55 protein-coding genes and 1 riboswitch (2 of these 56 only partly in view) are annotated in these 55,385 nt (G+C 74.5%); of the genes, 26 read left to right on the top strand and 29 right to left on the bottom strand.

Features of this window, described 5'->3' with window-relative positions; translation table 11 throughout:
• Window positions 1-700 carry the beginning of an NADP-dependent succinic semialdehyde dehydrogenase gene (locus tag O2W53_RS12870; RefSeq protein WP_269163434.1) on the bottom strand. Its footprint begins 725 nt before the window's first position, so 700 of the gene's 1,425 nt are visible here — the first part of the coding sequence; its start codon is at window positions 698-700; its stop codon lies off the left edge, out of view.
• 197 nt (window positions 701-897) lie between these two features.
• Between O2W53_RS12870 and O2W53_RS12875 the strand changes: the two genes are divergently transcribed.
• Window positions 898-2,694 carry an alkaline phosphatase D family protein gene (locus O2W53_RS12875; protein WP_269163435.1) on the top strand — a complete coding sequence of 599 codons (1,797 nt, stop codon included), beginning with the start codon at window positions 898-900 and terminating at the stop codon, window positions 2,692-2,694.
• A 140-nt stretch (window positions 2,695-2,834) separates the two neighbouring features.
• A complete protein-coding gene (locus O2W53_RS12880; RefSeq protein ID WP_269163436.1) occupies window positions 2,835-4,352 on the top strand; it encodes an acetyl-CoA hydrolase/transferase family protein in 1,518 nt (505 codons plus the stop codon).
• Window positions 4,353-4,369: 17 nt separating this feature from the next.
• On the opposite strand, the gene O2W53_RS12885 is transcribed toward O2W53_RS12880, so the two are convergent.
• The 4 genes from O2W53_RS12885 to O2W53_RS12900 form a co-directional block, all read right to left on the bottom strand.
• Window positions 4,370-4,720, bottom strand: coding sequence for a hypothetical protein (locus tag O2W53_RS12885; RefSeq protein ID WP_269163437.1), 351 nt, complete (start codon window positions 4,718-4,720; stop codon window positions 4,370-4,372).
• Window positions 4,721-4,861: 141 nt separating this feature from the next.
• A complete protein-coding gene (locus O2W53_RS12890) occupies window positions 4,862-5,968 on the bottom strand; it encodes an NAD(P)-dependent alcohol dehydrogenase (RefSeq protein WP_269163438.1) in 1,107 nt (368 codons plus the stop codon).
• A 113-nt stretch (window positions 5,969-6,081) separates the two neighbouring features.
• Complete coding sequence (locus O2W53_RS12895) at window positions 6,082-7,143, bottom strand: SDR family oxidoreductase (protein WP_269163439.1); 1,062 nt, start codon at window positions 7,141-7,143, stop codon at window positions 6,082-6,084.
• A gap of 66 nt (window positions 7,144-7,209) precedes the next feature.
• Window positions 7,210-8,154 (bottom strand): helix-turn-helix transcriptional regulator, encoded by a 945-nt coding sequence (locus O2W53_RS12900; RefSeq protein WP_269163440.1) that lies wholly within the window; start codon window positions 8,152-8,154, stop codon window positions 7,210-7,212.
• Between the two features lie 109 nt (window positions 8,155-8,263).
• On the opposite strand from O2W53_RS12900, the gene O2W53_RS12905 reads away from it, so the two are divergent.
• Window positions 8,264-8,683 carry a VOC family protein gene (locus O2W53_RS12905; protein ID WP_269163441.1) on the top strand — a complete coding sequence of 140 codons (420 nt, stop codon included), beginning with the start codon at window positions 8,264-8,266 and terminating at the stop codon, window positions 8,681-8,683.
• Window positions 8,684-8,695: 12 nt separating this feature from the next.
• Here O2W53_RS12905 and O2W53_RS12910 read toward each other — a convergent pair whose 3' ends face one another.
• Together O2W53_RS12910 and O2W53_RS12915 are read right to left on the bottom strand one after the other, a co-directional pair.
• Entirely contained in the window at window positions 8,696-9,055 is a 360-nt protein-coding gene (locus O2W53_RS12910; protein WP_269163442.1) for a TFIIB-type zinc ribbon-containing protein, read from the bottom strand.
• A gap of 42 nt (window positions 9,056-9,097) precedes the next feature.
• Window positions 9,098-9,337, bottom strand: coding sequence for a hypothetical protein (locus tag O2W53_RS12915; RefSeq protein ID WP_269163443.1), 240 nt, complete (start codon window positions 9,335-9,337; stop codon window positions 9,098-9,100).
• 96 nt (window positions 9,338-9,433) lie between these two features.
• On the opposite strand from O2W53_RS12915, the gene O2W53_RS12920 reads away from it, so the two are divergent.
• A complete protein-coding gene (locus O2W53_RS12920) occupies window positions 9,434-10,525 on the top strand; it encodes a DUF3616 domain-containing protein (protein WP_269163444.1) in 1,092 nt (363 codons plus the stop codon).
• Window position 10,526: 1 nt separating this feature from the next.
• Here the strand turns inward: O2W53_RS12920 and O2W53_RS12925 are convergent, their stop codons facing one another.
• Window positions 10,527-11,378 carry a hypothetical protein gene (locus O2W53_RS12925; protein ID WP_269163445.1) on the bottom strand — a complete coding sequence of 284 codons (852 nt, stop codon included), beginning with the start codon at window positions 11,376-11,378 and terminating at the stop codon, window positions 10,527-10,529.
• 138 nt (window positions 11,379-11,516) lie between these two features.
• Here O2W53_RS12925 and O2W53_RS12930 point away from each other — a divergent pair, with 138 nt between their 5' ends.
• The gene (locus tag O2W53_RS12930) at window positions 11,517-13,241 is read left to right on the top strand and encodes an amidase (RefSeq protein ID WP_269163446.1); all 1,725 of its coding nucleotides are present in this window, start codon (window positions 11,517-11,519) and stop codon (window positions 13,239-13,241) included.
• A 108-nt stretch (window positions 13,242-13,349) separates the two neighbouring features.
• Here O2W53_RS12930 and O2W53_RS12935 read toward each other — a convergent pair whose 3' ends face one another.
• Window positions 13,350-14,180: an HDOD domain-containing protein gene (locus O2W53_RS12935; RefSeq protein ID WP_269163447.1), complete on the bottom strand. Its 831-nt coding sequence runs from the start codon at window positions 14,178-14,180 to the stop codon at window positions 13,350-13,352.
• Window positions 14,177-16,291, bottom strand: coding sequence for a putative bifunctional diguanylate cyclase/phosphodiesterase (locus O2W53_RS12940; protein WP_269163448.1), 2,115 nt, complete (start codon window positions 16,289-16,291; stop codon window positions 14,177-14,179). The genes O2W53_RS12935 and O2W53_RS12940 overlap by 4 nt, the downstream gene beginning before the upstream one ends.
• Before the next feature lie 244 nt (window positions 16,292-16,535).
• On the opposite strand from O2W53_RS12940, the gene O2W53_RS12945 reads away from it, so the two are divergent.
• The 5 genes from O2W53_RS12945 (at window position 16,536) to O2W53_RS12965 (ending at window position 21,720) form a co-directional block, all read left to right on the top strand.
• Window positions 16,536-17,711 (top strand): acyl-CoA dehydrogenase family protein, encoded by a 1,176-nt coding sequence (locus tag O2W53_RS12945; protein WP_269163449.1) that lies wholly within the window; start codon window positions 16,536-16,538, stop codon window positions 17,709-17,711.
• 7 nt (window positions 17,712-17,718) lie between these two features.
• Window positions 17,719-18,855, top strand: coding sequence for an acyl-CoA dehydrogenase family protein (locus tag O2W53_RS12950; protein ID WP_269163450.1), 1,137 nt, complete (start codon window positions 17,719-17,721; stop codon window positions 18,853-18,855).
• A 148-nt stretch (window positions 18,856-19,003) separates the two neighbouring features.
• Window positions 19,004-20,149, top strand: coding sequence for an LLM class flavin-dependent oxidoreductase (locus O2W53_RS12955; protein ID WP_269163451.1), 1,146 nt, complete (start codon window positions 19,004-19,006; stop codon window positions 20,147-20,149).
• Window positions 20,146-20,766: an FMN reductase gene (locus O2W53_RS12960; protein WP_269163452.1), complete on the top strand. Its 621-nt coding sequence runs from the start codon at window positions 20,146-20,148 to the stop codon at window positions 20,764-20,766. Before O2W53_RS12955 ends, O2W53_RS12960 begins: the two co-directional genes overlap by 4 nt.
• 102 nt (window positions 20,767-20,868) lie before the next feature.
• On the top strand, window positions 20,869-21,720 hold the full coding sequence (locus O2W53_RS12965; RefSeq protein WP_269163453.1) for an alpha/beta fold hydrolase: 852 nt from the start codon (window positions 20,869-20,871) through the stop codon (window positions 21,718-21,720).
• Between the two features lie 29 nt (window positions 21,721-21,749).
• Here O2W53_RS12965 and O2W53_RS12970 read toward each other — a convergent pair whose 3' ends face one another.
• The 6 genes from O2W53_RS12970 to O2W53_RS12995 all read right to left on the bottom strand — a co-directional run bounded on the left by O2W53_RS12970 (window position 21,750) and on the right by O2W53_RS12995 (window position 27,572).
• Complete coding sequence (locus tag O2W53_RS12970; RefSeq protein ID WP_269163454.1) at window positions 21,750-22,889, bottom strand: serine hydrolase domain-containing protein; 1,140 nt, start codon at window positions 22,887-22,889, stop codon at window positions 21,750-21,752.
• A gap of 110 nt (window positions 22,890-22,999) precedes the next feature.
• Window positions 23,000-24,229 (bottom strand): pre-mycofactocin synthase MftD, encoded by a 1,230-nt coding sequence (gene mftD / locus O2W53_RS12975; RefSeq protein ID WP_269163455.1) that lies wholly within the window; start codon window positions 24,227-24,229, stop codon window positions 23,000-23,002.
• A gap of 147 nt (window positions 24,230-24,376) precedes the next feature.
• Window positions 24,377-24,976 (bottom strand): YceI family protein, encoded by a 600-nt coding sequence (locus tag O2W53_RS12980; RefSeq protein ID WP_269163456.1) that lies wholly within the window; start codon window positions 24,974-24,976, stop codon window positions 24,377-24,379.
• A 152-nt stretch (window positions 24,977-25,128) separates the two neighbouring features.
• Window positions 25,129-26,025 carry a transglycosylase SLT domain-containing protein gene (locus O2W53_RS12985; protein ID WP_269163457.1) on the bottom strand — a complete coding sequence of 299 codons (897 nt, stop codon included), beginning with the start codon at window positions 26,023-26,025 and terminating at the stop codon, window positions 25,129-25,131.
• Between the two features lie 16 nt (window positions 26,026-26,041).
• A riboswitch (cyclic di-AMP (ydaO/yuaA leader) is annotated at window positions 26,042-26,190 on the bottom strand.
• Window positions 26,191-26,364: 174 nt separating this feature from the next.
• Window positions 26,365-27,012 carry a class I SAM-dependent methyltransferase gene (locus tag O2W53_RS12990; RefSeq protein ID WP_269163458.1) on the bottom strand — a complete coding sequence of 216 codons (648 nt, stop codon included), beginning with the start codon at window positions 27,010-27,012 and terminating at the stop codon, window positions 26,365-26,367.
• A 5-nt stretch (window positions 27,013-27,017) separates the two neighbouring features.
• Window positions 27,018-27,572, bottom strand: coding sequence for a universal stress protein (locus O2W53_RS12995; RefSeq protein ID WP_269163459.1), 555 nt, complete (start codon window positions 27,570-27,572; stop codon window positions 27,018-27,020).
• Window positions 27,573-27,788: 216 nt separating this feature from the next.
• Here O2W53_RS12995 and O2W53_RS13000 point away from each other — a divergent pair, with 216 nt between their 5' ends.
• From O2W53_RS13000 to O2W53_RS13010, 3 genes are read left to right on the top strand one after another with little or no spacing between them, the layout of a single operon-like run.
• Entirely contained in the window at window positions 27,789-28,181 is a 393-nt protein-coding gene (locus O2W53_RS13000; protein ID WP_036335220.1) for a cupin domain-containing protein, read from the top strand.
• Window positions 28,182-28,215: 34 nt separating this feature from the next.
• On the top strand, window positions 28,216-29,127 hold the full coding sequence (locus O2W53_RS13005; protein WP_269163460.1) for a Dyp-type peroxidase: 912 nt from the start codon (window positions 28,216-28,218) through the stop codon (window positions 29,125-29,127).
• Window positions 29,128-29,135: 8 nt separating this feature from the next.
• The gene (locus tag O2W53_RS13010) at window positions 29,136-29,276 is read left to right on the top strand and encodes a hypothetical protein (protein ID WP_156119092.1); all 141 of its coding nucleotides are present in this window, start codon (window positions 29,136-29,138) and stop codon (window positions 29,274-29,276) included.
• Between the two features lie 175 nt (window positions 29,277-29,451).
• Here O2W53_RS13010 and O2W53_RS13015 read toward each other — a convergent pair whose 3' ends face one another.
• Entirely contained in the window at window positions 29,452-29,745 is a 294-nt protein-coding gene (locus O2W53_RS13015) for a hypothetical protein (RefSeq protein ID WP_269163461.1), read from the bottom strand.
• Window positions 29,746-29,971: 226 nt separating this feature from the next.
• Window positions 29,972-31,558, bottom strand: a complete 1,587-nt coding sequence (locus O2W53_RS13020) for an HNH endonuclease signature motif containing protein (RefSeq protein ID WP_269163462.1) — start codon at window positions 31,556-31,558, stop codon at window positions 29,972-29,974.
• A 223-nt stretch (window positions 31,559-31,781) separates the two neighbouring features.
• Here O2W53_RS13020 and O2W53_RS13025 point away from each other — a divergent pair, with 223 nt between their 5' ends.
• Complete coding sequence (locus tag O2W53_RS13025; protein ID WP_269163463.1) at window positions 31,782-32,714, top strand: arginase family protein; 933 nt, start codon at window positions 31,782-31,784, stop codon at window positions 32,712-32,714.
• Here the strand turns inward: O2W53_RS13025 and O2W53_RS13030 are convergent.
• The gene (locus O2W53_RS13030; protein ID WP_269163464.1) at window positions 32,672-33,442 is read right to left on the bottom strand and encodes an SDR family NAD(P)-dependent oxidoreductase; all 771 of its coding nucleotides are present in this window, start codon (window positions 33,440-33,442) and stop codon (window positions 32,672-32,674) included. The genes O2W53_RS13025 and O2W53_RS13030 overlap by 43 nt on opposite strands.
• 61 nt (window positions 33,443-33,503) lie before the next feature.
• Between O2W53_RS13030 and O2W53_RS13035 the strand changes: the two genes are divergently transcribed.
• Together O2W53_RS13035 and O2W53_RS13040 are read left to right on the top strand one after the other, a co-directional pair.
• A complete protein-coding gene (locus tag O2W53_RS13035; RefSeq protein ID WP_269163465.1) occupies window positions 33,504-34,100 on the top strand; it encodes a hypothetical protein in 597 nt (198 codons plus the stop codon).
• Between the two features lie 84 nt (window positions 34,101-34,184).
• On the top strand, window positions 34,185-35,021 hold the full coding sequence (locus tag O2W53_RS13040) for an HpcH/HpaI aldolase/citrate lyase family protein (RefSeq protein WP_269163466.1): 837 nt from the start codon (window positions 34,185-34,187) through the stop codon (window positions 35,019-35,021).
• Window positions 35,022-35,073: 52 nt separating this feature from the next.
• Here O2W53_RS13040 and O2W53_RS13045 read toward each other — a convergent pair whose 3' ends face one another.
• Window positions 35,074-35,844 carry a putative protein N(5)-glutamine methyltransferase gene (locus tag O2W53_RS13045; RefSeq protein WP_269163467.1) on the bottom strand — a complete coding sequence of 257 codons (771 nt, stop codon included), beginning with the start codon at window positions 35,842-35,844 and terminating at the stop codon, window positions 35,074-35,076.
• A gap of 84 nt (window positions 35,845-35,928) precedes the next feature.
• Between O2W53_RS13045 and O2W53_RS13050 the strand changes: the two genes are divergently transcribed.
• Complete coding sequence (locus O2W53_RS13050; RefSeq protein ID WP_269163468.1) at window positions 35,929-36,648, top strand: hypothetical protein; 720 nt, start codon at window positions 35,929-35,931, stop codon at window positions 36,646-36,648.
• Window positions 36,645-37,670 carry a hypothetical protein gene (locus tag O2W53_RS13055; RefSeq protein WP_269163469.1) on the top strand — a complete coding sequence of 342 codons (1,026 nt, stop codon included), beginning with the start codon at window positions 36,645-36,647 and terminating at the stop codon, window positions 37,668-37,670. The genes O2W53_RS13050 and O2W53_RS13055 overlap by 4 nt, the downstream gene beginning before the upstream one ends.
• Window positions 37,671-37,676: 6 nt before the next feature.
• Here the strand turns inward: O2W53_RS13055 and O2W53_RS13060 are convergent, their stop codons facing one another.
• A complete protein-coding gene (locus tag O2W53_RS13060) occupies window positions 37,677-38,462 on the bottom strand; it encodes a putative hydro-lyase (RefSeq protein ID WP_269163470.1) in 786 nt (261 codons plus the stop codon).
• On the bottom strand, window positions 38,459-39,172 hold the full coding sequence (locus O2W53_RS13065) for a GntR family transcriptional regulator (protein WP_269163471.1): 714 nt from the start codon (window positions 39,170-39,172) through the stop codon (window positions 38,459-38,461). The genes O2W53_RS13060 and O2W53_RS13065 overlap by 4 nt, the downstream gene beginning before the upstream one ends.
• A 164-nt stretch (window positions 39,173-39,336) precedes the next feature.
• Between O2W53_RS13065 and O2W53_RS13070 the strand changes: the two genes are divergently transcribed.
• The 5 genes from O2W53_RS13070 to O2W53_RS13090 are packed head-to-tail and all read left to right on the top strand — an operon-like array spanning window position 39,337 to window position 43,529.
• Window positions 39,337-40,584: an NRAMP family divalent metal transporter gene (locus O2W53_RS13070; RefSeq protein ID WP_269163472.1), complete on the top strand. Its 1,248-nt coding sequence runs from the start codon at window positions 39,337-39,339 to the stop codon at window positions 40,582-40,584.
• Between the two features lie 14 nt (window positions 40,585-40,598).
• Window positions 40,599-41,360: a LamB/YcsF family protein gene (locus O2W53_RS13075; RefSeq protein WP_269163473.1), complete on the top strand. Its 762-nt coding sequence runs from the start codon at window positions 40,599-40,601 to the stop codon at window positions 41,358-41,360.
• Complete coding sequence (locus O2W53_RS13080) at window positions 41,360-41,974, top strand: 5-oxoprolinase subunit B family protein (protein WP_269163474.1); 615 nt, start codon at window positions 41,360-41,362, stop codon at window positions 41,972-41,974. The genes O2W53_RS13075 and O2W53_RS13080 overlap by 1 nt, the downstream gene beginning before the upstream one ends.
• Window positions 41,971-42,813: a biotin-dependent carboxyltransferase family protein gene (locus tag O2W53_RS13085; RefSeq protein ID WP_269163475.1), complete on the top strand. Its 843-nt coding sequence runs from the start codon at window positions 41,971-41,973 to the stop codon at window positions 42,811-42,813. Before O2W53_RS13080 ends, O2W53_RS13085 begins: the two co-directional genes overlap by 4 nt.
• Entirely contained in the window at window positions 42,810-43,529 is a 720-nt protein-coding gene (locus O2W53_RS13090; RefSeq protein WP_269163476.1) for a hypothetical protein, read from the top strand. The genes O2W53_RS13085 and O2W53_RS13090 overlap by 4 nt, the downstream gene beginning before the upstream one ends.
• On the opposite strand, the gene O2W53_RS13095 is transcribed toward O2W53_RS13090, so the two are convergent.
• Together O2W53_RS13095 and O2W53_RS13100 are read right to left on the bottom strand one after the other, a co-directional pair.
• Window positions 43,481-44,848, bottom strand: coding sequence for an MFS transporter (locus O2W53_RS13095; RefSeq protein ID WP_269163477.1), 1,368 nt, complete (start codon window positions 44,846-44,848; stop codon window positions 43,481-43,483). The two genes, O2W53_RS13090 and O2W53_RS13095, sit on opposite strands and share 49 nt — an antisense overlap.
• A 72-nt stretch (window positions 44,849-44,920) precedes the next feature.
• Complete coding sequence (locus O2W53_RS13100) at window positions 44,921-46,243, bottom strand: alpha-amylase family glycosyl hydrolase (RefSeq protein WP_269163478.1); 1,323 nt, start codon at window positions 46,241-46,243, stop codon at window positions 44,921-44,923.
• A 123-nt stretch (window positions 46,244-46,366) separates the two neighbouring features.
• Here O2W53_RS13100 and O2W53_RS13105 point away from each other — a divergent pair, with 123 nt between their 5' ends.
• Window positions 46,367-47,800, top strand: a complete 1,434-nt coding sequence (locus tag O2W53_RS13105) for an MFS transporter (protein WP_269163479.1) — start codon at window positions 46,367-46,369, stop codon at window positions 47,798-47,800.
• A 64-nt stretch (window positions 47,801-47,864) separates the two neighbouring features.
• Here O2W53_RS13105 and O2W53_RS13110 read toward each other — a convergent pair whose 3' ends face one another.
• Window positions 47,865-50,987 (bottom strand): efflux RND transporter permease subunit, encoded by a 3,123-nt coding sequence (locus O2W53_RS13110; RefSeq protein ID WP_269163480.1) that lies wholly within the window; start codon window positions 50,985-50,987, stop codon window positions 47,865-47,867.
• Window positions 50,988-51,101: 114 nt separating this feature from the next.
• On the opposite strand from O2W53_RS13110, the gene O2W53_RS13115 reads away from it, so the two are divergent.
• The gene (locus O2W53_RS13115) at window positions 51,102-51,611 is read left to right on the top strand and encodes a MarR family winged helix-turn-helix transcriptional regulator (protein ID WP_269163481.1); all 510 of its coding nucleotides are present in this window, start codon (window positions 51,102-51,104) and stop codon (window positions 51,609-51,611) included.
• 22 nt (window positions 51,612-51,633) lie between these two features.
• On the opposite strand, the gene O2W53_RS13120 is transcribed toward O2W53_RS13115, so the two are convergent.
• The 4 genes from O2W53_RS13120 to O2W53_RS13135 all read right to left on the bottom strand — a co-directional run bounded on the left by O2W53_RS13120 (window position 51,634) and on the right by O2W53_RS13135 (window position 53,795).
• Complete coding sequence (locus O2W53_RS13120; protein WP_269163482.1) at window positions 51,634-52,050, bottom strand: ankyrin repeat domain-containing protein; 417 nt, start codon at window positions 52,048-52,050, stop codon at window positions 51,634-51,636.
• Window positions 52,051-52,093: 43 nt separating this feature from the next.
• Window positions 52,094-52,846: a dienelactone hydrolase family protein gene (locus O2W53_RS13125; RefSeq protein ID WP_269163483.1), complete on the bottom strand. Its 753-nt coding sequence runs from the start codon at window positions 52,844-52,846 to the stop codon at window positions 52,094-52,096.
• Window positions 52,847-52,889: 43 nt separating this feature from the next.
• Window positions 52,890-53,492, bottom strand: a complete 603-nt coding sequence (locus tag O2W53_RS13130; protein WP_269163484.1) for a hypothetical protein — start codon at window positions 53,490-53,492, stop codon at window positions 52,890-52,892.
• A gap of 90 nt (window positions 53,493-53,582) precedes the next feature.
• The gene (locus O2W53_RS13135) at window positions 53,583-53,795 is read right to left on the bottom strand and encodes a hypothetical protein (RefSeq protein ID WP_269163485.1); all 213 of its coding nucleotides are present in this window, start codon (window positions 53,793-53,795) and stop codon (window positions 53,583-53,585) included.
• Window positions 53,796-53,869: 74 nt separating this feature from the next.
• Between O2W53_RS13135 and O2W53_RS13140 the strand changes: the two genes are divergently transcribed.
• Window positions 53,870-55,385: the 5' portion of a helix-turn-helix domain-containing protein gene (locus O2W53_RS13140; protein WP_269163486.1), read on the top strand. The gene runs 29 nt beyond the window's last position; 1,516 of the gene's 1,545 nt are visible here — the first part of the coding sequence; the start codon lies at window positions 53,870-53,872; its stop codon lies beyond the right edge, outside the window.

Raw genomic sequence — 55,385 nt, forward strand, 5'->3', positions numbered from 1 at the left:
CACCCAGCTCCAGCACCGTGGGCTTGAGCGCGTCCCCGGCGATCGAGGCGACCGACTGGCCGGCCGGCGCGCTGCCGGTCAGCGTCGCGGCGACCACCCGGTCGTCCCGGATGACCCGCTCGATGGTGCCGGAGCCGATCAGCAGGGTCTGGAAGACGTCGTCGGGGAAGCCGGCCTTGCGGAAGACCTCCTCCAGGTACAGCGCGGTCTGCGGCACGTTGCTGGCGTGCTTGAGCAGGCCGACGTTGCCGGCCATCAGCGCCGGGGCGGCGAACCGCATCGCCTGCCACAGCGGGAAGTTCCACGGCATGACCGCCAGCACCACGCCCAGTGGCTGGTGGGTGACGTAGGCCTGCTGCGCACCCACGGCGTCGGCGTCCAGCCGCTGGGGCTCCAGCATCGCCGGCCCGTGCTCGGCGTAGTACCGCAGCGCCTTGGCGCACTTGCCCACCTCGGCCTTCGCCGAGGACAGCGTCTTGCCCATCTCGGTGGTCATCAGCTCGGCCACGGCGTCGGTGTCGGCGTCCAGTACGTCGGCCGCCGCCCGCAGCCAGCGCACCCGGTCCTCGACCGGGGTGCGCCGGTAGCTGCGGTACGCCGCGGCCGCGCGACCGATCTTGTCCTCCAGCGCCTCGTCGGAGAGCGGCTCGTAGGTCTTCAGCGTCTCGCCGGTGGTGGGGTTGATCGTGGCGATGGCCATGGGGGCTCCCGTCGTCGTCCGTGTCGCGGGTCGGTGCCGGACGGCGGCGCTCCCCGTGGGCGCTCTGGCGGTCCGGCGCGGCTCGCCTGCACCGTGCACCTGCCCGGCGCTCCCGGAAGGGAAACGGCTGGACGTGGGACGCCGGGAGTTCACGTGGGCACCGCCGACTGGTCGCCCAGTGCAACCACAGTGCCCCCATGCCGCTAGATGCACCCCTGTCCCGCCGCACCGTGCTGAAGGGCGGGGCCGTCACGGCCGCCGCCCTGACCTTCGGTGGGCTCACCAGCGAGGCCGCCCGCGCGGCCGTGGCCGAGACCGCCCGTTCCGGCGTCTTCGGCTTCGGCGTCGCCAGCGGCGACCCCACGGCCACCGAGCTGCTGCTCTGGACCCGGGTGACGCCCACCCCCGAGTCGCTGCCCGGCAGCCGTCGCGGGCCGGCCGTCCCGGTCCGCTGGGAGGTCGCCGCCGACGAGGCGTTCACCCGCATCGTGCGCAGCGGGAACGTCGTCGCCGACGTCAGCCGCGACCACACCGTCAAGGTCGTCGTGAACCGGCTGACCCCCTACACCCGCTGGTTCTACCGGTTCACCTGCGCCGGCGAGACCTCCCCGGTCGGCCGTACCCAGACGGCGCCGGACGAGCCGGGGCAGACCCACGCGCTGCGCATGGCGTTCGTCTCCTGCAGCAACTGGACCGGCGGGTACTTCACCGCCTACCGCGGGATCGCCGCCCGTGACGACCTGGACTTCGTGCTGCACCTGGGCGACTACCTCTACGAGTACGGCAACGCCCCGCGGGTGGCAGGTGTCGCCGGCTCCGGTGACCGGTACGGTCCCAACGCGCTGATCGGCGTCCGGGACCACGAGCCGGTCCACGAGATGGTCACGCTGGAGGACTACCGGATCCGGCACGCGCTCTACAAGACCGACCCGGACCTGCAGCGGGCGCACCAGCAGCACCCGTGGATCGTGATCTTCGACGACCACGAGATCACCAACGACGCCTATGACTTCGGCGCGGAGAACCACGAGCGGGACGACGACCCGGCCACCCCCTACACCGAGCCGGGCAAACCGGACGGGATCAAGCCCGAGGGTGACTTCCTGTTCCGCCGGGCCAAGGCGTTCCAGGCCTACCTGGAGTGGATGCCGATCCGCGAGCCCGCGATGTGGCAGCCGCACGCCAGCAAGGGCCGGCAGTTCTTCCGCCGCTTCAGCTTCGGCGACCTGGCCGAGCTGTCGGTGATCGACACCCGGCAGAACCGCAGCGAGCAGGTGCCGGGCACCGTCGACGGCGCGCTCAACCCGGCGCTGACCGACCCGCGCCGGCACCTGCCCGAGCCGCCGCAGCTGGACTGGCTGACGAAGGGCATCCGCACCGGGCGCACCGCCTGGCACCTGGTCGGCAACCAGACGGTGTTCGCCCGGGTGTTCGCCGTCCCCCGCCCGGGGACGGTGCCCGGCTCGGTGTTCAACACCGACCAGTGGGACGGCTACCAGGCCGACCAGCGCGCGGTGCTGGAGGCGATGGCCGCCGCGGAGCGCACCGACCCGGTGGTGCTGACCGGGGACATCCACTCCTCCTGGGCCAACGACCTCCCCCGGGACTTCGACGGCTACCGCGGCGACGGCAACTCGGTGGGCGTGGAGTTCGTCTGCCCGTCGGTGACCAGCAACGGGTTCAAGGAGGCCGTCGGCTCCGCGGCCGCCGCGACCGCCACCACCGCCGCCTTCCAGGGCGCCAACCCCTGGGTCCGCTACCTGGAGGGCATCGGCCACGGCTTCGTCGTCCTGGACGTGACCCCGGAGCGGGTGCAGGCCGACTTCTGGTTCATCCGCAGCAACGGTGACAAGGGCCTGGCCGTCGACCCGAGGCTGGACCCGCAGGCGACGGTCGGCTACGAGACCTCCTTCGCCACGGTGAAGGGCTCGCGCAAGGTCAGCGGCCCGACGGCCGAGCTGGGGCCGCGCTCGGACTCCCCCCGGACGGTCTGAGCTCGGCGGCCACGGCTGCGGGTCCGGGTGCGCCCGGGCCCGCAGCCGGGCCCTCGGGCCTTCCCGGGCAGGACCATGGTCACGCCCGTAGCGTCGGGCCCGCGGGCCGGACCGGCCCGAGACGTCGAGGGCGGAGGACGATGGACACCGGTCGCATCCGGAACGCAGCACTGGCCCGCAAGGTGGTGCCGGCCGAGCAGGCCGCCGCGCTGATCCGGCCCGGGGACACGCTCGGGATGAGCGGGTTCACCGGCGCCGGTCACCCCAAGGCCGTGCCGGAGCTGCTGGCCCAGCGGATCACCGCGGCGCACGCCGCGGGCGAGTCGTTCCAGGTCGACCTGTGGACCGGGGCCTCCACCGCCCCCGAGCTGGACGGCGCGCTCGCCGCCGCCGACGGCATCGGCCTGCGGTTGCCCTACCAGTCCGACCCGATCGCCCGGCAGAAGATCAACGCCGGCGAGATCGACTACGTCGACGTCCACCTCTCCCACGTCGCCCAGCTGGCCTGGGAGGGCTTCCTCGGCCCGCTGGACGTCGCCGTCGTCGAGGTCAGCGGGATCACCGAGGACGGGCAGCTGATCCCCTCCTCCTCGGTCGGGAACAACAAGACCTGGCTGGACCTCGCCGAGCGGGTGGTGTTGGAGGTCAACAGCTGGCAGCCGGCTGGGCTGGACGGCATGCACGACGTCTACTACGGGACGGCGCTGCCGCCGAACCGGCGGCCGGTGCAGCTGACCCGGCCCGGCGACCGGATCGGTGTGCCGCACCTGCGGGTCGACCCGGACAAGGTCGTCGCCGTCGTCGAGACCTCCGCCCCGGACCGGAACACCCCGTTCAGCGAGCCCGACGACACCGCCCGGGCCATCGCCGGGCACCTGATCGAGTACCTGGAGCACCAGGTCTCGGTGGGCCGGCTGCCGGCCGAGCTGCTGCCGCTGCAGTCCGGCGTCGGGAACGTGGCCAACGCCGTCCTGTCCGGTCTGCAGGAGTCGCGCTTCGAGCAGCTGACCGCCTACACCGAGGTGATCCAGGACGGCATGCTCGACCTGCTGCGCTCGGGCACGCTCGCCTCGACGTCGGCGACGGCGTTCTCCCTGAGCCCCACCGCGATCGCCGACTTCAACGCCCACGTGGCCGAGTTCCGGGACCGGATCGTGCTGCGGCCGCAGGAGATCAGCAACCACCCGGAGATCGTCCGCCGGCTGGGGGTGCTGGCGATGAACGGGATGATCGAGGCCGACCTGTACGGCAACGTGAACTCCACCCACCTGATGGGCAGTCGCATCCAGAACGGGATCGGCGGCTCGGGCGACTTCGCCCGCAACGCCTACGTCTCCTTCTTCCTCACCCCGTCGACGGCCAAGGGCGGGGCGATCTCCGCGATCGTGCCGATGGTGTCCCACGTCGACCACACCGAGCACGACGTGTCGGTGATCGTCACCGAGCACGGGCTGGCCGACCTGCGGGGCCTGCCGCCGCGCAAGCGGGCGCAGCTGGTCATCGACAACTGCGCTGCTCCGGAGTACCGGCCGCTGCTCACCGACTACTACCAGCGCGCGGAGCGCGGGGCGTACGGCCGGCACACCCCGCACCTGCTCGCCGAGGCGCTCAGCTGGCACACCCGCTACCTGGAGACCGGCAGCATGCTGCCCGGCTGACGCCTCAGCCGCTGGGTTCACGAACGCTTGGCGTCCAGGCGCTGCAGCAGGTCGTCGGCGGCCTTCTCGATCTCCGGGTGGTCGTTCTGGCTGGCCCGCTGCTTGGCGTGGATCAGCGCCGCCCGGTTGACCTTCGTGAAGTCGCCGTAGGGGAACCGGTAGCGGCCCTTGGTGCCCTCGCCCTTGTCCGGGTCGACCGCCAGGTGCCACTGCGCGTAGCCCTCCTGCCCCTCGTCGTCCCGCTCCTCGTTCTCCTCGTCGGCCGACGGTGCGGCGTCGGACCACTCGGTCTGGTCGTCGTACTCCCCGGCGTCGATCAGCTCCCGGGCGTGCGCGACCCCGGCCTCGTTCACGTCGTAGTCAGGCATGCGGTCCCCCTACCCAGAGCGCCCGAGCGAACCCCGCCCACCGGTAGCGCGGCGCGCTCGACAGCGGACGACGTCGAGATCGGGCTGATGGCGGTCTCCCTGGGCACGTGACCGCCACCGGCCCGATCTCGGCGGCGTTCCTCAGCCCTGCGGCATGGTGATCACCGGCTTGACGACGGCGCCGCTGTAGGAGGCCTCCATCGCGTCGCTGATCCGCTCCAGCGGGAAGTACTCGACCAGCCGGTCGAACGGGAACCGTCCGGCGGCGTAGAGGTCCATCAGCGCACCGATCAGCCGCGGGCTGCGGTCGCTGCCGCCCAGCGTGCCGACGATCGACTTCCCCCACAGCGTGCTGATGTGGTCGACGCTGAACTCCGCCCCGGCCGGCGCGCCGCCGATCAGCAGGCAGGTGCCGCGCATGCCGACGGAGTCGACGGCCTGACGGATGACCGGGACCACCCCGGTGCACTCCAGGGCGAAGTCCGCCGGGCCACCGCAGATGTCGGTGACCGCCTGCACCGCATCGGTGTCCGAGGCGTCGACGACGTGGGTGGCGCCCAGCTCGGTGGCCAGCCGGAGCCGGGACTCGTGTCGGTCGACGGCGATGATCGTCGTCGCCGGGGTGTTGCGGGCGGCCATGACGGCGGCGAGCCCGACGGTGCCGGCGCCGTAGACGACCAGCGAGGCACCGGGCTGGGGGCGGGCGGTGTTGAACACCGCCCCGGCACCGGTGGCCAGTCCGCAGGCCAGCGGGCCCATCAGCTCGACCGGCAGCCCGGCCGGGATCGGCACCAGGGCGTTGGCGGTGGTGAGCGAGTGGGTGGCGAAGGAGGACTGGCCGAAGAAGTGGCTGGCCAGCGGGCTGCCCTCGGTGGTGCGCAGCGCGGAGGGCCCGTCGAGCCGGTGCCCGCCGATGACCAGCTCGCCCAGCCGCAGGCAGTAGCGCGGTTCGCCGTCCAGGCAGTTGCGGCACTGCCCGCACCACGGCCAGCCGATGACCACCGGCTGGCCCTCGCTGAGGCCGGTGACGCCCTCGCCCACCGCGGCGACGGTGCCGGCGCCCTCGTGGCCGAGCACGCCGGGCAGCGGGAAGGGCATGTCGCCGTCGCGGGCGATGCCGTCGGTGTGGCAGAAGCCGGTCGCGGCGACCCGGACCAGCACCTCACCCGGGCCGGGCTCGTCCAGTTCGACGTCCCGGACGACGAACGGCCCGTGCTGCTCCTCGACGACGGCGGCGGTGACCTTCATCTGCGCTCCTGCACCGGACCGGCCGGTGACGGCCGCGCCGGTGCGTCCGCGGACCATCGCGCCGCGAACGTCCGCGCTCGGGCGTGCCCGCAGTCTGCCCGCCCCGCGTCGGCTCAGCGCAGCGGCGGGACGACTTTCCGCTCCGCCAGCTGCTCGAACAGCTCGCCGAAGCGCTGCTCGGTGTCCAGGCAGTCGGCGAACCCCGCCTGCCGCAGCTTGATCGTCGAGCTGACGTTGTCGAAGCCGGAGGTGAAGATGAACTCCCCGAACTCCCAGCCCACCAGGTCCTCGTACGGCGTCGGGACGAGGTCGTACCGCGCGGCCAGCCGCTCCCAGACGTCGCGCCGGTCGGCCATCGCCTCGGCGAGCGGCACCGGCTGCGGCTCGGCGTGCTCCATCCCGAACGCCCGGGCGAACGCCGGGAAGAGGTGGCGCCAGCGCAGCTGGTCGCCGTTGGTGACGTTGTAGACCTCGCCGTCCGCGGCCGGCTCGCCCCCGGCCCACACCGTGGCCCGGGCCAGCAGCTCGGCGTCGGTCACCTGGTAGAGCGCGTCGTAGGCGGCCAGGCTCCCGGGGAACCGCAGCGGCTGCCCCAGCTCCCTGCTGATCGCGGCGTACACCGCGATCACCATCAGCAGGTTCATCGGGTTGCCGACGGCGTAGCCGATGACGCCCTCCGGCCGGAGGACGGTCAACCGGAAGCCCCGTTCGGCGGCGACCTCGCGGAGCAGGTCCTCCTGGTCGTAGTAGAAGTTCGGCTGGACGATCCGCGGGTCGCTCTCCTTGGCCGGGGTGTTGAAGAAGCCCATGTGCGCGCCGTAGGCCTTGCCACCCTGGTACAGCGTCACGTGCTCCAGCGGCGCCCCTGCCGCGGCGAGCCCGTCGAGGGTGTGCCGCAGCATGCCGACGTTGACCTCCGACAGCTCCCGCGCGGTCGGCCGCTCGGCGTACGCGCCGAACACCAGGTGCGAGACGTCGCCTGCCCCGGCCAACCCGGCACGGGCGCCCTCGACGTCGCGCAGGTCGACGGCCAGGTGCCCCCAGCCCGCACCACGCGGGGGACGGCGGCTGAGCCCGCGGACCCGCCAGCCCGGCTGCCGCGCGTACTCGGCCGCGGCGGCTGCACCGATCACCCCACCCGCGCCGGTCACCAGCACGCTGCCCTGCTCCGTCATCCCGCTGCACCTCTCGTCGTCGGTCGTCCCCGGGCGTGCATGCCCGCCGGGGAGACCGCGAACCGGTCAGCGGCTGTGGCGCGCGACCAGTTCCGCGCCGATCCGGGTCAGCTCGGTCCGCACCTCGACCGGCTCGACCACCTCGACCGCCCCGCCGAGCCCGGCCAGCTGCTCAGCGACCGACCGGGCCGTGTGCGCCGCCACCCGGAGCGCGACCCGGCCGTCGGTCTGCTCCTCCCCGACGGTGCAGTGCCGGCCGAACAGCGCCTGCAGCACGGGCACCAGCCGGGCCGGCACGAGCACCGCAGCCGCGACCGCGGACCGGCGCCCCTCCATCTCCGCGACCACCTCCTCCCACACCGCCGCGAGCTCCAGCTCGGCCGGCCGCTGGGCGGGCTCGTCGGTCAGCTCCGCGGACACCACCCGGTCCGCCCGGAAGGTGCGCCGGCCCCGCGGGGTGCCGGCGAGCAGGTACCAGACGTCGCCCTTGGCGTCGAGGCCCCACGGGTCCACCACTCGCACGGCCGTCACCCCGTCCCGGCCCGGGTACCCCAACCGGAGCCGCCGGCGTCGGACGAGGGCCTGCTGCAGCAGCTCCACGACCGGCGGCCGCGAGTGGTCGGACCCTCCCCACCCGGCGCCGTCGACGACCACGGCCTCGGCCGCCGCCCGGGCGCCCTCCCGGAACGGTCCGGGCAGGGCGCGCACCAGCTTGCGCAGCGCGGTCCGGGCTGCCGGACCACCCTGCGCCGCCGGCCCGAGCAGCAGGAACAGCGCCGCCGCCTCGGCCTCGGTCAGCCCGGTGAGGTCGGTGCGGGCACCGCCGACCAGCGACCAGCCGCCGCCCCGGCCGGGCTGCGGGTAGACCGGGATGCCCGCCGCGGAGAGGGCCTCCAGGTCGCGGCGGGCGGTGGCCACGGACACCTCCAGCTCGGCGGCGAGCTGGGCGGCGGTCACCCGGCCGCGCGCCTGCAGCACCAGCAGCCCCGCCACCAACCGGTCCGCCCGCATGCCGGGGAGGATGCCGCGCAACGTGCTCAGGAGGTGAGCACTTCAGCGCGGATCGTGGTCCTCGTAGCCATCACCGGCGGCGCCCGCCGCCCGACGAGAGGACCCCGCGATGTTGCGAGAGCTGGCCACCGTCTCCTTCTACGCCGACGACCTGGCCGCGGCCGAGCGCTGGTACACCGAGCTGCTGGGCATCGAGCCCTACTACCGGGTGGCCGGCGGCTACCTGGAGTACCGGGTCGGGGAGAGCGAGGACGAGCTCGGCCTGATCGACGCCCGGTACCGGCCCGGCGGCCTCACCCCGGCCCCGGCCGACGCCGTCGTCTTCTGGGACGTCGACGACCTGCCGGCCGCCCTCGACCGGCTGGTGGCGCTGGGCGCGACCGTGCACGAGCCCGTGCGGGAGCACGGGGACGGCGAGGGGTTCGCCACCGCCTCCGTCGTCGACCCCTTCGGCAACGTGCTCGGCATCATGGTGAACCCGCACCACCGGGAGCTGCGGGCCCGCCGGACGGCCGCCGCGACCGGCTGAACCGCGGAGGCGTCAGCCGAACAGCTCGCTGATCAACGACTTCTGCTTCCGCGGCTTGCCGTAGGACCCGTGCGAGGAGCCGTGCCCGGAGCTGTTGCTGCGCACCTGGCCGAGCACCTCGCTGACGACGGCGCCCAACGACCCCGCCGACTGGCCCTGCGGGTGGGAGAACGGCTGCTGCGACGACGTCGGACGGGGCGGCTCAGCAGCCGGGGCGGGACGGGCGTGCCAGGCGTTCTCCGCGTCGACCAGGCGCTCCAGCTCACCGCGGTCCAGGAAGATCCCGCGGCAGTCGGTGCACTGGTCGACGTGGACGCCGTTGCGCTCGTAGGTGCGCATCGTCCCCTGACACTTCGGGCAGACCAGGTCCATGGCCGGGCAACGGCGCCCGTCGTCCGGGGGTTCCCGGCCGGTTCAGCGCTTGCCGCGCCGCTCGGCCGCGCGGGGGCGCGCCGCCTCGTCGCAGCGCTCCCGCGACCGGGTCTCGGAGAGGTAGTGCTGCACCGTCCCGAAGCTGGGCCGGGAGCCCCGGGCCGCGACGTCGTGGCGGGCCTCCCACTCGGCGATCACCTTCTCCGCCGGGGTCATGGTGAGCGGGTCGGGGTGCGGCCGGCGGGCACGGCCGGCCGAGCTGTCCATGGCTGCGTCGCTCATGGCTGGGTCCCTCCAGGAGGATGCGTGCCCCTCCATGGTCACCCCGTGGGGCGGGGTTGAGAAGACCTGTGCGCGCGCCGTGCCAGGGTGTCCATCGTGACCATCGAGCGCACCGTCCGGCTGTCCTTCACCACCGGGGCCCGGGAGGCGGGCACCCACACCAACCTCTCCGCCGTCCGGAGTGACGGCCCGGTCCTCTGGGTGGCCGGTGACGAGACGGCGACGATCGAACGGCTGGTCGCCGACGACCCGCACGCCCCGGGGAGCTACGCCGACCAGACCAGCTGCCGGCTCGCCGACCTGGTCGACCTGCCGGGCGAGGACGACGACGAGGAGGCCGACATCGAGGGGATCGCCCGGTCCGGCGACTTCCTCTGGGCCGTCGGGTCGCACAGCCTGCGGCGCAAGCGGATCAAGGCCAAGCACGACGGGGACAAGGCGCTCCGCCGGCTCGCCCAGGTGACCGGGCAGGCCAACCGGCAGGTCCTGGTGCGGATCCCGGTCACCGACGTCGACGGCCTGCCCACACCGGTGCAGGAGACGACCGTGGCGGGCGGGACCCAGCGGGCCGCCGTCTTCGGCGCGTCCGGCCCGGACCTGCGCGACCTGCTCGCCGACGACGAGCACCTGGCACCCTTCCTCGCCATCCCGGGCAAGGACAACGGCCTGGACGTCGAGGGCATCGCGGTGGCCGGGGAGCGGGTGTACCTGGGCCTGCGCGGCCCCGTGCTGCGCGGCTGGGCGATGGTGCTCGAGCTCCGCCCCGCCGTCGACCCGGACGACCCCGGCCGGCTCGTGCTCGAGCCGTTCGAGGACGGGCGCCGCTACCGCAAGCACGTGCTCGACCTCGCCGGGCTCGGGGTCCGCGACCTCTGCCCGCACGGTGCCGACCTGCTCGTGCTCGCCGGCCCGACGATGGACCTGGACGGGCCGGTGCACGTGTTCCGCTGGCACGGGGCGCTGGACACCGACACGCCGCAGGTGGTCCGGGGCGACCTGCTCACCCGCGACCTCGACCTGCCCTTCGGCATCGGGGTGGACCACGCCGAGGGCATCGGCCTGCTGGACGACGACCCGGCCGGCCCGCAGCTGCTGGTCGTCTACGACAGCCCGGCCCCCGAGCGGCTGCACGAGCACGGGGTGACCGCCGACGTCGTCCGGCTGCCGCCGCCGGCCACCGCCGGCTGAGTCAGGCTCCTTGCCCGAGGGCGGCGATCGTCGCCCGTACCTCCGCGGCCGTGCCCGGCTCCACCGGCAGGTGCGGCAGCAGCGCGGGGAGCTCCTCCGGGAGCAGGCCCTCGGCCAGCAGCACGTCCAGCAGCCGGTCGGCGGCGGACACCGGGACGGGCCGCGGGAGCCCCGCGGTGCCGATCGCCGCCTCGGCCAGGAACAGTGCACCCGCCAGCTCGTCCGCCGCCGGCCCCACCTCCGGGACCTCGGCCGGCGCCGCCGCCCGGGTGACCGCCTCCGCCGCGCGCACCAGGGACAGCGGCAGGCCCTCCGCCTCCACCTCCACCAGCGGGACCGCCCCCAGCGCCGCCAGCACCAGGTGCTCGGCGTCGATCCGCAGCGGTGCCTCCCACTCCCCCACCCGCACCACCTCGACCAGGTCGCCGCCGTCCTCCCCGAGCTCGTCGAGCAGCTCGGCCCAGTCGGCGGGACGGGTCGCCCGGGCACGCTCGACCGCGGCGACGCAGGTGTCGAGCACGAACGGCTCGACGACCTCCCGGTCGAAGTGCTCGGCGTAGAGCGTGCCGTCGGCGGTGACCGCGTTCAGTGCGTCCTGGAAGCTGCCGGGCCGGGCGTCGCCCAGCTCGAGGCGGCCGTCCTCCTCCCCGCTGAGCGGCTGACCGGTCACCGCCCGGGCGCCGAGGGTCAGCCCGGTGGCGGTCACGCGGCCGCGGACGCGCAGGTGGTGGTCGTGATCGGAGAGGCCGACCGACCAGGCGCAGGCCTCCGCGATCAGCGCGCCGGCGCGCTCACGGAGCACGTCCCGGCTGAGCAGGGCGATGAGGTCCGGGCCGAAGTCGCTGTCGTACACCCCTCCACCATGCCCTCTCCCCGCCGTCGGGGGTGGGCGGGCGGCGCGGCGGGTGGCGACCTCCGCGTTGACCGAGCGGGGACCGGGCGACCGGCCTAGCGTGCACCTACCCCAGCCATGGCCCACTCGGAGGAACCCATGCGCGTACCCGTCCTGCCCCTGCGCCGGAGGGCCGCGGTCACCGCCGCGCTCGCCGCCGCCCTGCTGGTCCCGGCCAGCGCGACCGCTGCCGCCCCGTCGGACCCGGGCCAGCCCGGCACCGGCGCCGGGGTGGACGCGGCCGGCTCCGGGACCCTGCCGATCCGCGGCCTCGACCTGGACGCGCTGACCATCCCCGAGCTGCAGGCCCGGATGGACGACGGCAGCCTGACCGCCGTCCAGCTCACCACGGCCTACCTGGCGCGGATCGCCGCGGTCAACGACGACCTCGGTGCGGTGCTCAGCATCAACCCCGAGGCGCTGCGCGACGCCGCCGCCAGCGACCGGGCCCGGCAGCGCAACCAGGCGCGCGGGCCACTCGAGGGCATCCCGATCCTGCTGAAGGACAACGTCGACACCGAGCAGCTGCCGACCACGGCGGGCTCGCGGGCGCTGCTGGACAGCCGCCCGGACGACGCGGAGATCACCCGGCGGCTCCGGGACGCCGGGGCGATCGTGCTGGGCAAGGCCAACCTCTCCGAGTGGGCCAACTTCCGCGGCGAGGCCTCGTCCAGCGGCTGGAGCGGCGTCGGCGGGCAGACCGCCAACCCCTACGTGCTGGACCGCAACCCGTGCGGTTCCTCCTCCGGCTCCGGCGCCGGCGTGGCCGCCTCACTGGCCCAGGTGGCGATCGGCACGGAGACCGACGGCTCGATCGTCTGCCCGGCCGGGGCCAACGGGGTGGTCGGTCTCAAGCCGACCCTCGGCCTGGTCAGCCGGACCGGCATCGTGCCCATCTCCGCCGAGCAGGACACCGCCGGCCCGATGGCCCGGCACGCCGTCGACGCGGCGCTGATGCTGGAGGTGCTGGCCGGCGCGGACGACGCCGATGCCGCCACCGCGGAGATCCCCGCCGACCTGGCCACCGACTTCGCCGACCTGGACCTCGACGCGCTGGAGGGGGCCCGGATCGGCGTCTGGACGCTCACGGCCGAGCAGGCCGCGGCGGTCGACGACCGGACCGAGGAGGTGTTCGCGGCGGCGGTGAAGCAGATCGAGGCCGCCGGTGCGACCGCCGTCCCGGTGCAGCTGGCCTACCAGGAGGAGATCGGCGCGGGCGAGTTCCCGGCGCTGCTGGCGGAGTTCAAGCGGGACCTGAACGCCTACCTGGCGGCCACCCCCGGTGACCACCCGAAGGACCTCGCCGGGATCATCGAGTTCAACGAGCAGGACCCGGTCGAGCTCGCCTACTTCGGCCAGGAGCTGCTCGAGCAGGCCCAGGCGACCACCGTGCCGGAGGAGGACGCCGCGATCCGGGAGACCCGCAACCGGATCCGGGACCTGGCCCGCGCCTCGATCGACGAGGTGCTCGCCCAGGGCGCCGGCCCCGAGGACGACCTCGATGCCATCGTCGGCCTGACCAACACCCCGGCCTGGCAGACCCGCTACGAGTACCTGGACGGGGAGGCCGACGCGTTCGTCTACGCCACCTCCACCCCGGCCGCGGTGGCCGGCTACCCGAACATCTCGGTGCCCGCCGGCTTCGCCGGTATCCGGGACTCGCTGCCGATCGGGGTCTCCTTCTTCGGGGCCCGTTGGGACGACGCCCAGCTGCTGGACATCGCCGCGGACTTCGAGGACCAGGCCGCGGCCCGCGAGGCACCGGGCTACCTGCCCACGGTGGGCTCGGACCCGCAGCCGGACAACCCCGAGCCGGCGACCTGACGAAGGACCCCCTCCTCCCCACCACTCGCACGCTCGCGGCGGGTCTTCCGGCCCCCTCTCAGGGGCCCGCGCTGAGCCTGCGAAGCGTGGGGGAGAGGGGGTCCTTCGTCAGCCCAGCAGCGCGGCGCGCAGCTCCTCGGCGTCGGTGCGGACCTGCGCGAGCACCGGGGCGACGTCCCGCTCCCGCAGCTGACCGCAGCTGACCCGCTCGATCGGGGTGTCCTCGTGGTCGCCGTCGGTGAGCCGCCCGGTGACCTCGAAGGCGGACCGGAGCAGGGCGCCCTGGAAGGAGGCGTCGTCGTCCACCTGCTTGAGCGGCAGGAGCATGCCCGCCGGGAAGCCCCACTGCTCCAGCGCCACGGAGGTCAGCCGCAGCGCCGAGATGCCGTACCGGTGCACCTCCGCCGTGCGGCGGGCGACCGCGGACCGGTGGGTGCTCCACAGCTCGGCGTAGCCGTCGGGGTCGTTGTGGTGCAGCAGCGCCACGCCCATCTGCGCCAGCAGACCGAGACAGAGCGCGTCCTGGGGACGTTCGGCGAACCGGGGTGCCAGCGTCGAGGCGGCCAGCGCCAGGGTGGTGCTGACCTCCCAGAAGTCGTCGGGCAGGAGCGACTCGTCGTCCAGGTCGGTCAGGGCGACCGTGGCCATCGTGCGCACCGTGCCGAAGCCGACGACGGTGACCGCGAACTGCAGTGAGGTCACCCGCCCGCGCATCCCGTAGAACGCCGAGTTGGCCAGCTTCATCACCCGGCCGGCCAGCGCGACGTCCGCGCCGAGCAGGCGGGACAGCTCCTTCGCGCTCGCCCGGTCGGAGTTCGTCTCGGCGACGACCTGGGCGGCGACCGGCCGCTGGGCGGCCATGCTGTCGATGCTGCCGAGCACCCGCTCCAGGTCGAAGAGCGGCGCAACGGTCAGGGACGGTGCGGCGGAGGGGGTCACGTCAGCTCCAGGTCGGGGTGCCGGACCGCTCCGGGGGTGGCGGTCGCCGTCTCGGCGAACCAGGCGGCGGCGTCCTCGCCGGACAGTGGCGCGGCCAGGCTGAAGCCCTGCAGGTAGGTGGCGCCCAGCCGGGCGAGCTCGTCGGCCTGCTCCTCGGTCTCCACGCCCTCGGCCACCGTGTCCAGCCCCAGGCTGCGGGCCAGGGCGATGACCGCGGTGGTGATCTCGGGGTGCCCGTCGGCCAGCTCGGCGACGAAGGACCGGTCGACCTTCAGGCAGTCGACCGGCAGGTGCCGCAGGTAGGCCAGCGAGGAGTAGCCGGTGCCGAAGTCGTCGATGGAGACCTGCACACCCAGCTCGCGCAGCTGCAGCAGGACGGCGCGGGCCGAGGCCGGGTCCTTCATCAGGGCCGACTCGGTGATCTCGATGGAGAGCCGGTTGGCCTGCAGGCCGTGGCGCTGCAGGGCCGCCTGCACGTGGCCGTGCAGGTTGACGTCCAGCTGGAGGGCCGAGACGTTGACGTTGGCCCGCTGCGGTGCACGGCTGCCCAGCCGGCGGTCCCACTCGGTCAGCTGCCAGCAGGTCTCGTCCAGCACCAGGGACCCCAGCGCCGACACCAGGCCGCTCTCCTCGGCCAGCGGGACGAACGTGCTCGGCGGGATCGCCCCGCGCTCGGGGTGCTGCCAGCGGGCCAGCGACTCCACGGTCACCGCGCTGCCGTCGGCGGTGCTGAAGATCGGCTGGTACATCAGGGTCAGCTCCCGGCGGCCGATCGCCTCGCGCAGGTCGGCCACCAGCCGCAGCTTGTCCCGGGCCTGCGCCCGGGCCTCGGAGTCCAGCACGGTGATCCGGCCCTTGCCGGCGGCCTTGGCCTGGTACATCGCGATGTCGCAGTCGCGGATCAGGTCCTCGGCGGCGGCGTGCTCGGCGGTCTGCACGGTGACCCCGACGCTGGCCCGGGGGTGCAGCTCCACCCCGGAGAGGGTGAGCGGCCGGTGCAGCGCCTCCCCGATCCGCTCGGCGAGCGCCACGGCGCCGTCCTCGGAGACCTGCTGGCAGACGACGACGAACTCGTCCCCACCGAAGCGGGCCACCAGGTCGCCCGGTCGCACCGTCGACCGCAGGCGCTGGGCCACCTCGACCAGCAGCGCGTCGCCCACGGTGTGCCCGAGCGAGTCGTTGACCACCTTGAAGTTGTCCAGGTCCAGGAAGATGCAGGCCAGACCGCCGACGCCGGGGCGGAAGCGCTCGGCCACGTGCTCGGCCAGCAGCGTGCGGTTGGGCAGCCCGGTCAGCGGGTCGTGGTTGGCCTGGTGGGCCAGCCGCGCCTCGAAGGCCAGCCGGTCGGTGATGTCCTCGATGGTGCCGATGAAGCCGGCGCCCGCCCCCGGGGTGAACACGTGCGCGAAGCGGATGACCGTGCTGCGCTCGGTGCCGTCCTGCCGGACCAGCCGCGCCTGCGCCTCGCGGTCGCCACCCTCGAGCACCGCGATGGCCTGTTCGACCACCGTCTCGAGGTCGTCGGGGTGCACGGCGTCCAGCCAGCCGGTGCCGAGCAGCTGTTCGGCCTGCGTGCCCATCAGGGCGCAGAACGCGTCGTTGACGTGCGCCAGGCGCATGCCCTGCTCGGACAGCAGCGTGGGCACCGGTGAGCGCTCGGTGAGGGTGGCGAAGCGCCGCTCGGAGGCGTCGGCGGTCGCCCGCAGCGCCCGTTCGGTCTCGTTGGCCGTGGAGGTCACCCGGAGGGTCCAGCGCCGTCCGGCCGGTGGCGGGACCGGCACGGCGGAGACCGTGCACTCCAGCAGGGCGCCGCTGGCGCACCGGACCGGCAGGGTCATGTGCACGGTCCGCTCCCGGCGGAGGAGCAACTTGAGCTCCCCGCCGCCCAGCGAGGGCAGCAGCTGCTCGACGGCCACCGCGTGCAGGTCCGCCGGCCCGTAGCCGAGCAGGGTCGCGACCCCCTCGTTGGTCCAGCCGACCCGCAGCACGCCGCCCACCTGCTCGATCACGAGCACCGCGACGGCGTCGCTGACGCTCACGCCGTGGAAGACCGCGGCCACGATCTCGGGGGACGCCTGGGGCTCGCCGACCGCCCGTGTCCGTGCTGACATGCCGTCCCTCCCCCCGCCGTCCACCCGGCGCGCCGGTGCGCCCCTGCCCACAGCGTCGTCCCGCCGGAGACGGCACTCCAGCCGATCGGGCGGACTTCCCTCCTTCGGGGCGGGGCGGGGCCACCGCGACCACAGCGGGTGACCCGGGGCGTTCGACCGACCCCCGGTTACTCCCCGGTAGCGGGTGTGGGATGTTCGACACCCCACGTCGAGACGGCAGGGCTGCCGTCAGGAATGAGGACCCATGCGCTTGCACCTGTCGCCGGAGGACCGGGCCTTCCGGGACGAGATGCGCACCTTCTTCACCACCGCGGTGCCGCAGTCGATCCGGGACGCGGTCGCTGCCCACCGGGAGCTGACCAAGGAGCAGTTCATCGAGGCCCAGCGCGCGCTCAACGCCGCCGGTCTCGCCGTGCCGCACTGGCCGGTGGAGTGGGGCGGCCGGGACTGGACCCCGCTGCAGCGCCACATCTGGCGCGAGGAGATGCAGCTGGCCGGCGTCCCCGAGCCGCTCGCCTTCAACACCAGCATGATCGGCCCGGTCATCGCGACCTTCGGCTCGCAGGAGCAGAAGGAGCGCTTCCTGCCCGCCACCGCCAACCTCGACATCTGGTGGTGCCAGGGCTTCTCCGAGCCCGACGCCGGCTCGGACCTGGCGTCGCTGCGCACCACCGCGGTGCGCGACGGCGACGACTGGGTGGTCAACGGTCAGAAGACCTGGACGACGCTGGGTCAGCACGCCGACTGGATCTTCTGCCTGGTCCGCACCGACCCCACCGCCGAGAAGCGGCAGCGGGGCATCTCGCTGCTGCTGTTCCCGATGGACACCCCCGGGGTGACGCTGCGGCCGATCGAGCTGCTCGACGGCGGCTTCGAGGTCAACGAGGTCTTCTTCGAGGACGTCCGGGTGCCGGGGGACCTCCTGGTGGGCGAGGAGAACCACGGCTGGGACTATGCGAAGTTCCTGCTCGGCAACGAGCGGGTCGGCATCGCACGCATCGGCGCGACCAAGCGGATGCTGATCGAGGCCAAGGAGCACGCCCGCGGCATCACGGTCAACGGGGCCCCGCTGTCGGAGGACCCGTACATGACCGCCCGGATCGCCGAGCTGGAGAACGAGCTGCTGGCGCTGGAGCTCACCGCCCTGCGAGTGGTGGCCAACTCCGCCGGCGGTCGGCCGCACCCGGCGTCCTCGGTGCTGAAGCTGCGCGGCTCGGAGCTGCAGCAGGCCGCCACCGAGCTGCTGGTGGACATCGCCGGCCCGCTGTCGGTGGCCTCCTTCGCCGACGACGAGTCCGACGTGCCGGAGTGGGCGCAGGTGGCGACGCCGTCGTACCTGAACTACCGCAAGGTCTCCATCTACGGAGGCTCGAACGAAGTGCAGCGCACCATCATCGCCGGCTCGATCCTGGGGTTGTGAGGTCACCGTGGAGTTCAGCTACGACGACGAGCAGAACGGTCTCCGGGAGGCAGTGAGCGCACTGCTGGCCCGGGCGTACGGCGACAGCGAGCAGCGCCGACGGGTGGCCGGCACCGACCCGGGCTTCGACGAGAAGACCTGGGGCCAGCTGGCTGAGATGGGCCTGCTGGGGCTGCCGTTCGCGGAGGCCGACGGCGGCATGGGCGCCGGTCCGGTGGAGGTGTCCATCGTGGCCGAGGAGATCGGCCGGGTGCTGGCACCCGAGCCGTTCGTGGAGGCCGTCGTCCTCGCCGGTGGGCTGGTGTCCGACCTGGGCACCGACGCTCAGCGCGCCGAGGTGCTCGGGGCGCTGGCCGAGGGCACGCTGCTCCCGGCCTTCGCGCACACCGAGGTCGGCTCCCGCTGGCAGGCCTCGGCCCAGTCGGTCACCGCGACCGAGGTCGGCGGCGCGTGGCAGCTGACCGGGGTCAAGGAGCCGGTGCCGCACGGTGCCCGCGCCGACCTGCTGGTGGTCAGCGCACTCGTGGACGGCGCGACCCGGCTGTTCCTGGTGCCGGGCGACGCCGAGGGGCTCACCCGCACCGGGTACCGCAACCACGACGGCACCCGCTCGGCGAAGGTCGCGTTCGCCGGCACCCCGGCCCAGCCGCTGGGTGAGGGCACCGCCGACCAGAGCGCCGCCATCGAGAAGGCGCAGGCCCGCGCGCGGGTCGCCTACGGGCACGAGGCGCTGGGGGCGATGGAGACGGCGCTGACCACGACGGCGGAGTACCTCAAGGCCCGCAAGCAGTTCGGGGTGCCGCTGAACAAGTTCCAGGCGCTGACCTTCCGGGCGGCGGACATGTACGTGTCCCTGGAGCTGGCCCGCAGCACCGTCATGTGGGCGACCCTGGTCGTCGACGCCGACGGTGACGTGGTCGCCGCGGCCGACCGGGCCCGGTTGCAGGCCAGCCGGGCGTCGCGGCACATCGGCAAGGAGGCGATCCAGCTGCACGGCGGGATCGGCGTCACCGCCGAGTACAAGGTGGGCCACTACACCAGCCGGCTCACCGCGATCGACCACCTGCTCGGCGACGGCGACTGGGCCCTGGCCCGGCTGGCCGGCTCGGTCGCCGAGCACCAGACGGTCGACGCCCTCCAGTAACCAGTACCCGCTCGACAGCGCCCCTCGGCCCACCCGGCCGGGGGGCGCTGTCGCGTCCGGGGGCGGGAATGCACCCGGGTGCCGTACGGTTCCCCGGAGTAGTAGTTGCACTCTCAACAAGTGCGGCTCAGACGAGAGGGAGCACGAGATGCAGTTCGGGATCTTCACCGTCGGCGACGTCACCCCCGACCCGACCACCGGCCGGGCCCCCACCGAGGCCGAGCGGGTCAAGTCGCTGATCACGATCGCGCTCAAGGCCGAGGAGGTCGGGCTCGACGTCTTCGCCCAGGGCCAGCACCACAACCCGCCGTTCGTGGTCTCCTCCCCCACCACCACGCTGGGCTACATCGCCGCCAAGACCGAGAAGCTGGTCCTGTCGACGTCCACGACGCTGATCACCACCACCGACCCGGTGAAGATCGCCGAGGACTTCGCCACCCTGCAGCACGTCGCCGACGGCCGGGTCGACCTGATGATGGGCCGGGGCAACACCGGCCCGGTCTACCCCTGGTTCGGCAAGGACATCCGGGACGGCATCCCGCTGGCCGTGGAGAACTACCAGCTGCTGCGCCGGTTGTGGCGGGAGGACGTGGTGAACTGGGAGGGCCAGTTCCGCACCCCGCTGCAGGGCTTCACCTCCACGCCGCGCCCGCTGGACGGCGTCCCGCCGTTCGTCTGGCACGGCTCGATCCGCAGCCCGCAGATCGCCGAGCAGGCCGCGTACTACGGCGACGGCTTCTTCCACAACCACATCTTCTGGCCGCCGGAGCACACCGAGCGGATGGTCGAGTTCTACCGCCGCCGGTTCGAGCACTACGGCCACGGCAGCGCCGACCAGGCGATCGTCGGGCTGGGTGGCCAGGTGTTCATGCGGAGGAACAGCCAGGACGCCGTCCGCGAGTTCCGCCCCTACTTCGACAAGGCGCCCGTGTACGGCGGCGGCCCGTCGCTGGAGGAGTTCACCTCGCAGACCCCGCTGACCGTCGGCTCTCCGGAGCAGGTGATCGGGCGGACGCTCGGCTTCCGCGACTACGTCGGTGACTACCAGCGGCAGCTGTTCCTCATCGACCACGCCGGGCTGCCGCTGAAGACGGTGCTCGAGCAGCTGGACATCCTGGGCGAGGAGGTCGTGCCGGTGCTCCGCCGCGAGTTCGCCGCGCTCAAGCCGGCACACGTGCCGGACGCGCCCACCCACGCCAGCCTGGTCGCCGCCGCCGGCGGCGGGCACAACAGCACCGTGCACGCCGCCGACGACGTGACCGGCCGGACCGTGGAGACGGCGGCGCAGGCATGACCACCCGCACCCTCGCCGTCGTCAGCGCCGGGCTGAGCGACCCCAGCTCGACCCGGCTGCTGGCCGACCGGCTCACCGCCGCCACGGTCGAGGCGCTGCGCGCCCGCGGGGAGGACGCCACCGTCGAGGTGGTGGAGCTCCGCGGGCACGCCCGCGACCTGGCCGACAACCTGACCAGCGGTTTCGCCAACGGGTCCCTGCAGACGGCGATCGACACGGTCGTCGGCGCCGACGCGCTGATCGCGGTCACCCCGGTGTTCTCCGCCTCCTACAGCGGCCTGTTCAAGACGTTCTTCGACGTCCTGGACAAGGACGCGCTGACCGGCAAGCCCGTGCTGCTCGGCGCCACCGCCGGGACGCCGCGGCACTCGCTGGTCGTCGAGCACGCGATGCGCCCGCTGTTCGCCTACCTGCGGGCGGTCGTCGTCCCCACCGGCGTCTTCGCCGCCGCGGAGGACTGGGCCGGCGGCGGCGTCGACCGGTCGCTGGCCGGCCGGGTCGAGCGGGCAGCCGGTGAGCTCGCCGGGCTGGTGAGCGGTCGCCCGGTCGCCAGCCGGCCGGCCGACCCGTTCGCCGACCCGACCACCTCGTTCGAGGAGCTGCTGAAGGGCCGCTGACCCGCACCGCAGCTCGACATCGGGCTGGGAGCTGTCTCCGCGTCCCGGAGGCAGCTCCCAGCCCGTTCTCGTCGCGCTACCGCCGTCGGGCAGGATCCGGGGATGACCCCGCCGACGTGGTTCACCCAGGCCCTCGCCCAGCAGCCGGAGCACCGGGACGTCGTCGTCTCGGGCGCCCGGGTGCACTACCGGGCGTGGGGGCCGGCCGGGGCGCCGGGGGTGGTGCTGGTGCACGGCGGTGCGGCCCACTCCGGCTGGTGGGACCACGTCGCTCCCCTGCTCACCGGCCGCCGGGTGGTCGCCCTCGACCTGACCGGGCACGGCGACAGCGACCGGCGCGAGGACTACGACCCGCTGCTGTGGGCGCGGGAGGTGGTGGCCGTCGCCGCCGACGAGGGCCTCGACCGGCCGGTCGTCGTGGGCCACAGCATGGGCGGCTGGGTGGCGGTGACCGTCGGCGTCGAGCACCCGGGCGACATCGGCTCGGTCGTCGTCGTGGACTCCCCGCTCAACGACCGGCCGCCGGACGAGCGCCGACTGCGGGAGCGCCGCCGGCCGCACCGGGTGTATCCGGACCCGGACGAGGCGCGGGCCCGCTTCCGGACCCTGCCGCCGCAGGACGTCCTGCTCCCCTTCGTCCGCGAGCACGTGGCCGCCGGCTCGCTGCAGGCCGTCGAGGGCGGCTGGACGTGGAAGTTCGACCCGGACTTCTTCGGCACCCGGCTGCGGCTGCGCGACCTGCTGCCCGGCGTCGCCGTCCCGCTGACCTTCCTGCGCTGCGAGCACGGGCTGGTCAGCCCGGAGATGGCCACCGAGATGGTCGGGCTGACCCGGGCCGGGATGCCCGTGGTCGACCTACCCGACAGTGGCCACCACCCGATGCTGGACCAGCCGCTCGCCCTGGTCACCGCGCTGCGCACGGTTCTCGCGCTGGGCGGTGACCGACCCCGCTGAGGCGCCGGTCGAGCTGCCGCAGGAGTGGGTCAGAGGCAGCGGTACAGCGCCCGCCAGAACCCGTCCATGCCGTCCTCCGGCCCGGACATGCCCCGGTTGGTGAGCAGCACCGCGACCAGGTCGGCGGCCGGGTCGGCCCAGCCGGTGGTGCCCGTCCCGCCGTCCCAGCCGAACCGGCCCGGCTGCGCCCACGGCTCCCCCGGCTCGACCTGCACACCCACCTGCAGGCCCCAGGAGCGGCCGGCGCCGAGGAAGTCGGCGGCCTCCACCCGCTGCGCCGTGGTCAGCGCTCCGGTGGTCATGGCGGCCACCGATCCTGGGCTCAGCAGCGGTCCGCCGCCGTCGGCCAGCGCGCCGAAGACGGCCAGCACGTCCGGTGCGCTGGAGACCAGCCCGGCCGCCAGCCCCTCGAAGACCGGCGGCACGGACGACCGCCCGTCGGCGGGGTCGAGGAGCTCGAACCCGTCGCCGGCCGGCAGGTACGCCGGGCCGAGCCGCACGGGGTCGGTCGCCCAGAAGCCGGTGTCGGCCAGGCCCAGCGGACCGGTGATCCGGGCGCGCAGCAGGTCGTGCAGCGGGCACCCGGAGACCCGGCTCAGCAGCACCGAGAGCACCTCGGTGCTGAGGTGGTACAGCCAGCTGGCCCCGGGTTGCGCGGCCAGCGGCAGCTCGCCCAGCCGGGCCAGGTACTCCTCCGGCGTCAGCTCCGGCGGGAGCGGACCCGGTCCGAGGCCGGCCCGGTACACGGCCTGGTCCAGCGGCGAGTCGTCCCACAGCCCACCGAAGCCGGGCGTGCCGGTGAGCAGGTGGCGGACGGTGATCGGGCGGTCAGCGGGCACCGTGTCCGTGAGGGCGCCGGCCCGGTCGACCAGCACCCGCGGTTCGGCCAGCTCCGGGAGCCACCGCCCGACCGGGTCGTCGAGGTCCAGCAACCCGTCCTCGACCAGCGACAGCGTCAGCACCCCGGCGAACGGCTTGGACAGCGACGCCAGCCGGAACAGCGAGTCCGGACGCACCCGGGTGGTGCCCCCCAGCTCGAGGGAGCCGCCGGTGTGCACCTCGACCTCGCCGCGGTACCGCACCGCGGCGGCGTAGCCGGGCAGCCGGCCGCGCTCGACCTCGGCCTGCAGCTCCGACCAGACGGTGACGAACCGGGACAGGTGGGTCATGCCGGCCTCCGGCGTCCGAGGGACGGCGCACCCGGCGTCCGAGGGACGGTGCGCTCAGCAGGGAGGACGGCGGCGGCCGGCGGAAGTCATCGCGCCGGCCGCCCGGAACCTCAGGCGGTGGTGCCCTTGCCGGAGGACCGCTGCGCCTCCGGGGCGTCGGCGCCGTCCTCGCCGAGGTGTCGCTCGAAGTGCGGCGGGACGACGAGGTCGGCCGGGCTGAGCTCGTCGATCGAGCGGTGGCCCAGGCCGACCAGGGCCGAGCCGAGGCCGTCGCGCAGCAGGTCCAGCACGTTGCCCACCCCGGCCTCGCCGTTGGCGGCCAGGCCCCACAGGTAGGCGCGGCCGATCATCACGGCCCGGGCGCCGAGGGCGAGGGCCTTCGCGACGTCGCCGCCCCGCCGGATGCCGCCGTCCATCAGCACCTCGACCTGCTCGCCGACCGCCTCGACCACCGCGGGCAGCGCGCGGATCGCCGCCGGGGTGCCGTCGAGGTTGTTGCCGCCGTGGTTGGACACCGAGATCGCGGTGACCCCGGAGTCCACGGCCCGCTTCGCGTCGTCCACGCGCATGACGCCCTTGAGCATGAACGGCCCGTCCCACTGCGAACGCAGCCAGGCGACGTCGTCCCAGCTGGGCATCGGGGAGGCGTTCCACATGCCGTAGGCGCCGAAGAACGTCGGGGGCTCCTCCCCTGGGGTGGCGACCATGTTGGGCACGGTGAGGTCCGGGATCTTGCCCGTCTTGGCGAAGTCCCACAGCCAGCGCGGCCTCAGCAGCACCTGGGGGGCGTACTTGCGGGCCGCCTCGAAGTCGATCTTCTCCGGGATGAACGGGCTCCCCCAGTCGCGGCCGTAGGCGAACGACCAGTCCAGCGTGGCGATCATGCCGACCGCGCCGGCGTCCCTGGCCCGCTGCATCCGGCCGAGCATCTCCTCACGGGTGCCGACCCAGTACATCTGGAAGAAGGTCTGCGGGTTGGCCGCCACGACCTCCTCGATCGGCTTGCTGGCGAAGGAGGACAACCCCATCGCCACGCCCCGGGAAGCGGCGGCACGGGCCACGGCGACCTCGCCCTCGGGGTCGACCGCCTGCACGCCGGTCGGGCTGATCATGATCGGCATGGACACCTGCTGGCCCATGATCGTGGTGCCCAGCTGCCGCTCGTTGCTCAACCCGGCGGTGTGCGGGGCGAACCCGAGCTCGGCGAAGGCGGCGAGGTTGTCCTCCGCCGTGAGCCCGCGCTCGGAGCCGGCCACCAGCGCCCCGTAGACGCCCTTGGGCAACCGCCGCTTCGCGCGCCGCTGCGCCTCCGCCACCGATTCGAACCACGCGTTCGCCACCTGCGGACCCCCTGCTGCTCGCCTCGTCCCGGGCAACGCCGTCGTCGCCGGGGTTTGCCGTCGCGGAGCCGGCCGGTCCACCGGCGCGCCACGTGGCACTGAGTGCCACCCTAGCGGCCGGGGGTGGCCTGGGACACAGCGCGCCGGTCAGGCGTCCTTGATCGCCGAGACGTCGAACTCCACCTGGATCCGGTCGCTGACCAGCACGCCGCCGGTGTCGAGGACCGCGTTCCAGGTCAGGTCCCACTCGCTGCGCTTGATCGCCAGCGCACCCTCGAAGCCCACCCGCATGTTGCCGAACGGGTCCAGCGCCGAGCCGGTGAGCGTGAAGTCGATCGAGACCGGCTGGGTGACCGCCTTGATCGTGAGGTCGCCGGTGACCCGGTAGACGTCCCGGTCGACCTGCTCGACCGACGTGGAGACGAACACCATCTCGGGGTGCTGCTCGATGTCGAGGAAGTCGGCCGAGCGCAGGTGCGCGTCCCGGTCCGGGGTGCCCGTGTCGATGCTCGCGGTGGCGATCCGCAGCTGGACGCTGCTGGCCGCCGGCGTCGCGGTGTCCAGGTGGGCGGTGCCGGAGAAGTCGGTGAAGGCACCCCGCACGGTGGTCACCATGGCGTGCCGAGCCCGGACGCCGATCCGGGTGTGCGTGACGTCGATGGTGTAGTCGCCGGTGACGTCCGTCAGGGCGCTGGTGGCGGCGTCGAAGTCCGTCGCGGCGCCCTCGGGTGCGCGGTGCTTGCCCACGGGTCAGCGCTCTCCTCGTCTCGGTGGTCGAACCCCTCGATCCTCCCCGATGGTCCCGCGCCGGCGCACAGGAGGGCCACCCGCGCGGGGGCCCGGACGCAGCGAGGCCCGGGTCCAGCCGGACCCGGGCCGCGCTGCGTCACACCCGTGGCTCAGTACCAGCCGGTGGCCTTCGAGTGCGACCACGCGCCGCACGGCGAGCCGTAGCGGTTGTTGATGTAGATCAGCCCGGCGTCGATCTGCCGGTAGCCGTCGGAGGTCTTGGCGATCCCGGTGCTCTTCCAGGTGGAGTCCAGGAACTGCGGAATGCCGTAGGCGGTGCTGGTCGGGTTCTGGGCGTTCGGGTTCCAGCCGCTCTCCTTGCCCCAGAGGCTCTCCAGGCAGGAGAACTCCGCCTGGTCACCGCCGAGCTTGCCGAGGGCGTAGTCCTGGAACGAGCCCGAGCCGGACGAGGCGGCCGGGGCCGCCGGCGCCCGGGCGGGAGCGGGGGCGGCCGGCGCGGGCGCGCGGGCGGCGGCCCGCTGAGCGGCGGCCGCCTCCTCCGCGGCCTCGGCCTCGGCGGCGGCCTGGGCCTCGGCGGCGATCCGGGCCTCCTCTGCGGCCTGGGCCTCGGCGGCCAGCTGCGCCGCCTCGGCGGCCTGGGCGTCCAGCACGGCCTGGTCGGCGGCGGCCTGCGCCTGGGCGGCGGCGACCTGCTCGGCCTCGCGCTGGCTGCGGTTGGCGGCCAGCTGGCCGAGCCGGTCGGTCAGCCGCCCGTCGACGAGGGCGGTCGCGGTCTGCTGCGAGCTCAGGTCCAGCTGGGCGGCGACGCCGGCGGGCTCGACGGCGGCCTCGGCCCGGGCGTCCGGCTCACCGCCGACGAGGACGTTGACCAGGATCGCGCCGGCGGCGGCGACGCTCAGATACAGCGTCGGTCGACCCAGCCCACCGGGGGGCTGGCGCCGACGGGTCTGCCGGGCGGTCGGGGCGTCACCGGTCGAGAGCAGTGGGAGCACCTCGGTGGTGGGCAGCTGCTCGTCCGACGAGGACGCGGTGGTGCGACGGGACATGAAGAGAAGGGCTCCGTGGGTCTTCCGTGGCCGCCTACCGAGTCAGCTGACGGGTTCGGGCGGGAAGCGGCCCTACCCGGCCGGGCGGTTGCCCGGGCGGGATTCACCCCAGTGGTGCGGTGGGTCCCCGGTTCGCTGCGGGCAGCGACTCGGCGGCATCCGGTGCGGGCTCCCCGGGTGGGGACGAGACGTCCGACCGGACCTGGCCAAGGTAGAGGCCGTGACCCGGCCGTGACAATGCCCGGGGCCGTCTTTCGTCGCCATGTGCCACGGCTCGCACCCGTCGGTGGGGCGCGGTCGGAGCAGAGTGACAGCTGGGGCCGGTGGGACGGCGCAGGTTCAGGGGAGCCGCCACACCGTCGTCCGGCGCACCGCGCCCCCGGCGGCGTCGGGCACGTCGTACTCCGCCTGCGCGAGCAGGCCCTCCTTCGGGACATACGCGCGCCCGGGGTCGCCCAGCAGCACGGTGGCCCCGCGCAGCCAGGCCGCACCGAGGAAGGGCAGCACCCGGGCGGTCATCTCGCGGTCGTAGCAGACGTCGCCGGCCAGGACGACGTCGATCGCCGGCAGCTCCTCGTCCAGCACGTCGCCGACCACGTCGATGCCGGTGACCCCGTTCACCTCGGCGTTGAGCCCGACCGCCGCGTGCGAGTACGGGTCGACGTCGCTGGCCAGCACCCCGCTCGCCCCGGCCAGCACGGCGGCGACGGCGACCAGGCCGCTGCCGGCCCCCAGGTCGAGCACCCGGCGGCCGGCGACGAGCTCCGGGTGGTCCAGCACGTGCCGGGCCAGCGCCTGGCCGCCGGGCCAGGCCGCGGCCCAGAACGGCGGGTCCTCGCCGGCGCCGCCGCCCTCGGTCTCCATCGCCTCCCAGAGCGCGACGACGTCGTCGGCGACGTGCAACTGCACCTCGGGGACGAGCGACGGGCGGTCCAGCCGGGTGTGCGCCCGCAGGAAGGCCGGTGGGACGGGGTGCGGGACCGCCACGCGGGTCAGTCCTTGCGCTGGCTGCGCACGACGGTGACCGGGCACGGGGCGTGCCGGGTGACCTGGTCGCTGACCGAGCCGAGCAGCAGGCCGGCGAAGCCGCCCCGCCCGCGGGCACCGACGACGAGGAGGTCGGCGTCCTGGGCGGCCTCGATCAGTGAGCGCACCGGGGCCGCGTGCACCACGTGGCAGGTGACCCCGCCGGCCCGCTCAGCGCCCAGCACGGCCCGGACGTCGGCCTCCAGGTCGGCCTGCACCGCCTGCTCGTACTCGCCGATGGGCGGCACGTAGCCCGGCTCCCAGCTGGCCGGCTGCGGCGCGGTGGCGATCCGCCAACCGCGGACGACGTGCAGCGGCCAGGAGGCGCGCTCGGCCAGCCCGGCTGCCCACTGCAGCGCCTCCTGCGCGCAGTCCGAGCCGTCGTGCCCGACGACGACGCCCCCCGCGACCACGGCGCGGGTCGACACCTCACCCTCGACCGCGGCGAGCTCGGTGGCCGCCTCATCCCGCTCGGCCGCGAGGGCTGCGTTCTCCGGCTGGTCTCCTGGCTGCTGCGTCAACGCCGTCTCCTGTGCTCGTGTGCGTGTGCTCTGCCGGTACCCGGCACCGACACAGCTTCTCCTACCCGCCCGGTGGACGGCAGGGGCGGAGGGCCCGTCCGGCCCGTGTCGCCCGGCCAGCGGGCTCGGATCGCGCCGGAGGCCGCGCTGCTCTTCACTGATCATGAGCCGGCACACGCCGGCAGGAGCTACTGGATCAGAGGAGGAACGGCAGCCATGGAGCACTTCACCATCGCCACCGTCGCCGAGGAGAGCGCCGACTTCCGTCGGGTGCTGTGGACCGGCGAGCACACCCAGCTGGTGATCATGACGATCCCGCCGGGTGGGGAGATCGGCGAGGAGGTGCACGAGGAGATCGACCAGATCCTCACCTTCGTCAGCGGCACCGGTCAGGCCGTCGTGGGCGGGCAGAAGAAGAACGTCGCCCAGGGTGACCTCGTCGTCGTCCCCGCCGGCAAGAAGCACAACTTCCTGAACACCGGCGTGAACCCGCTGGTGCTCTACACGGTCTACGGCCCGCCGGAGCACGCCGACAAGGCCGTGCACAAGACCAAGGAGGAGGCCGACGCCCTCGAGGAGGCCGGCAAGGACGAGCCGCCGACCAGCTGACGCCGGGTCGTGCCGGTCGGGCAGGGTGGGCGGCGTGACGACGCAGCCGGGCATCTTCGCCCTCGGCACCCCCGAGCACTGCTATCTGGAGCTCGACCTCGAGCCCGGCTGCTCCGCGGCGGACCTGGTCCGCGGGGTGGCCGGGCTCATCGCTCCGCTCTCCTCCACCGGTGGGGTGAACGTGGTGGTCGGCCTCCGGCCGGAGCTGTGGGCCGAGGTCGCCCCGGACGACGCCCCGGCGGACGCCGCGAGCTGGACCGAGGACCTCGTCGGCGCCGGCCGCTACCGGATGCCGGCGACCCAGCACGACGCCTGGGTCTGGGTCGCCGGGGGCGACCGGACCGCGGTGTTCGACAACGCGCGCGCCGTGCTCGCCGCCCTGGCCGGGGTCGCCTGGGTGGGCGCGGAGGTCACCGGTTGGCTGTACCGGCACGACCGGGACCTGACCGGTTTCGTCGACGGCACCGAGAACCCGTCGCTGCTGACCGCCGCCGAGGTCGCGGCGGTTCCGGCGGGCGAGCCGGGCGCGGGGGCGAGCATCGTGCTCTACCAGGTGTGGCGGCACGACAGCGCCACCTGGGAGAGCCTGGGTGTGCACGGCCAGGAGATGATGATGGGCCGCACCAAGCCCGACAGCGTCGAGCTGCCCGAGGACGTGATGCTGCCCAGCGCGCACGTCGCCCGAACCACGGTCGAGGTGGACGGCGAGGAGAAGCCGATCTTCCGGCGCAACGTCGCCTACGGCGGGGTCACCGACCACGGGACGGCGTTCGTCGGGTTCGCCCGCGACCAGTGGCGGCTGACCGAGATGCTCCGCCGGATGGCCGGGGCGACCGACGGGATCCGCGACGGGCTCACCGGCTACCTGACCCCGCTGACCGGCGCGTACTACACCTGCCCGTCGATCGAGGCCCTCGCCCGCTTCGCGCCGTCGGACGAGGACTGAGGGCCGTCGTGCCGGAGGAGCCGGAGCGGCCCGAGCCGGAGGGTGGGGACCCGGCGTGCTGGCTGGACCAGGTGTGCCCGGCCTGCGGCCGGCTGACCGAGCGGACGGCGGCAGGTCGCTGCGCCGCCTGCGGGGAGCCCTGGGACTGAGCGCCATGTCCGCGCCGGACGCCGCCGAAGTACGGGTAGGTGTGGGCGGCGCGCCACCTGGCTCGGAACGGCCGGTGCCGGTGCTCCGTTCGACCCGGCACGGGTCGACAGCGGCCGCGCGCACTGGGGGCCCGGGCCGTCACCCGCCGAGGGCCCGGTGGGCACCGCGCGGAGATCAGGCGGCTGAGCTCCTGGTGACCTGGCTGCCGTACCAGCTGGTCAGCAGGTGCGCGCGGACCGAGCCGGGCAGCGCACCCCAGCGCAGCAGCGCTGCGCGGGCCGGCAGCGCGCTGGCCGCGGCCAGCTGGCCCAGCTCGCGCACCCGCTCCGGTCGCGGGCTGTTCGGCCCGCGATCGTGCAGGCCGGCGGTGAGCTGGCTGTCGAAGGCCGCGAGGATGTCGGCCTGGTGCTCCGGGTCGAACCACTGAGGGCTCCGCGCCGAGCTCGCTACGAGGTGATGACGGATCACGATGCGCTTATCGGCCCGTTGTGCCCACGCTGTGACCCGAACCGGGCCCACTGGCTCCCCGGAACTGCGGTCCCGCCCCATGGGGCACAGGTGTCACACCCGCACCAGCGGTCGCGCTCGCCCCGCGATCGCATGGTGGCTCAACTCGCCCAGCCGACCTCCCCTCGCGAGCGGTGAGAGAGGTCAGCGACTCCCCCGTGTCCGGAGCAACCGCAGGCCGTGGGTGTCAGAAGGGCGGCGGGTCCTCGTCGTCCGACGGTGGGCCGCCGCTGCCGACCAGGTGGCGGACGGCGGATGTGTGGAGGCCCGGTGGTCGGGTGGTGCGGGTGACGCCGGAGGGCGTGGTGACGCTCAGGACACCGTCGTCGGTCATCGTGAAGCGCCATCTGGGTGCATGGGTCTTGAGCCGGTGGTGTCGCCGGCACAGGCAGCACAGGTTGGTGCAGTCGGTGGCCCCGCCGTCGCGGTGAGCGCAGACGTGGTCGAGGTCGGTGCGGGCGGCCGGTCGCCGGCAGCCGGGGTGCCGGCAGGTGCGGTCCCGGGCCCGCACGAAGCGGAACTGCGCGGGGGTGGGCGTGTAGCGGTCGACCGCGGGTGGCCGGTCCAGCATCGCGCATCCGCAGTCCCGGTCGGGGTGGGTGTGGCAGCCGCGGCGGGCCAGCCGTTCCAGCTCCGGGCGGGTCACCGTCGCCCGCAGCGCGCCGGTGACGGGGTCGGTGAGGTCGATGGCCAGGGTGCCGCCGGTGGGTGCCTGCAGCCCACCGGGGCAGATCGCGTCCAGCTGTTCGAGGAGTTCCCGCAGTTGTCCGGCGGTGATCGGCGCCCCGGCCACCGTGGCGGCGTCCCGGTCATCGCAGGGCGCGCTGCGCCCATCGCCCGGCGCGCTGAGGCCATCGCCCGGCGCGCTGCGCCCACCGCTCGGCGCGCTGAGCGCTCCACCTGGCGCGGCACGACCATCGGTGGGACGGGTGTGCAGCGCCGGCAACGGCGCCTGCACGTGCAGATGCGCGGTCACCGGCTCCCGGCTGGTGTCCCACGGACGCAGGATCAGGTCGGCCATCACCTGCGCCCGCAGCTGACCGATCGGCCGCCCATCACCCTCGGCCTTCGCCATCCGCGCGTAGGCGTCCACCGTCTCCCGGCACGCCACCGCCACCGGCATCGGCATCGCCGCGACCAGCTCACCCATGCCATCGGCGGTGGCCCGGGTGGTCACATCGGCACACCGCTCGGCCTGCTTCCGCCGCCGATCGGCCGCCGCCTCGTCCAGCGCGATCAATGCCGCCGCCGTCCGCTCCTGCAACCGCCGCGGCGTCTCCCCCGCCACCGCCCACCCCAGCGCTTGGGCCTCCACCTCGGCCACGATCCCCGGCTCCACCCGGCCCCCGGCATCGACCGACTGGCCGCCCAGCGCCCGCACGATCGCGTTCGCCCGCGCCGGGTCGATCAGGCTGTCGGCCAACGCAGCCCAGGTGGCCGGCAGCTCACGCACCAGCACCAGGGACCGCTCGGCCAGCACCGTGGCCGCCGTCCGCGAGATGCCCGCCACCAGCGCCAGCTCATCGGCCAGGAACTCCGACACCCCCACCGGCACCCTGACCGGGGCCCAGTCCTCGACTCCGTGACCCGGCTGCTCCTCGGACAGGTCCCACTCCACCGGCCGACGCCGAGCCAACTCGGCCACCACCACCGCCTCATAGGCGGCCAGCTGCGCCCGCACGTCGGCGAGCGCAGCCAACTCCCCGACCAGCCCGGCATCGGAGAAGCCCCGCGGCGACAGCACCTCCGACAACCGGGTACGCCGACGCGTCACCCCCGCCGGCGGTGGCGGCAACTCAGCCAGGGACGACGAGGACCGCGGCGACACCGTCACCGCCACCCCGAACCCACCGGCCTCGAACACACCTCGAACCTAGGCGAGGGGTACGACAGTTCTGCCCGGTCACGACAAGACCCCGGCCACGGATCGACGCACCCCTGCCAACCTCGGCCGGCGCCCTGGCCGACGTCGGGCGACCGCTGCCACGCTCGCGGCCATGGCCCTCGGACTCGGTCTCCTCGGCGTCCCGACCAGCGCCGGTTCGCACAACGCCGGGCAGGAGAAGGCCCCGGCCGCCCTCCGTGCAGCCGGTCTCGTCGCGGCGCTCCGCACGGCCGGCTTGGACGTCGAGGACACCGGCGACCTCGCCGTCCGGCGCCACCGGCCGAGCCCGCCGGTCGACGGGGTGCGCGCTCTCGACCGGGTGGTCGAGGTGGTCACCGAGGTCGCCGACCGGGTGGCCGCGATCCGGGCCGCCGGGCGGCGTCCGGTGGTGCTGGGCGGCGACTGCACCGTCACCCTCGGCGTCCTGGCCGGCCTGGCTCGACACGATGACGTCGGCCTGGCCTACGTGGACGGGGACGCGGACCTCAACACCCCCGCCGGCAGCATCTCCGGCGTCCTCGACACCATGGGCGTCACGCACCTGCTGGGCGGCGGCGCCCCGGCGCTGGCCGACATCGGCCCCCGCACCCCACTGCTGCCCGGCGACCACCTCGAGCTCTTCGGCTTCGACCCCGGCGAGCTCGACACCGGCCAGTGGACCCGCCTCGTCGAGCACCGGCTGTCGGCGACCCCCGCACCGGTCGTGCGCGCGGCCCCGGCGGGCAAGGCCGCCGAGGCGGTCGAGCGCCTCGAAGCCGTCTGCAGCACCTTCCTGGTGCACCTGGACGTCGACGTGCTCGACACCAACGACGTCCCGCTGGCCAACTTCCCGCACTCGGCGGGCCTCTCCCTCGGCGAGCTCGCCGGTGCGCTCGACGTGTTCTGCGGCAGTGACGCCTGCGCCGGGCTGGTGCTCACGGAGGTCGACCCCGACCACGACCCGGACGGCGTCCTGGTCCCCCAGCTGATCGACGTGCTCGCGACGGCGCTGGCCCCGGGCGGTCAGAGCCCGCCGGCCACCCGCAGCACGGCGCCGGTGACGTAGCCGGCCTCCGGGCCCAGCAGCCAGGCGATCGCCGGAGCGATCTCGTCCGGCTCCCCCGGACGGCCCATCGGCACCCGGGCGGTCACCCGCTCCAGCCGACCGGCGTCGCCGGCGCCGGCGTGGATGTCGGTGCGCACCAGCCCCGGCGCCACCGCGTTGACCCGGACGCCGTCGTCCGCGAGCTCCTTCGCGAGGCCCATGGTCAGCGCGTCCACCCCGGCCTTCGCCGCCGCGTAGTGCACGTACTCGTGCGCCGAGCCCAGCGTCGCCGCGCTGGAGGAGACGGTGACGATCGCGCCGCCCGGCCCGCCCCGCCGCCGGGACATGACCTGCGCCGCCCGGCGGACGCACAACACGACGCCCAGCAGGTTCACGTCGATCACCTGGCGGACGACGTCCACCGGGGTGTCGGCCAGGTCGCCGAGATCCGCCGTCAGCCCGGCGTTGGCGACCAGCCCGGTGACCGGCCCCAGCTGTTCCGCGGCAGCGGTGAAGAGCGCGTCGACGTCGTCGGGGTCGGAGACGTCGGCCCGGACGGCGACCGCCCGCGCCCCGTGCGCCTGTGCTGCGCTGACCACCGCAGCCGCCGCGTCCCGCCCCGAGCGGTAGCCGACGACCACGTCGTGGCCCTGCCGGGCGAGGTGGTCGACGGTGGCGGCGCCGATGCCCCGGCTCCCGCCGGTGACGACGGTGACCGGACGACCAGAGGGCGACTGCGGAGGGGACACCCGCTGATCCTCCCCGCCCGGTGCCGGGAGACTGTCACCCCCGCCCGGCAGACTGCTCGACGTGGAGAACAGCCCCGAGGCCGCCTTCCGGCGACTGCAGCCGCTGCTGGTCGAGGTGCGCGACGCACTGCTCGGCGGCCTGACCGTCAGCCGCGAGATCCACGCGGCGCACGGCTGGCAGCCGGCCGCCGACCGGCACCTGGACCACCAGCTGGTCCGCCGGGAGGCGATGGAGCGACTGCGCCCCTACGCCGAGCACCACGACCACCCGTTCGGCACGCAACTGGAGCTGGTCGACCCGGGCAACGAGAACCTCGGGCTGCCGATGAGCGGGTTGATCCTGCGCACCCCCACCGAGGTGCTGCGGGTGTGGCACTCCGACGACGGCGAGCTGCCCGCCGCCGACACCCAGGGCCTGCGCGACTTCTACCGGCAGGCGCCGGTCGCCCAGCAGCGCCTGCAGCTGGCGATCGACGGTGCTCCCGACCTGCGCCGGCGCGATCACCTGGCGCTGCTGTGGGCCGATGCCCGCACGCCCGGCCGGGCGCCGGAACTGGTCCGGTTCGATCTCGTCCGTCCGCGCGACTGGGCCGGGCGGCGGGTCGAGGTCGACTGGTGGGTGGGCCTGCTCGACCTGCTCGGCCGCCGCGCAGCCTGACCGGCCGGCGCCCGACACCGCGAGCGACAGCCCGGCGGGCACCCCGCGCGGCACGCCCGTGAGTCCGGACACCACAATGTCCCGGTGCACAGAGGCAGGAACGTAGACCCCGGAATCGCGCGCTCGTGGCTGCTGGTCAACGGCGCCCGCACCGAGCTGTTCGACGAGGCGCACGAGTCGCGCGCCGACCAGATCGTGCTGGACATCGAGGACGCGGTCGACCCGGCCCGCAAGCCCGATGCCCGGGCCGACGTCGTCGAGTGGCTCTCCGCCCCCGGCAACCGGGCGTGGGTGCGGATCAACGACCACGCAACCCCGTTCTGGGCCGACGACGTCGCCGCGCTCGCCGGGCTGCCCGGCCTGGCCGGCGTGATGCTCGCCAAGACCGAGGCGGCCGAGCACGTCACCGAGACCTTCGACCGGCTGGGCGGCTCCACCCCGGTGCTCGCGCTGGTCGAGTCGGCGCTGGGCATCGAGGAGGCCGTGCGGATCGCCTCGGCCCGCGGCGCCTTCCGGCTGGCCTTCGGCAGCGGTGACTACCGCCGCGACACCGGCACCAGCGCCGACGACCTGGCGATGGCCTACCCCCGTTCCCGCCTGGTCATCGCCAGCCGGGTCGGTGGCCTGCCCGGCCCGATCGACGGGCCCACGGTGGGCACCAGCCACCCGATCCTGCGCGAGCAGTCGGCGCTGACGGTCTCCCTGGGCCTCACCGGCAAGCTGTGCCTGCAGCTGGACCAGCTCCCGGTGATCAACGAGGTCATCAGCCCGGCACCGTCGGACGTCGCCTGGGCCCGGGACTTCCTGGCCGACTTCGACGCCCGCGGCCAGGTCATCCGCGACGGCAGCGACCTGCCCCGCCTCGGCCGGGCCCGCAAGATCGAGAAGCTCGCCACCGCGTTCGGCGTCGAGCCCTCCTGACCTGACCGCGCCGGCGGCCCCCTCCCCCACCAGGGAGGGGGCCGTTCGTCTGTCAAGCCTCGCGGACGGCGACGACCACGGTGGCCGCCAGGTCGTCGTCCTCGACGACCCGGGTCGTCAGCCCGGCGGCGGTGCATGCAGCCCGCGTCGCCGGCGCCTGCTGGCGGCCCGTCTCGATGAGCAGTGCACCGCCGGGCGCCAGCCAGCCCGGCGCCCCCGCCGCCACCCGACGCTGTACGTCCAGCCCGTCGACCCCGCCGTCCAGCGCGGCCCGTGCCTCGTGGTCGCGGGCCTCCGGCGGCATCAGCGCGATCGCCTCGGTGGGCACGTAGGGCGCGTTCGCCACCAGGACGTCGACCCGGCCACGGAGTGACTCCGGGAGCGGGTCGTACAGGTCGCCCGCGTACACCGCCCCCGACACGTTGCGCCGCGCGCAGCGGACGGCGACCGGGTCCAGGTCGGCCGCGTGCAGCTCGACCGACGGGACGACGGCCGCCACCGCCGCACCCACCGCGCCGACCCCGCAGCACAGGTCCAGGACGACCGAGCCCGAGGAGGCCAGCGCGACCGCCTCCCGCACCAGCAGCCGGGTGCGCTGCCGCGGCACGAACACGCCCGGCTCGACGGACAGCCGCAGCCCGCAGAACTCCGCCCAGCCCAGCACCTGCTCCAACGGCTCGCCCGCCACCCGGCGCGCGACCAGGCCGTCGAGCTGGGCAGCCGACGCGGCCGCCGCCAGCAGCAGCACCGCCTCGTCCTCGGCGAACACGCAGCCGGCCGTGCGCAACCGGGCGACGACAGCAGGGTCGGGGGCGGGGCGCATCAGCGGCCAGTGTGCCGCCTCGCTGACGGAACACGACCGCACCGATACGGTGCCGCCATCGACGGCGGGCCGGAAGGGGTGGGCGTGGACCAGCGGCGGGACGGCTTCGCCGCGTTCGTGGCCGAGCACGAGCAGGAGCTGCGCGGAACGGCCCTGCTCCTCACCGGCGACGCCGCCGCGGCCGACGAGCTGCTCGTGGCGGCCCTGGCCCGGACGTACCGCCGCTGGCGGCGGCTCGGCGCACCGGCGACCGCCCTGGCCGACACCCACGACGCGCTCGTCTCCGCCACGCTGGGCCGGACCCGTCTCCCCGCGACCGGCCGGGACAGCGTGCTCGCGGCGGAGCCGGATGAGCACCCGGACCACCGGTGGCTGGCGGCGCTCGCCGAGCTGGACCCGCGCACCCGCGCCGTGGCGGTGCTCCGACTGCACGAGGCGCAGGACGAGGACGACGTCGCGACGCTGCTGGGCTGCTCCCCCGCCGAGGTCGGGGCCGCCCTCGCCGATGCCCTGGCCACCCTGGCCCCCTTGCTGGCCAGCGAACCGGTCGAGCCGGACCAGCCGGTCGAACCGGTCGCCGCCCCCCAGCCCCCGCCGGTGGCGGTCCCGGACCCCCCGGTGACGCCTGGCCCCACCACCGACCCAGCCGACCCGTACGCGATCTACCGCCGACCGGGGACACCGGCTCCGCTCCCGGTCCAGCGGCCGGCTCCTGCGGCGGCGCCCGCGCCGACCCCCGCTCCCCTCGCCGTGCGGCCGCAGCCGAGCGACGACCCGAACGCCATCTACCGGAGGCCGACGTGACCGCGGACGCCGGGCAGGCCGTCGCCGACCGGCTGCACCGGATCGCCGAGCGCGCTGGGCCCGCCGACGACGGCCACACCGCAGCCCGCGCCGTCGCACTGGACCGGCACCGACGGCGACGGGCCGGCAGCTGGGCCACCGGCGCCCTCGCCGTCGTGCTCCTGGGCACCGGTGCCTCGCTCGCCCACTCGGCGGTGACCGAGCCGCCGGCCGCGACCGCCACCTCGACCCCGGCGCCGGTCACCAGCACCTACGTTGCCCCGCAGTCGGAGCTGGTCGAGGCGCCCGTCCGCGGCTCCCTCGCCGACGACGAGGACTTCCTGGCCGCGATGGCCGCCGCCCCGTGGACCGGCCCGGTCGGGCCGGACGGTGACGTCGTCGACTGGGGCGGACCGGAGCCGGAGCCGGGCACCGGGCGGGTGGTCTACGCCGCCGACGTCCCCGGCGGCCACCGATGGGCCGTGGTGGTCGCCCGCGCCGGGACGGAGTGGGTCTGGACCTGGTTCACCGGGCCGCGCGGCGCGGAGCCCGCGGAGATGACGCCGGTGATCGGCGGGGTGCCGCTGTGGACCGGACCGCTGGCCCTGATGGACGGCTCCGCGGAGACCAGCACGCTGGTCGTGCTCGGCGAGCCCGGACTGGAGGCCGAGTACTCCCCCAGTCTGGACCGGACCTCCGGCGGTGAGCTGGTGCGCGACTTCGACCCGCTGCCGCTGGTCGACGGGGTCCCGCTGGGGGTGGTCATCTCCCCGGTCACCTGGACCGCTGGGGAGGTGCAGGTCACCAGCCCGGTCGGGCAGCAGTCGCTGTCCCCGATGCTCAGCGGCCCGCTGCCGTCGTGGCCGACGTTCCCGACCGGCCCGGTCGACGAGGCCCTCGTCGCCCCGTGTCTGGAGCAGCTCGGTCTCGACGTCCAGACCGGGTCCGGCTTGAGCTGGGAAGCGCCCGAGCAGTTGAGCAGCGCCGAGGAGGCCGCCCGGGAGCAGGAGATCGCCGCGTGTTTTCGAGCCGGGGAGCGCTGAGCCAGCTCAGGGCTGCCGGTACACCGCGTCCGGGACGTCGGTGACGAACATGTGCCCCGGGGCGTGGGTGATCGCGAACGGCGGCCGGGAGGCCATGAGTGCGGCCTGCGGCGTCACGCCGCACGCCCAGAACACCGGGACGTCGCCAACGGCGAACTCGACCGGGTCGCCGAAGTCGGGCCGGGTCAGGTCGGCGATGCCGAGCGCGGCCGGTGACCCGACGTGCACCGGCGCCCCGTGCACGGCGGGCATCCGCGCGGTCACCTGCACCGCGGTGGCCACGAGGTGCCCGGGCACCGGGCGCATCGACACCACCAGCGGCCCGGACAGCCGCCCGGCCGGCCGGCACTCCCGGTCCGTCCGGTACATCGACACGTTGCGGCCCTGCTCGATGTTGCGCACCGGCACCCCGGCGTCCAGCAGGGCGGTCTCAAAGCTGAAGCTGCAGCCGATCAGGAAGGCGACCAGGTCGTCGGTCCAGAGGTCGGCGACGTCGGTGGGCTCGTCGACCAGCTCGCCGTCCCGCCAGACCCGGTAGCGCGGCAGGTCGGTGCGCAGGTCGGCGTCCGGTGCGAGCACGGTGCGGTACGACCCGGCGTCGGTGACGTCCAGCAGCGGTACCGGCTGCGGGTTGCGCTGGCCGAACAGCAGCATGTCCCAGGCCCAGTCCCGGGGCAGCACGACCAGGTTGGCCTGGGTGTGCCCGGGCGCCCAGCCCGACGAGGGGACGGCGAGGCCGGCGCGGAACGACGCCCGCGCAGCGGCAGGGTCGGCGGCGGGGACGAGGGTCACGGGTTCCTCCGGAGTCGGTCGCGGTGGGCCGCGCGCAGCTCGGCCTCCGAGTCGTGCAGGTAGGCCTCGAGTTCCTTGGCCGCCTGCTCCACCTCCCCGGCGGTCAGCAGGTCCAGCAGCCCCCGGTTGCGGCTGACGTACGGCTCGTGCAGCCGCTGCGGCACCGCGATGGCGTGGAAGGCGAGCCGGAGCTCGGCGAGCAGGCGGGCCGTCGTCTCGTCGATCCGCCGGCTGCCGGCCAGCGCCACCAGCTGCTGGTGGAAGCGCATGTTGGCGGTGCCGGCGGCGCCCCAGTCGCCGCGCCGGGCGGCGTCCTCACCGGCGGCGACGGCGTCGTGCAGCGGCCGCAGCCGGACGGCGTCCAGACCCTCCAGCCGGCGGACGACGTCGCACTCGATCGTCCGCCGCAGCCGGTACAGGTCGACCAGGTCGTCCTCGTCCAGCTCGGGCACGAAGACCCCGCGGTGCAGCCGGTGCACCAGCAGGCCCTCGTGGGTGAGCAGCCGGAACGCCTCGCGCAGCGTGTTCCGGCTGACGTGCAGCACCTCGACCAACTGCTCCTCCGACAGCCGGGTGCCCGGCGGCAGGTCGCCCTCGATCACCCGGGAGCGCAGCAGCTCGGCGACCCGCTCGGCGGTGCTGGAGCGGTCGAAGCTGCGCACCTCGTGCGCCACGGTGCGCAGCCAGGCGGCGTCGGTGGGCTCGGGCATGCCGACATCCTGCCGTCTCCTGATGTGTCCGCGCAGTAAATTGTCGCGCCATCCTCTTGAAGGATTGTTCAACAACTCCCTAGGTTCGGTCGCCAACGGCACCACCCCTCGGACAGCGACCCCTCGCCACCGCGGGCCCACTCGACCCCATCCCGGGAGCAGCCATGGCAGCCGAACCGCACCGCACCCCCGCCGAGCCGTCCACCGCACCCAACGGGCGGCTCGCCTCCAGCACCCGCTCCACCCTGCTCGGCGCGATGTTCTTGATGGCCACCTCGGCCATCGGTCCCGGGTTCATCACCCAGACGACCACCTTCACCGTGCAGCTGGGCGCCGCGTTCGCCTTCGCGATCGTCATCTCGATCCTGATCGACATCGCCCTGCAGCTGAACGTCTGGCGGGTCATCGGCGTCAGCGGCCGGCGCGCCCAGGAGCTGGGCAACCTGGTCGCCCCGGGCCTCGGCTGGGTGATGGCCGCCTTCCTGCTGATCGGCGGGCTGGTGTTCAACATCGGCAACGTCAGCGGCGCGGGCCTGGGCACCAACGCCATGCTCGGGCTCGACCCGAAGCTCGGCGGGGCGCTGTCGGCGCTGATCGCCATCGGCATCTTCCTGAGCAAGCGGGCCGGGGTCGCGGTCGACCGGATCGTCGTCGTCCTCGGGCTGGTGATGATCGTGCTGACCACCTACGTCGCGATCACCTCCGGCCCGCCGGTGGGCGAGGCGCTGCGCAACGTCGTCCTGCCCGAGGACATCGACGTGCTGGCGATCACCACGCTGGTCGGCGGCACGATCGGCGGCTACATCGTCTACGCCGGCGCCCACCGGCTGCTCGACTCGGGCATCTCCGGCCCCGGCCGGGTCCGGGACATCACCCGCGGCTCGGTCACCGGCATCCTGATCACCGCGGTCATGCGGGTCGTGCTCTTCCTGGCGATCCTCGGCGTGGTCACCGGCGGCGCGGCGCTCGACCCGACCAACCAGGCCGCGTCGGCGTTCGAGCAGGCCGCCGGCGAGGTCGGCCTGCGGGTGTTCGGCATCGTGCTGTGGGCCGCGGCGATCACCAGCGTCATCGGCGCCTCCTACACCTCGGTGTCCTTCGTGACCTCCCGGACGAGGACGTCGGACCGCACCCGCTCGCTGCTGGTCGTCGGGTTCATCGCGTTCACCTCGCTGGTCTACGTGCTGATCGGCACCGCGCCGACCACGCTGCTGGTGTTCGCCGGGGCCTTCAACGGGCTGCTGCTGCCGATCGGGATCGCCGTCCTGCTCTGGGTGGCCACCCGCCGCACCGACCTGCTCAACGGCTACCGCTACCCGCGCTGGCTGCTGGTGATCGGCTGGATCGCCTGGCTGCTGACCCTGTACCTGGCGATCAACTCGATCCGCCCGGTCATCGACCTGTTCGCGTGAGGGAGGCTGTCGACATGACCCGTGTGGACCTGAACTCCGACCTCGGTGAGGGCTTCGGCCAGTGGACGCTCGGCGACGACGACGCCCTGCTCGGCCTGGTCACCAGCGCCAACGTCGCCTGCGGCTTCCACGCCAGTGACGCCACGATCATGCGGCGGGTCTGCGCCAAGGCCGTCGAGTCCGGCGTCGCGATCGGCGCCCAGGTCGGCTACCGCGACCTGCCCGGCTTCGGTCGCCGGTTCATCGACGTGGAACCCGAGGCGCTGACCGCCGACGTCGTCTACCAGATCGGTGCGCTGGAGGGCTTCGCCCGGATCGCCGGCGACCGGGTGCGCTACGTCAAGCCGCACGGCGCGCTCTACAACGCGATCGTGCACCACGAGGAGCAGGCGGCCGCGGTGGTCGCCGCCGTCGTCGCCTACGACCGGACGTTGCCGGTGCTGGGCCTGCCGGGCTCCGCGTGGTTGCGGCTGGCCGCCGAGGCGGGGCTGACCGTGGTGCACGAGGCGTTCGCCGACCGCGCCTACACCCCGGAGGGCACGCTGGTCTCCCGCCGGCTGCCCGGGGCGGTGCTGCACGACCCGGCCGAGATCGCCGCGCGGTGCGTGGCGATGGCCGCCGGCGAACCGATCACCGACGTCGAGGGGGGCGAGCTGACGCTGCAGCCGGGCTCGATCTGCGTGCACGGCGACACCCCGGGTGCGGTGGAGATCGCCCGGCAGGTGCGCACCGCGCTGACCACGGCGGGGGTCGAGCTCGCCCCCTTCGCCGGTTGATGCGGCTGCTCCCCAGCGGGAGCACCGCCCTGCTGGTCGAGCTGGACGGGCTGGACGACGTCCTGGCGCTGTACGCCGCGCTCAGCGCCGATCCGCCGCACGGCGTGGTCGACGTCGTGCCGGCCGCCCGCACCGTGCTGTTGATGACCGACCCCGCGGTCACCACCCTGGCCGCGGTCGCCGACGCGGTCCGGACGACGACCCCGCGGCCGGACACGCGGGCCGTCGGCGACACCGTCGAGCTGCCGGTGCACTACGACGGCGCCGACCTGGCCGAGGCCGCCGAGCTGCTCGGCCTCACGCCGGACGAGCTGGTCGAGCGGCACACCGGGGCCGAGTGGACGGTGGCCTTCTGCGGCTTCGCCCCCGGCTTCGGCTACCTCACCCAGCCCGGCGGGCAGTGGGAGGTGCCCCGCCGGCCGACCCCGCGCACCGCGGTGCCGCCGGGATCGGTCGCGCTGGCCGGGGAGTTCAGCGGCGTCTACCCGCGGGAGTCGCCGGGCGGCTGGCAGCTGATCGGGCGCACCGAGGTGGCCGTGTTCGACCTGGCCCGCGAGCCGGCCGCGCTGCTCCGGCCCGGCACCACGGTGCGGTTCGCGGCGGTACGCCGGTGAGCCTCACCGTGCTGGCGACCGGGCCGCTCACCACCGTGCAGGACCTCGGCCGGCCGGGGCAGGCAGCGCTGGGCATCGGCCGCTCGGGCGCCTGCGACCGGTCGTCGGCCGCGCTGGCCAACCGGCTGGTCGGGAACCGCGCCGACGCCGCGGTGCTCGAGGTGACCTTCGGCGGGCTCACCGTCCGCGCCGAGGCCGACCTGCTGGTGGTCAGCACCGGTGCGCGCTGCCCCGGCGCCCCGCACGCCGCGCCCACGGTGCTGCGCCGGGGACAACAGCTGCGGCTGGGCCCGCCGGCCAGTGGGCTGCGCACCTACCTCGCGGTCCGCGGCGGCATCGCCGTCCCGCCGGTGCTGGGCTCCCGGGCCACCGACCTGCTGGCCGGGCTCGGGCCGGCGGTGGTCGCCACCGGTGACGTGCTCCCGGTCGGCGAGCCGGTCGACCCGGCCCCGGGTGTCGACCTGGCACCGGTGCCCGAACCCACCGCCGGCGAGCTCACCGCCACCGTGCTGCCCGGGCCGCGCGCCGACTGGTTCGGCGACGCCGGCTGGGCGGCCCTCACCGGGCAGGCCTGGACGGTCACCAGCGAGAGCAACCGGGTCGGCCTGCGGCTGGACGGCGCACCGCTGGAGCGGCTGCGCGCCGGGGAGCTGCCCAGCGAGGGGATGGTCCGCGGGGCGCTGCAGGTGCCGCCGTCCGGGCTGCCGGTGCTGTTCCTCGCCGACCACCCGGTGACCGGCGGCTACCCGGTGATCGGGTACGTGACCGACGCCGACGTCGACGCGTGCGCCCAGCTCCGCCCCGGCCAGGCGCTGCGGCTGCGCCCGGGCCGACCGTGACCCCCGACGAGCCCGTCGAGCTCGGGCGCGCCTCCGGGCCGCACGGCGAGGTGGTGCTGCGCCGGCGGGGGCCGGTGACGGAGCTGGTCGTCGACGGCGTCTTCGCGATGGACGACGTGGACACCAGCACCGAGCGGGCGCTGGCGGTCGAGGCGCTGCGCCGCTGCGCGGGAGACCGGCTGCGGGTGCTGGTCGGCGGGCTCGGCCTGGGCTGGACGGCGGCCGCCGTGCTCGCCGAGCCCCGGGTCGCCGCCGTGGAGGTCGCCGAGCTCCAGCCCGCGCTGGTCGGCTGGGCCGGCGCCGGCCTGTTGCCCGGGCTGCCGGAGCTCCCCCGCGACCGGCTGGAGCTGCACACCGCCGACGTCGCGGTGCTGCTGGCCGAACGGCCGGGACGGTACGACGCCGTCCTGCTCGACGTGGACAACGGCCCTGGCTTCCTGGTGCACCAGGCCAACGCACCGCTGTACGAGGAGGCCGGGCTCGGCACCGCGCTGGCCGCGCTGCGCCCGGGTGGGGTGCTGGCCATCTGGTCCGCCGACCCGGCCCCGGCGCTCGCCGACCGGCTGGGCGCGCTGCCGGCGTCGGCCGACGTGGAGCACCTGGTGCTGCCGGTCGAGCGCGACGGCCGGCGGTTCGACTACGCGATCGTGCTCGCCCGCCGGGGCGCTCAGCGGTCGGCCGGGGGCCCGTCCGGCCGCTCGTCCGGCCGGGAGTAGGCCGACGTGCCGCGCAGCCGGGCGCTGACCGCGGTGACCAGGGGCACCAGGACGACGCCGTCCCGGGCCATCCGCGCGCGCAGCTGCCGCCGGTGGGTCAGCACCCCCACCAGCCCGATGGCCCAGAAGACGTACTGCACGGCGAACGCCGCCCGGAACGCGTCCAGCGAGTAGTCCGTGGAGCTGCCCGGGGTCATCGCGTCGAGCACGAAGCCGATCGCCAGCACGGTGCACAGCGAGGCGAAGAAGCCGCCGACGTTGACGAAGCCGGTGGCGCTGCCCGACCGCTCGACCGGGTTCTCGGTGCGGGCGTAGTCGAAGCCGATCATCGACCCGGGGCCGTTGGTGCCCAGCACCACGACCAGCACGACCAGCAGCCACATCGGAGCGGGGCCCGGCCACAGCAGCACGACGGTCCAGACCACCGCGGTGACGGTGAGGATGCCGAAGACCAGGTTGGAGCGGCGCAGCGGCCACTGCCCGACCAGCCGGCCCAGCAACGGCCCGAACGCCATCCCGACCAGCACCAGCAGGGTCAGCAGGCCGGCCGCCGTCCCGGGCGCCAGCCCCTGGCCCACGGTCAGGAACGGGTACCCCCACAGCAGCGCGAAGACGGTGCCGGAGAACTGGGTGACCAGGTGCGTGTAGAGGCCGATCCGGGTGCCCGGCTCGCGCCAGGCGGCCGCCAGGTTCGCCCGGACGGTGGCCATGTCGGCGACGGTCGGGGCGGGCGTGCCGGGCGGGGCGTCGCGCAGCGCGACCAGCACCAGGATGCCGACCAGCACGCTGACCGCAGCGGCGCCCAGGAAGGTCGGCGTCCAGCCGGCGGTGTGCAGCAGCGCGACCAGCGGGTAGGCGGCCACGATCTGGCCGACCTGACCGAGGATCCCGGTGAGCTGGGTGACCACCGGGACGGTGCGCCCGGGGAACCACAGCGGCACCAGCCGGAGCACGCTGATGAAGGTCATCGCGTCGCCGGCGCCCACCAGCACCCGGGCCGCGACCGCGGTGGGCACGCTGTCGGCCAGGGCGAGGACCAGTTGCCCCACGGCCATCGTGACCGCGCCGGCCACGATCATCCTCCGCGAGCCGAACCGGTCCAGCAGCACACCGACCGGCACCTGCAGGCCCGCGTACACGGCCAGCTGCAGCACCAGGAACAGCGAGATCGCCGACGCCCCGGCGGAGAACCGCTCCTGCGCCTCGATCCCGGCGACGCCGAGGGAGGCCCGGTGGAAGATCGCGACCGCGTAGGCCACCAGGCCGACCAGCCAGATCACGTAGGCGCGGGACGGCGTCCGGACAGCTGGCTCAGTCACGTACAGGGACGACGCCGTCCCGCCGCCCGTCCTTCCCGGAACGGGCTGTGCACTTCCTCACCCGGGCCCTGCTCACCCGGCCAGGATGGCCCACCCGTGTGCCGGCAGCGAGACGGCCGCGCGGTCGCTGCCCGGCTGCCGCACGGTGCCCGTCCCGGCGAGCAGCTCCCCCGCCCCGCCCGCCGGCACGGTCACCTCGCCGTCGGCCAGGTTGAGCGCGACCACCAGCCGCTGCCCCTCCCCCGCCACGGCGTAGCTGAGCTGCTGGTTCTCCCGGTGCAGCGGCGTGACGCGGGCGGTGTGCAGCCAGCGGTGCCGGCGGCGCAGCCCGATCAGCTCCTGGTGCAGCCGCCGGGTGGGCTCACCGAAGGGCGCCAGCTCGTCCGGGGACTCCGGGAAGGGCGGCCGGACGGCGTCGTCCCCGCCGGCCCGGTCCTCCTTGACCCCGGTGAAGGCCTGCTCGTCGCCGGCGTAGACCGACGGCGTGCCGCCCACCGTGAACAGCACCGCCAGCGCGTGCGGCAGGTGGGCGACGTCGTCGAGGCGGCTGGCGATCCGGGTGACGTCGTGGTTGCCGACGAAGGTCAGCGGCACGAACGTGTCCAGGAACCCGTCGTGCCGGCCGAGCGCGTGCGCCAGCTCGTGCAGGTTGCCGTCGTTGAGCGAGCTCCAGATCGCCTTCCACAGCTCGTACTGGGTGACCGCGTCCATCGTCGACTCCCGCACCACCTGCGCGTAGTCGCCGTGGATGACCTCGCCGACGACGTAGGCGTCGGGGTGCTGCTCGCGCACCCGGGGCAGCACGGTGGCCCAGAACGAGGTCGGGACGGCGTAGGCGGCGTCCAGCCGCCAGCCGTCGGCACCGCGGTCCAGCCAGTGCGTCATCACCTCGGTCACCCAGTCGGCGACCGCGGGCGAGGAGTGGTCGAGGGCGACCAGCTGGCCGTGGCCCTCGAAGGTGTCGTACTCCGGGACGACGCCGGGCTGCCAGCCGTCCGGCCAGCGCAGCCGGAACCAGGCCGCCGAGGGTGCGTCGGGCCCCCGGTCGACGACCGCCTGGAACGCCGGGTGGTCGCGGCCGACGTGGTTGAACACCCCGTCGAGCAGCACGCGCAGGCCTCGTTCGTGGGCGGCCGCGACCAGCTCGTCGAAGTCGGCGTCGTTCCCGAGCCGCGGGTCGATCCGACCGTGGTCGACGGTGTCGTAGCCATGCGTGCTGGAGGCGAACACCGGCCCCAGCGCCAGTCCGTTGGCCCCCAGCTCGACGGCGTAGTCCAGCCAGCCGGTGAGCCGGTCCAGTCGGTGCGTCACGACCTCGGTCGCCTCGCGCTCAGCGCCCACGAAGCCCAGTGGGTAGACGTGCCACCACACCGCGTCCTGCACCCAGTCCGGCATCCCGCTCCCTCGTGTCGACCTCTGCACCAGCTCGGCCGACGCTACCCAGTGCGCCGCGCCGGGCCGCCGCTGGGCGGAAGACGCACCCCGGCCAGGGTGCAGGCCGCAACTATCGTCGCCGACGTGACCGCCCCTCCCGCGTCGCCGGCCCGGCCGGCACTGGTCCCGGTGCTCCTGTACCTGGCCATGCTCGTCGCGGTCATCAGCAGCCTCGGCGCCCCGCTGGTCCCGGCGATCGCCGCGGCCAACGACGTCTCGATCACCAGCGCGCAGTGGTCGCTCACGATCACCCTGGTGGTCGGTGCGGTGGCCACGCCGGTGATCGGGCGGCTCGGCGACGGCCGGCACCGCCGCACCGTGGTGCTCGTCGTCCTCACCGTGGTGCTGCTGGGCAACGTGCTCGCCGCACTGCCGCTGGGGCTGGGCTGGCTGATCGCCGGCCGCGGGCTGCAGGGGCTCGGGTTGGGGCTGACCCCGCTGGCGATCGCCACCGCCCGCACCGCGCTGACCGGTGAGCGGTCCCGGTCCACGGTCGCGGCGCTGTCGGTCACCGTCGCCGCCGGCGTCGGCCTCGGGTACCCACTGACCGGGGCGATCGCCGAGTTCGGCGGGGTGCACGCCGCCTTCTGGTTCGGCGCGGGTGCCAGCGTGCTGGCCCTGGCCGCCGCCGCGCTGGTCTACCCGCCCTCGCCCGACGTGCCGCCCCGGCGGCTGGACGTCGCCGGGGCGGTGCTGCTCGGCATCGGGCTCGCCACCGGACTGCTGGCCCTCGGCGAGGCCGGCACCTGGGGCCGGACCTCACCCTCGGTGCTCGGGCTGGCCGTCGTCGCCGTCCTCGCGCTGGTCGCCTGGGCGGTGTGGCAGCTGCGCGCCGAGGCCCCGCTGGTCGACCTGCGGCTGGCCCGCGGCCGGGTCGCCGCGACCGCGCACGGCGCCGCCCTGCTCGTCGGCCTGGCGAACTACCTGCTGCTGTCCTCGGTTCCCCGGCTGGCGCAGACCCCGGAGTCCTCCGGCTACGGCTTCGGCACCTCGATCGTGGTGGCCGGGCTCATCCTGCTGCCGTTCTCCGTCGCCAGCTTCCTGGCCAGCCGGATCGGCCGGCCGCTGGACCGGGCCGCCGGGCCCCGGGTGGTGCTGCCGGTCGGCGCCCTCGTGCTCCTGCTGGGCACCGTGCTGTTCGGCCTGGTCCGCGAGGAGCTGTGGCAGCTGTTCGTGGCGATGGCGGTCGCCGGGTTCGGCGTGGGCCTGACCTTCGCCGCGCTGCCCGGGCTGGTCGTCGGTGCCGTGCCGGCCGGGGAGACCGGCAGCGCGATGAGCCTCAACCAGGTGCTGCGCTACGTCGGGTTCGCGCTGGGCAGCGCACTGAGCGCCACGGTGCTGGAGGCGCTCACCCCGGCCGGTGCGGACCTGCCGCCGTCCAGCGGCTACACCGCGCTGGCCGCGATCGGCTGCGGGGCGTGCCTGGCGCTGGCGGTGCTGACCGCCTTCCTGCCCGGCCGCCCCCGCACCGCGGACCCGGCGCCCGCCCCGTCGTCCGCCTCCCCCGCCCGCGAGTGAGCAGTTCCGGTCGCCGACCCGTGCGGACACGCCGCCGCCGGCGACCGGAACTGCACAGCGGGCGTCAGGCCGGCTGCAGCTCCTCCGCCACCGGCTCCGGCTCGGCCGCGCCGGCCCGCTTGGCCGCCCGCCGCTCGCGGCGGGTCTCCAGCGAGGTGTAGAGCACCGGCACCAGCAGCAGGGTCAGCACCGTGGAGGTGATCAGGCCGCCGATCACCACCAGGGCAAGTGGCTGGGAGATGAACACCCCGCCGCCGGTCAGCCCGAACGCCATCGGGGTGAGCGCCAGCACCGTGGCCGCCGCCGTCATCACGATCGGCCGCAGCCGCTTGCGGGCACCCTCGCTGACCGCCTCGGCCAGCGGCCGCCCCTGCTCCCGGTACTGGTTGACCAGGTCGATCAGCACGATCGCGTTGGTCACCACGATGCCGATCAGCATCAGCACCCCGATCAGCGCCGGCACGCCCAGCGGGGTGCCGGTGACCAGCAGCATCAGCAGCGCACCGGTCGCGGCGAACGGCACCGAGACGAGCAGGATGAACGGCTGGGTGAGGCTGCGGAAGGTCGCCACCATCACCAGGTAGACGATCACCACGGCGATCACCAGGGCCAGGCCGAGGTCGGCGAAGGCCTCGCCCTGGTCGGCGGCGACACCACCGATCGACACCTCGGCGCCGGCCGGCAGGTCCAGTCCGTCGATCGCTGCCTGCAGCTCGGCGGTGAGCGCCCCGAGGTCGGTGCCGGCCGGGGTCGCCGACACGGTCGCGCTCCGCTCGCCGTCGACCCGGCTGATCGAGCTGGGGGCCTGCTCCTCCTCGACCGTCGCCAGCTGGGTGAGCGGCACCAGGCCCCCGGCCGTCGGCAGGACGACGGCGCGGAGCTGCTCCACGGTCTCCGGGGCCTGCACCGGGTCCAGGTAGACCGGGGTGCTGGCGTCGTCGACGTCGATCTCCCCGAGCGGGACGGCGTTGGTCAGCCCGGCGAGGGTGCGGGTCACCTGCGCCGCGGTCAGCCCGGCCTGGGCCGCCGCCACCGGGTCGACGTCCACCCGGACCACCGGCAGCCCGGCCGACAGGTCGTTGGTGACGTCGGTGGCCCCGGGGACCTCGGACACGGCCTGCTGCACCTGGTCCGCGGCCTCGGCCAGCACGCCGGCGTCCGCCGCCTGGACCAGCACGTCGACCGTCGAGCTGCCGAACCCGGAGCCGGCCGCGGCGACGGTGACCGCACCGACGTCGGGGAGCTCCTCGGCGACCGTCCGGATCTCCGCGCGGGTCTCCTCGGGGTCGCCGTCCTCGGCCAGGGTCAGCGAGAACGTCGCCGTGGGCGTGCCACCGCCACCGCTGAACGCGGCGAACCCGCCGGCCGAGCCGACCGTGGTCTGCACGGTCGCCACCCCGGGCACCTCGCCGAGCGCGCTCTCCAGCACGCGGGCCCGCTCGTCCTGCGCGGCCAGGCTGGTGCCGGCCGGGTAGGCGGCGGTGACGGTGACGGTGTCCTCGCCGGCGTCGCCGATGAAGTTGGTCTGCAGCAGCGGGGTGAGCGCCAGCGTGCCGACGAAGACGGCCAGCGCTCCGGCCACGGTCCAGCGGCGGTGGGCCAGCACGCCGCGCAGCGCCGGCACGTACAGCCGCTGCAACCAGGTGCGCCGCTCCGCCGCCTCGGCCGCCTCCCGCTCCCGGGCCAGCTCCTCGGTGTCCTCCCGGTCGGTCTCCGGCGCCTTGAGGAACGCCGAGGCGAGGACGGGGACGATGGTCAGCGAGACGACGAGCGAGGCGATCAGGGCGATCGCCACGGTGAGCGCGAAGGGCCGGAACAGCTCGCCCACCAGGCCCCCGACCAGCGCGATCGGCAGGAACACCGCTGCGGTGGCGATGGTCGAGGAGGTGATCGCCCCGGCCACCTCCCGGACGCCGCCGAGGATCGCCTTGGTGCGCGCCTCGCCGTAGGAGAGGTGTCGCTTGATGTTCTCGATGACCACGATCGAGTCGTCGACCACGCGGCCGATCGACACGGTGAGCGCGCCCAGGGTGAGGATGTTCAGCGAGAAGCCGGCCACCTGCAGCCCGATGAAGGTGACGCACAGCGACACCGGGATCGACACCGCCGAGATCAGCGTGGACCGCACCGAGGCCAGGAAGACCAGGATCACGATCAGCGCGAACAGCAGCCCCAGGCCGCCCTCGGTGGCCAGGCCCTCGATCGACTCCTCGATGAACGGCGCCTGGTCGAACACGACCGCCACCGTGCTGCCCTCGCCCAGCAGCTCCCGCACCTGCGGGAGCAGGTCCTCGACGGCGTGCGAGATGTCGACGGTGTTGCCGTCCGGGGTCTGGGTCAGCCCGACCGAGAGGGCCGGCTGGCCGTCGACCCGGGAGTAAGACGTCGCCGGCGCCTCCCCCAGCTCCACGGTGGCGACCGCGCCCAGCGAGGTGACCGCGCCGTCGGCACCGGTCAGCGGGAGGGCGCGGAGCTCCTCGACCGAGGTGAGCCGGTCACCGGCCTGCACCGAGAGGGTCTGCTCGCCCTCGGTCACCGTGCCGGCGGGCAGCACCACGCCGTTCTCCTCGAGCACGGTGGTGACCGCGGCGGCCGGGATCTCGGCCGCCGCGAGGGCGGCCGGGTCCAGAGCGATCTGCACGCGGGGCTCGCTGGCCCCGGTGACCGTCACGTCGCGGACGCCCTCGACCTGCTCGAACAGCGGGACGACGGCGGAGTCGATCCGGTCGGACAGGGCGGCGGTGTCGCCCGGCGCGGCGATCGCCAGCTGCACGACGGGCAGGTCGGCCAGCGAGCCGGCCAGCACCTCGGGCTCGACGTCGGCCGGCAGCTGGGCCTGCACCCGGCTGACCGCGGTCTGCAGCGCGGCGGTGGCCCGGTCGATGTCGGAGCCGTACTCCAGCTCGACGGCGACCGTCGCCAGCCCGGTGCTGGCCGTGGAGGTCGTGGCGACCACGCCGTCCACGGTGCCGATGGCCTGCTCCAGTGGCTGCACGACCTGGCGCTCGACCACGTCGGGCGAGGCGCCGGGCTGGGCGGCGACGACGACGGCCGCGGGGATCTGCAGGCTGGGGATCAGCTCCTGCTTCAGCGAGCCCGCCGAGATCAGCCCGAACACCAGCACCGCGATGGTGGCCAGCGCCACCAGGGCTCGGTTCCGCAGGGACAGGACGGCGAGACGGGACACGCGTTCCTCCACGGCCGGGGCCGGTGTCGGGAGTGGACCCGGCCAGCTTGCACCGAGTAGTTAGCTTCGAGCAAACTACCGGTGAACGCCGACACTCCCCCGGAGGAGGTGCGCATGACCATCGAGACCACCGTGCCCGACCCCGACGACGTGCCCGACGACTGGCCCGAGGGCTGGCGCGACCTCCCCGCCGAGGTGCTGGCGGTGCTGTGCGTCGGCGCGCAGATCGGCGACTACAGCATGCGCCGCCGTCTCGGCCCGCTGCTGGACACCCCGCTCACCCTCCAGCAGCTGCGCGGGCTGACCTTCCTGGTGATCGAGGAGTCGATGACCCCGCAGCACCTCAGCGAGCTGCTGGAGGTGAGCCCGGCCACCATCACCGGCCTGGTCGACCGGCTCGTCCGCGCGGGCATGGTCGACCGGACCACGGACAGCCGGGACGGCCGTGGCCGGGTGCTCACCCCCACCCGGACCGGGGTCCGGGTGGTCCGCCGGCTGATGGCGTCGGACGTGGAGACCGACGCCGCCGTCCTGCAGGCACTGCGCCCGGCCGAGCTCGCAGCCCTGCAGGAGGGTCTCTCCGGCGTCCTGCGGGTCCTGCGGGACCAGGACGACGAGGGCTGACCGCACCGTTCCGCGCGACCGGTCAGGCGGTGGGGCCCTCCAGCAGGGCGGTCATCTCCGGCAGGTCGAAGAACTGCGCCGTCGCCCGGGCACTGGGCTGGCCGTTGTCCGGGTCGGCGCCGGCGGCGAGCAGGCTGCGCACCGTCTCCGCCGACTGCTTGAAGACGGCGGCGGCCAGCGCCGTCTGACCGCGGTCGTTGGCCCGGGTGTGGTCCGCCCCGCGCTCCAGCAGCGCGGCCACCGTCGACGCGCGGCCCTGGTAGGCGGACAGGATGAGCAGGGTGTCGCCCTTGCCGTTGGTGAGGTTGGCCGGCACCCCGGCGTCGAGGTAGGCCACCAACTGCTCGGTGTCACCCTCCCGCGCCAGGTCGAAGACCTTCGCGGCCAGGGCGATGACGCCGGGGTCGATGGGCTGCTGGGACGGCTGCGGGTCGGTCACGCCACCGAGCCTAGGAGCCCGGTGGCGTCCTCCGGCCGCCCGCTCAGGAGCCGCTCACCCGATCGGTGAGGGCGAGCACGTGCCGCCAGGCGTCCTGGCAGGCCTCGGCCCACTCGTCGAAGGACCGGTCGAAGAACGAGTGCGGCGCCCCCTCGTAGACGACCTCGTCGACGTCGGCCCCGGCCGCCCGCATCCGGGCGGCCAGCTCCCGCTGCTCGGCCACCGGGGTGGCGCTGTCGGCGCCGGCGATGATCATGACGACCGGCTTCTGGGCGCCGTCCGCAGCCTCGCCCACCAGGCTCGGCCGACCGTAGAAGCCCGCGCTGCCGGCCAGGTCCAGGTCGCCGGCCGACTGCCGCCAGGCATGGCTGCCGCCGAAGCAGAACCCGACGGTGACCACCGGCAGCGACGGGTGGGTGCGACTGCGCAGGTACTCGATCCCGGCGGTGGTGTCCGCGTCGACGCCGGCCGCCGTGGTCTGCGGGATGTGCGTCCCCCAGTCGAAGTCCTCCTCGCGGGTGCCGTTCTCGGCGATCCCCGCGGTGCGGCCGAAGTAGTCGACGGCGACCGCGGCCAGCCCGGCCTCGGCGAACCGCTCCGCCAGGGCGACGTAGTACGGGTGCAGGCCCCGGATGTCGGGCAGCAGGACGACGCCGGCGCGCGGCGCGGTGGCGGGTGCGGCGTAGGCCGCGGAGAACCGGGTGCCGTCGGCGGCGGTCAGCGTGAGGGTGCCCCGTTCGGCGACGGGCCCGACGGTGGGTGGCGCAGGCGGGCGGCTGTCGTGGTCGTGGCACATGCCGACGTGTCTACCGCCGCCCCCGGCCCCGCGCAGCGGGAGCTCAGCCCTGGCCGCCCGTGGTGCCGCCGTTGTCGCCACCACCACCGTCACCGTTGCCGTTGTCGGCAGCGAGGTCAGGGGCGCTCGGGTCGCCACCGAAGACCCTCGCCGCGACGTCCCTGCGCACCTCGGTGACCCAGTCGTGCTGGCGGTTGGCCTGCTGGATCAGCCGGTCGAGCAGCTCCGCGTCGATCCGACTGTCGGCGACGGCGGCGATCCGCAACGTCTCGAACCCGCTCCGCTTGCCCCGCACGGCCGAGGCGAGGAACTCGAACTCGATGAGGTCGCTGGACGGGGACCGGCTGAGCAGGTGGCCGTTGAGCTTCCCGCGGCTGGCCTTCTCGGCGACCCAGCTGGCCCACTGCTTGTACTGCCGCACCGGGAAGCCCAGCGCCTGGGCGACCCCGATGATGGCGGCCTTCTCATCGCGGAGCTCGTCGAGCAGCTCCCGGAGGGGCCGTTCGTACTCCGTCCCGCGGTGCACCCCGATCATCCGGGAGACCAGCTCGACGCCGCCGGCGGCCGCGGCGATGTGGTCGTTGACGTAGACCGCCAGCAGCTCGGGGTGGGACACGGAACCGGACGGCGCCGGGGTCTGGGACACGGGTTCTCCTCGCAGGTGGGGCCGGGGTCCGGCTCCCCCATCATGTCCAGCGGCCGCACGTTCGACACCCGGCGTCCCCCGGCGGGTGACTCAGCGGCGGTTCCGCCGGTTCCAGCTGGTCCAGGAGTTGTCCCGGACGAACGGGCTCAGGACCTCGGCGTCCCGGCGGCCCTCCCGGACCTCGTACCAGACGTCGGAGTGGTGCTGGGACCGGGACCCGCGCCGCCGGGCCGAGTGGTCCAGCCACCAGGCCACCGCCAGCAACAGGGTGAGCACGGCGCCGACGGCGATCCAGAAGACCATGCCCCATCCTGACCGACCGGAGAACTGCGTACCACGACCGTCCGGATCTCATCTGTGACATACCGTGGTCGACGATGACGCTGACCGAGGACACGACGACCGAGTCCCTCCGCCAGATCGGCGCCCTGGTGCGGGGCGCCCGGCGGCACCGCGGGCTCACCCAACTGCAGCTGGCCGAGCGGCTGGGCACCAGCCAGAGCGCGATCGCCCGGATCGAGCAGGGCAACCAGAACCTGACCCTCGAGCTGCTGGGCCGGCTGTCGGCGGCGCTGGACAGTGAGCTGATCAGCGTGGGCCGCTCCGGCCCCACCCACCTGCGCGTCCGAGGTGGCACGCCGCTGTCGGGCAGCGTCACGGTGAAGTCGTCGAAGAACGCGGCGGTCGCGCTGCTGTGCGCCGCGTTGCTCAACCGCGGCCGGACGACGCTGCGCAACGTCTCCCGCATCGTCGAGGTCGACCGGATCCTCGCCGTGCTCACCTCGATCGGCGTCTCCGCCTCCTGGGACGCCGCCGGGCGGGACCTGACCCTCGTCGTCCCCGAGCAGCTCGACCTCTCCGCGATCGACGCCGACGCGGCCCGTCGCACCCGCAGCATCATCATGTTCCTGGGGCCGCTGCTGCACCGGGCCGAGGACTTCCGGCTCCCCTACGCCGGCGGCTGCGACCTCGGCACCCGCACCGTCGAACCGCACATGATCGCGCTGCGCCCCTTCGGGCTCGAGGTCGAGGCGCACGCCGGGGAGTACCGGGCGACCGTCGCCCCGCCCGTGGCGCGGGACCGGACGATCGTGCTGACCGAACGCGGGGACACGGTGACGGAGAACGCGCTGCTGGCCGCCGCCCGGCACGACGGGACGACGACGATCCGCAACGCCAGCCCGAACTACATGGTCCAGGACCTCTGCCTGTACCTGGAGCTGCTGGGCGTGCGCATCGAGGGCTTCGGGTCCACCACCCTGGTGGTCACCGGCAAGCCCGTGCTCGACGCCGACGTCGACTACCCGCTGTCGGAGGACCCGGTCGAGGCGATGAGCCTGCTGACCGCCGGGATCGTCACCGGCTCGGAGCTGACCGTGCGCCGGGCCCCGATCGAGTTCCTGGAGATCGAGCTGGCCATCCTCGCCGAGATGGGGCTGTCCTTCGACCTGTCACCGGAGTACCCGGCCGACAACGGCCGCACCCGGCTGGTCGACATCACCCTGCACCCGTCGCAGCTGCGAGCGCCCATCGACAAGGTGCACCCGATGCCCTTTCCTGGGCTCAACATCGACAACCTGCCGTTCTTCGCGGTGATCGCGGCGACGGCCACCGGCAGCACGCTGATCCACGACTGGGTCTACGACAACCGGGCGATCCACCTCTCCGACCTGACCCGGCTGAACGCCGACGTGCGGTTGCTCGACCCGCACCGGGTGCTGGTGGAGGGGCCGACCCGCTGGTCGGCGGCGGAGATCGTCTGCCCGCCGGCGCTGCGCCCGGCGGTCTGCATCCTGCTGGCGATGCTGGCGGCCAAGGGCGACTCGGTGTTGCGGAACGTGGACATCATCGCCCGCGGCTACGAGCAGCTCTACGAGCGACTGGTGGAGATGG

It is taken from the genome of Modestobacter sp. VKM Ac-2978, from assembly GCF_026968025.1.
In the GTDB taxonomy this organism is placed as follows: domain Bacteria; phylum Actinomycetota; class Actinomycetes; order Mycobacteriales; family Geodermatophilaceae; genus Modestobacter.

What these genes read in the sequence shown, in the direction of transcription:
- O2W53_RS12875 (WP_269163435.1), top strand. Translation starts at nt 898, where the DNA reads ATGCCGCTAGATGCACCCCTGTCCCGCCGCACCGTGCTGAAGGGCGGG.
- O2W53_RS12880 (WP_269163436.1), top strand. Translation starts at nt 2,835, where the DNA reads ATGGACACCGGTCGCATCCGGAACGCAGCACTGGCCCGCAAGGTGGTG.
- O2W53_RS12885 (WP_269163437.1), bottom strand. Translation starts at nt 4,720, where the DNA reads ATGCCTGACTACGACGTGAACGAGGCCGGGGTCGCGCACGCCCGGGAG.
- O2W53_RS12890 (WP_269163438.1), bottom strand. Translation starts at nt 5,968, where the DNA reads ATGAAGGTCACCGCCGCCGTCGTCGAGGAGCAGCACGGGCCGTTCGTC.
- O2W53_RS12895 (WP_269163439.1), bottom strand. Translation starts at nt 7,143, where the DNA reads ATGACGGAGCAGGGCAGCGTGCTGGTGACCGGCGCGGGTGGGGTGATC.
- O2W53_RS12900 (WP_269163440.1), bottom strand. Translation starts at nt 8,154, where the DNA reads ATGCGGGCGGACCGGTTGGTGGCGGGGCTGCTGGTGCTGCAGGCGCGC.
- O2W53_RS12905 (WP_269163441.1), top strand. Translation starts at nt 8,264, where the DNA reads ATGTTGCGAGAGCTGGCCACCGTCTCCTTCTACGCCGACGACCTGGCC.
- O2W53_RS12910 (WP_269163442.1), bottom strand. Translation starts at nt 9,055, where the DNA reads ATGGACCTGGTCTGCCCGAAGTGTCAGGGGACGATGCGCACCTACGAG.
- O2W53_RS12915 (WP_269163443.1), bottom strand. Translation starts at nt 9,337, where the DNA reads ATGAGCGACGCAGCCATGGACAGCTCGGCCGGCCGTGCCCGCCGGCCG.
- O2W53_RS12930 (WP_269163446.1), top strand. Translation starts at nt 11,517, where the DNA reads ATGCGCGTACCCGTCCTGCCCCTGCGCCGGAGGGCCGCGGTCACCGCC.
- O2W53_RS12940 (WP_269163448.1), bottom strand. Translation starts at nt 16,291, where the DNA reads ATGTCAGCACGGACACGGGCGGTCGGCGAGCCCCAGGCGTCCCCCGAG.
- O2W53_RS12945 (WP_269163449.1), top strand. Translation starts at nt 16,536, where the DNA reads ATGCGCTTGCACCTGTCGCCGGAGGACCGGGCCTTCCGGGACGAGATG.
- O2W53_RS12955 (WP_269163451.1), top strand. Translation starts at nt 19,004, where the DNA reads ATGCAGTTCGGGATCTTCACCGTCGGCGACGTCACCCCCGACCCGACC.
- O2W53_RS12960 (WP_269163452.1), top strand. Translation starts at nt 20,146, where the DNA reads ATGACCACCCGCACCCTCGCCGTCGTCAGCGCCGGGCTGAGCGACCCC.
- O2W53_RS12965 (WP_269163453.1), top strand. Translation starts at nt 20,869, where the DNA reads ATGACCCCGCCGACGTGGTTCACCCAGGCCCTCGCCCAGCAGCCGGAG.
- O2W53_RS12970 (WP_269163454.1), bottom strand. Translation starts at nt 22,889, where the DNA reads ATGACCCACCTGTCCCGGTTCGTCACCGTCTGGTCGGAGCTGCAGGCC.
- O2W53_RS12985 (WP_269163457.1), bottom strand. Translation starts at nt 26,025, where the DNA reads ATGTCCCGTCGCACCACCGCGTCCTCGTCGGACGAGCAGCTGCCCACC.
- O2W53_RS13000 (WP_036335220.1), top strand. Translation starts at nt 27,789, where the DNA reads ATGGAGCACTTCACCATCGCCACCGTCGCCGAGGAGAGCGCCGACTTC.
- O2W53_RS13025 (WP_269163463.1), top strand. Translation starts at nt 31,782, where the DNA reads ATGGCCCTCGGACTCGGTCTCCTCGGCGTCCCGACCAGCGCCGGTTCG.
- O2W53_RS13045 (WP_269163467.1), bottom strand. Translation starts at nt 35,844, where the DNA reads ATGCGCCCCGCCCCCGACCCTGCTGTCGTCGCCCGGTTGCGCACGGCC.
- O2W53_RS13065 (WP_269163471.1), bottom strand. Translation starts at nt 39,172, where the DNA reads ATGCCCGAGCCCACCGACGCCGCCTGGCTGCGCACCGTGGCGCACGAG.
- O2W53_RS13070 (WP_269163472.1), top strand. Translation starts at nt 39,337, where the DNA reads ATGGCAGCCGAACCGCACCGCACCCCCGCCGAGCCGTCCACCGCACCC.
- O2W53_RS13075 (WP_269163473.1), top strand. Translation starts at nt 40,599, where the DNA reads ATGACCCGTGTGGACCTGAACTCCGACCTCGGTGAGGGCTTCGGCCAG.
- O2W53_RS13080 (WP_269163474.1), top strand. Translation starts at nt 41,360, where the DNA reads ATGCGGCTGCTCCCCAGCGGGAGCACCGCCCTGCTGGTCGAGCTGGAC.
- O2W53_RS13100 (WP_269163478.1), bottom strand. Translation starts at nt 46,243, where the DNA reads ATGCCGGACTGGGTGCAGGACGCGGTGTGGTGGCACGTCTACCCACTG.
- O2W53_RS13115 (WP_269163481.1), top strand. Translation starts at nt 51,102, where the DNA reads ATGACCATCGAGACCACCGTGCCCGACCCCGACGACGTGCCCGACGAC.
- O2W53_RS13125 (WP_269163483.1), bottom strand. Translation starts at nt 52,846, where the DNA reads ATGTGCCACGACCACGACAGCCGCCCGCCTGCGCCACCCACCGTCGGG.
- O2W53_RS13135 (WP_269163485.1), bottom strand. Translation starts at nt 53,795, where the DNA reads ATGGTCTTCTGGATCGCCGTCGGCGCCGTGCTCACCCTGTTGCTGGCG.